44 protein-coding genes and 1 riboswitch (2 of these 45 cut by a window edge) are annotated in these 57,671 nt (G+C 66.0%); of the genes, 17 read left to right on the plus strand and 27 right to left on the minus strand.

Annotation, left to right across the window (positions count from 1 at the left end; all coding sequences use genetic code 11):
• A protein-coding gene (locus HHL15_RS15120; RefSeq protein ID WP_169146623.1) for an aromatic/alkene monooxygenase hydroxylase subunit beta crosses the window boundary here: on the minus strand, window positions 1-938 show its 5' portion. It extends 61 nt beyond the left edge of the window; 938 of the gene's 999 nt are visible here — the first part of the coding sequence; the start codon lies at window positions 936-938; its stop codon lies off the left edge, out of view.
• 46 nt (window positions 939-984) lie between these two features.
• Window positions 985-1,272, minus strand: coding sequence for a phenol hydroxylase subunit (locus HHL15_RS15125; RefSeq protein ID WP_235943415.1), 288 nt, complete (start codon window positions 1,270-1,272; stop codon window positions 985-987).
• A 259-nt stretch (window positions 1,273-1,531) separates the two neighbouring features.
• On the opposite strand from HHL15_RS15125, the gene HHL15_RS15130 reads away from it, so the two are divergent.
• Both HHL15_RS15130 and HHL15_RS15135 read left to right on the plus strand, forming a co-directional pair.
• Window positions 1,532-3,022, plus strand: a complete 1,491-nt coding sequence (locus tag HHL15_RS15130) for a DUF2868 domain-containing protein (protein ID WP_169146624.1) — start codon at window positions 1,532-1,534, stop codon at window positions 3,020-3,022.
• On the plus strand, window positions 3,019-4,476 hold the full coding sequence (locus HHL15_RS15135) for a GTPase domain-containing protein (protein WP_169146625.1): 1,458 nt from the start codon (window positions 3,019-3,021) through the stop codon (window positions 4,474-4,476). Before HHL15_RS15130 ends, HHL15_RS15135 begins: the two co-directional genes overlap by 4 nt.
• A gap of 66 nt (window positions 4,477-4,542) precedes the next feature.
• Here HHL15_RS15135 and HHL15_RS15140 read toward each other — a convergent pair whose 3' ends face one another.
• From HHL15_RS15140 to HHL15_RS15165, 6 genes are all read right to left on the minus strand, one after another.
• A complete protein-coding gene (locus HHL15_RS15140) occupies window positions 4,543-8,355 on the minus strand; it encodes a pilus assembly protein (RefSeq protein WP_169146626.1) in 3,813 nt (1,270 codons plus the stop codon).
• Between the two features lie 49 nt (window positions 8,356-8,404).
• Window positions 8,405-9,061, minus strand: coding sequence for a hypothetical protein (locus tag HHL15_RS15145; RefSeq protein ID WP_169146627.1), 657 nt, complete (start codon window positions 9,059-9,061; stop codon window positions 8,405-8,407).
• Window positions 9,062-9,070: 9 nt separating this feature from the next.
• Entirely contained in the window at window positions 9,071-10,285 is a 1,215-nt protein-coding gene (locus HHL15_RS15150; protein ID WP_169146628.1) for a PilW family protein, read from the minus strand.
• A 20-nt stretch (window positions 10,286-10,305) separates the two neighbouring features.
• Window positions 10,306-10,740 carry a type IV pilus modification PilV family protein gene (locus HHL15_RS15155; protein ID WP_169146629.1) on the minus strand — a complete coding sequence of 145 codons (435 nt, stop codon included), beginning with the start codon at window positions 10,738-10,740 and terminating at the stop codon, window positions 10,306-10,308.
• A 13-nt stretch (window positions 10,741-10,753) separates the two neighbouring features.
• Entirely contained in the window at window positions 10,754-11,398 is a 645-nt protein-coding gene (locus HHL15_RS15160; RefSeq protein WP_169146630.1) for a GspH/FimT family pseudopilin, read from the minus strand.
• 195 nt (window positions 11,399-11,593) lie between these two features.
• Window positions 11,594-12,223, minus strand: a complete 630-nt coding sequence (locus HHL15_RS15165; RefSeq protein WP_169146631.1) for a 2-hydroxychromene-2-carboxylate isomerase — start codon at window positions 12,221-12,223, stop codon at window positions 11,594-11,596.
• A 324-nt stretch (window positions 12,224-12,547) separates the two neighbouring features.
• Window positions 12,548-12,693, plus strand: a riboswitch (guanidine-I (ykkC/yxkD leader).
• 55 nt (window positions 12,694-12,748) lie between these two features.
• Here HHL15_RS15165 and HHL15_RS15170 point away from each other — a divergent pair.
• The 8 genes from HHL15_RS15170 to HHL15_RS15205 all read left to right on the plus strand — a co-directional run bounded on the left by HHL15_RS15170 (window position 12,749) and on the right by HHL15_RS15205 (window position 23,642).
• Window positions 12,749-13,807 (plus strand): ABC transporter substrate-binding protein, encoded by a 1,059-nt coding sequence (locus tag HHL15_RS15170; protein WP_206198785.1) that lies wholly within the window; start codon window positions 12,749-12,751, stop codon window positions 13,805-13,807.
• Window positions 13,808-13,814: 7 nt separating this feature from the next.
• Window positions 13,815-14,633 carry an ABC transporter permease gene (locus HHL15_RS15175; protein ID WP_169146632.1) on the plus strand — a complete coding sequence of 273 codons (819 nt, stop codon included), beginning with the start codon at window positions 13,815-13,817 and terminating at the stop codon, window positions 14,631-14,633.
• A complete protein-coding gene (locus tag HHL15_RS15180; RefSeq protein WP_169146633.1) occupies window positions 14,633-15,478 on the plus strand; it encodes an ABC transporter ATP-binding protein in 846 nt (281 codons plus the stop codon). The genes HHL15_RS15175 and HHL15_RS15180 overlap by 1 nt, the downstream gene beginning before the upstream one ends.
• 5 nt (window positions 15,479-15,483) lie before the next feature.
• A complete protein-coding gene (locus tag HHL15_RS15185; RefSeq protein ID WP_169146634.1) occupies window positions 15,484-16,272 on the plus strand; it encodes an urea amidolyase associated protein UAAP1 in 789 nt (262 codons plus the stop codon).
• Window positions 16,273-16,282: 10 nt separating this feature from the next.
• Entirely contained in the window at window positions 16,283-16,936 is a 654-nt protein-coding gene (locus HHL15_RS15190) for an urea amidolyase associated protein UAAP2 (protein WP_206198786.1), read from the plus strand.
• Between the two features lie 164 nt (window positions 16,937-17,100).
• A complete protein-coding gene (gene uca, locus HHL15_RS15195) occupies window positions 17,101-20,685 on the plus strand; it encodes an urea carboxylase (protein ID WP_169146635.1) in 3,585 nt (1,194 codons plus the stop codon).
• 14 nt (window positions 20,686-20,699) lie between these two features.
• Entirely contained in the window at window positions 20,700-22,496 is a 1,797-nt protein-coding gene (gene atzF / locus HHL15_RS15200; protein ID WP_169146636.1) for an allophanate hydrolase, read from the plus strand.
• 141 nt (window positions 22,497-22,637) lie between these two features.
• Entirely contained in the window at window positions 22,638-23,642 is a 1,005-nt protein-coding gene (locus HHL15_RS15205; protein WP_169146637.1) for a cytochrome-c peroxidase, read from the plus strand.
• Between the two features lie 167 nt (window positions 23,643-23,809).
• Here HHL15_RS15205 and HHL15_RS26555 read toward each other — a convergent pair whose 3' ends face one another.
• Window positions 23,810-24,169: a 2Fe-2S iron-sulfur cluster-binding protein gene (locus tag HHL15_RS26555; protein WP_169146638.1), complete on the minus strand. Its 360-nt coding sequence runs from the start codon at window positions 24,167-24,169 to the stop codon at window positions 23,810-23,812.
• Between the two features lie 267 nt (window positions 24,170-24,436).
• On the opposite strand from HHL15_RS26555, the gene HHL15_RS15215 reads away from it, so the two are divergent.
• On the plus strand, window positions 24,437-26,125 hold the full coding sequence (locus HHL15_RS15215; protein ID WP_169146639.1) for a sigma 54-interacting transcriptional regulator: 1,689 nt from the start codon (window positions 24,437-24,439) through the stop codon (window positions 26,123-26,125).
• On the opposite strand, the gene HHL15_RS15220 is transcribed toward HHL15_RS15215, so the two are convergent.
• Together HHL15_RS15220 and HHL15_RS26560 are read right to left on the minus strand one after the other, a co-directional pair.
• On the minus strand, window positions 26,100-27,569 hold the full coding sequence (locus HHL15_RS15220; protein ID WP_328825047.1) for a putative bifunctional diguanylate cyclase/phosphodiesterase: 1,470 nt from the start codon (window positions 27,567-27,569) through the stop codon (window positions 26,100-26,102). The genes HHL15_RS15215 and HHL15_RS15220 overlap by 26 nt on opposite strands.
• A complete protein-coding gene (locus HHL15_RS26560; protein ID WP_235943413.1) occupies window positions 27,470-28,516 on the minus strand; it encodes a PAS domain S-box protein in 1,047 nt (348 codons plus the stop codon). The genes HHL15_RS15220 and HHL15_RS26560 overlap by 100 nt, the downstream gene beginning before the upstream one ends.
• A gap of 245 nt (window positions 28,517-28,761) precedes the next feature.
• Here HHL15_RS26560 and HHL15_RS15225 point away from each other — a divergent pair, with 245 nt between their 5' ends.
• Both HHL15_RS15225 and HHL15_RS15230 read left to right on the plus strand, forming a co-directional pair.
• Window positions 28,762-30,765, plus strand: a complete 2,004-nt coding sequence (locus tag HHL15_RS15225) for an acyl CoA:acetate/3-ketoacid CoA transferase (protein WP_169146641.1) — start codon at window positions 28,762-28,764, stop codon at window positions 30,763-30,765.
• Between the two features lie 178 nt (window positions 30,766-30,943).
• A complete protein-coding gene (locus HHL15_RS15230) occupies window positions 30,944-31,447 on the plus strand; it encodes a phasin family protein (RefSeq protein ID WP_169146642.1) in 504 nt (167 codons plus the stop codon).
• A gap of 150 nt (window positions 31,448-31,597) precedes the next feature.
• Here HHL15_RS15230 and pstB read toward each other — a convergent pair whose 3' ends face one another.
• The 4 genes from pstB to HHL15_RS15250 form a co-directional block, all read right to left on the minus strand.
• Window positions 31,598-32,380 (minus strand): phosphate ABC transporter ATP-binding protein PstB, encoded by a 783-nt coding sequence (pstB, locus tag HHL15_RS15235; RefSeq protein ID WP_169146643.1) that lies wholly within the window; start codon window positions 32,378-32,380, stop codon window positions 31,598-31,600.
• A 51-nt stretch (window positions 32,381-32,431) separates the two neighbouring features.
• Entirely contained in the window at window positions 32,432-33,355 is a 924-nt protein-coding gene (gene pstA / locus HHL15_RS15240; RefSeq protein WP_169146644.1) for a phosphate ABC transporter permease PstA, read from the minus strand.
• 12 nt (window positions 33,356-33,367) lie between these two features.
• Entirely contained in the window at window positions 33,368-34,297 is a 930-nt protein-coding gene (gene pstC / locus HHL15_RS15245; protein ID WP_169146688.1) for a phosphate ABC transporter permease subunit PstC, read from the minus strand.
• Window positions 34,298-34,393: 96 nt separating this feature from the next.
• Window positions 34,394-35,380 carry a PstS family phosphate ABC transporter substrate-binding protein gene (locus tag HHL15_RS15250; RefSeq protein WP_169146645.1) on the minus strand — a complete coding sequence of 329 codons (987 nt, stop codon included), beginning with the start codon at window positions 35,378-35,380 and terminating at the stop codon, window positions 34,394-34,396.
• A 205-nt stretch (window positions 35,381-35,585) separates the two neighbouring features.
• On the opposite strand from HHL15_RS15250, the gene HHL15_RS15255 reads away from it, so the two are divergent.
• Window positions 35,586-37,763: a PhoX family protein gene (locus HHL15_RS15255; RefSeq protein WP_206198788.1), complete on the plus strand. Its 2,178-nt coding sequence runs from the start codon at window positions 35,586-35,588 to the stop codon at window positions 37,761-37,763.
• Window positions 37,764-38,086: 323 nt separating this feature from the next.
• On the opposite strand, the gene HHL15_RS15260 is transcribed toward HHL15_RS15255, so the two are convergent.
• Both HHL15_RS15260 and HHL15_RS15265 read right to left on the minus strand, forming a co-directional pair.
• Entirely contained in the window at window positions 38,087-39,250 is a 1,164-nt protein-coding gene (locus HHL15_RS15260) for a porin (protein WP_169146646.1), read from the minus strand.
• A gap of 226 nt (window positions 39,251-39,476) precedes the next feature.
• Complete coding sequence (locus HHL15_RS15265) at window positions 39,477-40,163, minus strand: DUF3334 family protein (protein WP_169146647.1); 687 nt, start codon at window positions 40,161-40,163, stop codon at window positions 39,477-39,479.
• A gap of 222 nt (window positions 40,164-40,385) precedes the next feature.
• On the opposite strand from HHL15_RS15265, the gene HHL15_RS15270 reads away from it, so the two are divergent.
• The 3 genes from HHL15_RS15270 to HHL15_RS15280 are packed head-to-tail and all read left to right on the plus strand — an operon-like array spanning window position 40,386 to window position 44,204.
• Complete coding sequence (locus HHL15_RS15270; protein WP_169146648.1) at window positions 40,386-41,285, plus strand: TRAP transporter TatT component family protein; 900 nt, start codon at window positions 40,386-40,388, stop codon at window positions 41,283-41,285.
• Window positions 41,286-41,332: 47 nt separating this feature from the next.
• On the plus strand, window positions 41,333-42,346 hold the full coding sequence (locus HHL15_RS15275; protein WP_169146649.1) for a TRAP transporter substrate-binding protein: 1,014 nt from the start codon (window positions 41,333-41,335) through the stop codon (window positions 42,344-42,346).
• Window positions 42,347-42,389: 43 nt separating this feature from the next.
• The gene (locus tag HHL15_RS15280) at window positions 42,390-44,204 is read left to right on the plus strand and encodes a TRAP transporter large permease subunit (protein ID WP_169146650.1); all 1,815 of its coding nucleotides are present in this window, start codon (window positions 42,390-42,392) and stop codon (window positions 44,202-44,204) included.
• 36 nt (window positions 44,205-44,240) lie between these two features.
• Here the strand turns inward: HHL15_RS15280 and moaE are convergent, their stop codons facing one another.
• The 10 genes from moaE to HHL15_RS15330 all read right to left on the minus strand — a co-directional run.
• The gene (moaE, locus tag HHL15_RS15285; protein WP_206198789.1) at window positions 44,241-44,705 is read right to left on the minus strand and encodes a molybdopterin synthase catalytic subunit MoaE; all 465 of its coding nucleotides are present in this window, start codon (window positions 44,703-44,705) and stop codon (window positions 44,241-44,243) included.
• Window positions 44,706-44,707: 2 nt separating this feature from the next.
• Complete coding sequence (gene moaD, locus HHL15_RS15290; protein WP_206198790.1) at window positions 44,708-44,962, minus strand: molybdopterin converting factor subunit 1; 255 nt, start codon at window positions 44,960-44,962, stop codon at window positions 44,708-44,710.
• Between the two features lie 248 nt (window positions 44,963-45,210).
• On the minus strand, window positions 45,211-46,434 hold the full coding sequence (locus HHL15_RS15295) for a molybdopterin molybdotransferase MoeA (RefSeq protein ID WP_169146652.1): 1,224 nt from the start codon (window positions 46,432-46,434) through the stop codon (window positions 45,211-45,213).
• Window positions 46,431-46,964, minus strand: coding sequence for a molybdopterin-guanine dinucleotide biosynthesis protein B (gene mobB, locus HHL15_RS15300; RefSeq protein ID WP_169146691.1), 534 nt, complete (start codon window positions 46,962-46,964; stop codon window positions 46,431-46,433). The genes HHL15_RS15295 and mobB overlap by 4 nt, the downstream gene beginning before the upstream one ends.
• Before the next feature lie 100 nt (window positions 46,965-47,064).
• A complete protein-coding gene (locus HHL15_RS15305; protein WP_169146653.1) occupies window positions 47,065-49,125 on the minus strand; it encodes a methyl-accepting chemotaxis protein in 2,061 nt (686 codons plus the stop codon).
• A 164-nt stretch (window positions 49,126-49,289) separates the two neighbouring features.
• Window positions 49,290-51,245: an ATP-dependent DNA helicase gene (locus HHL15_RS15310; RefSeq protein WP_169146654.1), complete on the minus strand. Its 1,956-nt coding sequence runs from the start codon at window positions 51,243-51,245 to the stop codon at window positions 49,290-49,292.
• A 95-nt stretch (window positions 51,246-51,340) separates the two neighbouring features.
• Window positions 51,341-52,453: a cell division protein ZapE gene (gene zapE / locus HHL15_RS15315; protein ID WP_169146655.1), complete on the minus strand. Its 1,113-nt coding sequence runs from the start codon at window positions 52,451-52,453 to the stop codon at window positions 51,341-51,343.
• 109 nt (window positions 52,454-52,562) lie between these two features.
• Window positions 52,563-53,984 (minus strand): dihydrolipoyl dehydrogenase, encoded by a 1,422-nt coding sequence (gene lpdA / locus HHL15_RS15320; protein ID WP_169146656.1) that lies wholly within the window; start codon window positions 53,982-53,984, stop codon window positions 52,563-52,565.
• A gap of 79 nt (window positions 53,985-54,063) precedes the next feature.
• The gene (odhB, locus tag HHL15_RS15325) at window positions 54,064-55,248 is read right to left on the minus strand and encodes a 2-oxoglutarate dehydrogenase complex dihydrolipoyllysine-residue succinyltransferase (RefSeq protein WP_169146657.1); all 1,185 of its coding nucleotides are present in this window, start codon (window positions 55,246-55,248) and stop codon (window positions 54,064-54,066) included.
• Between the two features lie 39 nt (window positions 55,249-55,287).
• Window positions 55,288-57,671, minus strand: partial view of a 2-oxoglutarate dehydrogenase E1 component gene (locus HHL15_RS15330; RefSeq protein ID WP_169146658.1) — the 3' portion only. Its footprint extends 442 nt past the window's final position; only the last 2,384 of its 2,826 coding nucleotides appear in the window; its start codon lies off the right edge, out of view — the gene reads right to left on this strand; the stop codon is at window positions 55,288-55,290.

Here is a 57,671-nt window from a genome sequence, read left to right on the forward strand (position 1 = left end):
AGGGCGTCGGCCTGGGCGCCGAGGGCGATCTGGGCGACGGGCATCAGGGCGGCGGCGGCGCGGTCGCGCCAGTGGGTGATCCACTTCTCCAACTGAGCCTTGTTCTCGGGGGATTCGGCCGCAGCGGTCTTGACCGTGGCATCCACCCACTTCCTGGTCTCGGCATACCAGTCGGTCATGAACTGGGTCAGCATGGCGATGGGGGTGCCACCCTGGGACGCGAGCACGTTGTCGATGATGGTTTCGTACACCAGCGGATAGAGCAGGCCGTCGAGCGCCACCATCTGGGCCACGTAGACTTCCAGCGGATCCTTCAGCACGAAGCAGTCTTCCACGTAGCGGCGCAGGCCCTGCCAGGCGCTGTCTTCCATCCAGTGCTTCTTGGCCTCGTCGAGCACCTCCACGTCGTCGCCGAGCAGCAGGCCGACGCGGGTGATGTACTGGGCGATGCCCAGCTGGTCCATCGAGTGGTACAAGCAGGGCTGGGTCAGCGCCGTGCCGTAGCCATAGGCGGTGATGAAGGCGCCGTTCATGTTGCCGCCCCAGGCCGCGTGGCGCAGGGGCAGCAGCAGCTTCAGCACGGTGTCCCTCAGCTCAGCCGGCAGGGTGTCGGCCAGGCCGCGGCCTTCAACGAAATCGAAGTTGGACTCGGCGGTCTCCTGCTGCTTGGCGCGGGCCAGGGTGTAGGCGCCGTAATAGAACTGGCGCGGATCCTTGAAGGCGTACCAGTCGGCCATCTTGATGGCGCTGCGGGAGGCATCAAAGATCTCGTGTTCCGGGGCCCAGGTGGGGCGGTAGTGGAAGTTGTGAGTGGCCTGGACATCCAGGGTGCCTTCCTGGTAGCGGGAGGCCGCCTTGTCCGGACCGATGCGTCGGGCAATGTGGTCAAAGGTTTGCCGCTGCGGCTTGATGGATACCGTGCGCAGATCGATGTGCATTGTGTCTCCTCCTTCTTATTGAAATGCCGGGCCTGGCCCGGGGTGCTTATCTGAAGCGTTGGTGGGTGGCCTCGTGGAGGCTCCAGTTGAAATCACCGTCTTCGGCCGACTCGGGACGGGAGCCTTCCAGCAGGATCACCCGGTTGGTCCGGCAGAACTCCTCGTAGGCCGCTTCCGGCAGCAGCATCTCGACGAAGAGGGCCGGGTCCGAAATGGAAAACTCGAACTCCACCAAGCCATCGGGTCGCCGCTCCACCAGCCGCACATACTTGCGGTTTACATCTACCGGCGGCGGACTTGTCGGATCGATCATCTTTTCCTCAATCGGGAACATCACGGAGAGACTCTCTTACAAGGCCTGTGCCCGAAAAAACAAACCCCTGATTCCTATAGGATATTTCCGCTCAATCTCGAGATTCAGGAAAACAGCGGAATTTATGAGTAGATCAATTGATCAAATGCTGCGGTGCATCTTGATGATCTGGTGAAACCCTCCTGCCGGCGCCCTCCCCGCCCCGCTTCCTGATCAGGCGCACCAAGCCGCCCGGCGCAGCGCGAGAGCCGCCAGACTGCCGCTCCGGTAGTACACTTGCATGTCCGCCGTCCATCCGCCGCCCATGAACGAAGCCTCCGCCCGCCAGGTTCTACTTGTCCGCAGCCTCGAAAGTGCCGATGGCGCATCCCCCCACTGGAATGCAGCCGACGCCGACTGGGCGAGCCGCGCCGCCACCGAGGTGGTCGGAGAGGATGCCTCCGCCGACCGCTTCCTGGCCCGCCGCGCCCAGCTTGCGCTGGAGCGCCTGGGCGACCGGGACCGCCAGTTCCACAAGCTGACCGGCACAGGACGCTGGCGCTCCTGGACGGGCGCCGTGCTGGTGGCCGCCGGCTTCGCCCTCGGCATCCTGATGGATGCGGCGGGACCGACCCGCTATGTGAATATCCTGGCTTTCCCGCTCCTCGGCCTGATCGCCTGGAACCTGCTCACCTACGCCCTGCTGCTGACTCATGCCCTGGCCGCGCCCTTCCGGAGCGCCCAGCGCCGACCCGGAGTCCTCGGCCGGGCGGTGGCGCGCCTCGGAGGCGCCCTCACCGAGTCACCGCTGGCTGACCAGGCCTCCGCGGCCCTGCGCTTCCGCGGCGAATGGGCCCGGGCATCCCTGCCCCTCACCGCCTGGCGGGTCGCGCGGGTCCTGCATCTGGCCGCCGCGGCCTTCGCCCTCGGCGCCATCGCCGCCCTCTACGTACGCGGTCTGGTGCTCCAGTTCCAGGCCGGCTGGGAGAGCACCTTCCTGTCCGCCGGGCAGGTACATCAAGCCCTGAGCCTGCTGCTCGGCCCGGCTTCGGCCCTGACCGGGATCGCTATCCCCGATGCCCTCCAGCTCGAAGGGCTGCGGCTACCCGAGCACAGCGGCGCAAGCGCCGCGCCCTGGATCCATCTCTACGCCGCCAGCCTCGTGATCCTTGTCGTGCTGCCCCGCCTGGTGCTCGCGCTGATCAGCAGCCTGGCGGCCCGACGCCTGGAAAACCACTTTCCCCTGCCCGTCGGCGACGCCTACTTCCAGCGTCTACAGCGGGCCTTCAGCGGCCAGGCGGCGAGGCTGCACGTGGTGCCCTACAGCTACACCCTGTCGCCGCAGGCCACCCTCCTGCTGCAGGACGCCCTCGGCCGTGCCTTCGGCCCCCGCGCCCAATTGAGCATTGCGCCGCAGGTGGGCTACGGCGGCGAGGATGCGCTTCCCTCCAGCATCCTTCCTGACGGGTCGCCGACCCTGGTCCTCGCCCTGTTCGCCCTCAGTGCGACCCCCGAGGATGAAAACCACGGACGCTTTGCCGAGGCCCTGGCCAAGGCCTTGCCGGCCGGCACGCCTGTCGCGGCCCTGGTGGACGAAGCGGCCTTCCAGTCCCGCTTCGGCAAGCAGCCGGAACGGCTGGACGAACGCCGCAGAGCCTGGAGCCGGCTGCTCGAAGGCCGTCGGATCGACGTGCTCTTTGCCGATATCGAGCATGGCGGCGCCCCATCCACTCTGGCCGAGGGCCTGAGCGCCCTGCTCGACCGGCACGCCCGCCACGGAGGTGGCCAGTGACGACCATCAATCTCAGCCTGGTGTCGCATACCAACACCGGCAAGACCACCCTCGCCCGCAGCCTGATCGGCCGCGATGTGGGGGAAATCCGCGACGAAGCCCATGTCACCGCCCTGGCCGAGCGCTACCGGATGATCGAAACTGCCGAGGGCGATGCCCTCGATCTGTGGGACACCCCCGGCTTTGGCGACAGCGCGCGGCTGGTCCAGCGCCTGCGCCAGCAAGGCAACCCCGTTGGCTGGTTCCTCACCGAGGTCTGGGACCGCTGGCGCGATCGTCCTTTCTGGTCCAGCCAGCAGGCTCTGCGCAATGTCCGAGAAGAGGCGGACGTGGTGCTGTACTTGGTCAATGCCAGCGAGCGTCCCGGCGACGCCGGCTATGTCGCACCCGAAATGGAGATCCTCGCCTGGCTGGGCAAGCCGGTGCTGGTGCTGCTCAATCAGCTGGGGGAACCACGGCCGGGCGAACAGGACAGGGCCGACGAGGACGCCTGGCGCCAGCACCTGGCAGGCCACCCCTTCGTGCAACGGGTGCTCCCGCTGGATGCCTTCGCCCGCTGCTGGGTACAGGAATTCACCTTGCTCGACGCGGTCGGCAGCGCCTTGCCTGACAGCAGGCGCGCCAGTTTCAACAGCCTTGAAGAAGCCTGGCGACAACGCCGCCTGCAGCAGTTCCGGGCCTCCATGGAGATCCTGGGCGAATTCCTCACCACCTGCAGTCGCGATCATGAACGCCTGTCCGACGAGGGGCTGGGCGGCTCACTGCGTCGCCTGGGCCAGATCGTCGGACTGGACGGCACTTCCGATGTTCGCGAGCAGGCCATGGCCCGCCTGGCCGAAAGACTGGAGCGGGAGGTAAGGCGGACCACCGATCAGCTCATCGAGCTCCACGGTCTGGCTGGCCGGGCTGCCGAGGAGGTCCTTGCCCGGGTCAGCAGCGACTTTGCCGCCAGGGAGAAGCTCGGCGAAGGTCGTGCCGCCGCGCTGGGCGGGATCTTGTCCGGCGCGCTGTCAGGCCTGGCAGCAGATCTTGCCGCGGGTGGCCTGACCCTAGGTGGCGGCGCCCTGGTGGGTGCCGTACTGGGGGCCATCGGCAGCGCGGGCGCCGCCAAGGCAGTCAACTTGGTGCGAGGCACAGACAGCAGCGAAGTGCGCTGGAGCTCAGACAGCCTGCAGCGCCTGAGCGTCACCGCCCTGCTCCGCTACCTGGCGGTGGCCCACTATGGCCGCGGCCGCGGAGAATGGCGCCAGGGTGAATACCCCGGCCACTGGAGACCGCTGATCGAAGAGGAGCTCCAGTTGCGACAGGAAGCACTCGGCGCGGCCTGGAGCCAGCGCGGTGCAAATGCAGACGAGAGTGGGGGACGAATCCCTGACGCCCTGGCGGAAATCCTGGCAGACACGACCCGTGCACTGCTGTCCCGCCTCTATCCCGGAATACGCCTTCCCATGTGATGCCTCCAAACCTGGTGACGGCGTGCCCGAAAGAAGCAGTCGGCAGGCTTGCGGCAGGCGCCCCGCTTATTCGTCGCGGATGATTCTCCAATTCACAACCCGTGGATTGCCGGCTTCCGCCACCGCACTACCATACATCCTCGAGACGCCCTTCACGTCGGTTCCAAGTATCCGGATCGAGGAACCAACCCGCACCAGCGTCGTATCCGCCAGGCCGGCATCCTTGACCTCGATCCATCTGCTTCTCGTTGCCAGTCCATCGACGAGCGTGCGCAGGACGCTCTGGCCGTTTCCATAATGGACGGCATAGACCCTCGCGGTGCCACTGGCATTGCAGGGGTCATCGTTGAGGATGGACCCGACCCAGTTCAGGACTCCATCATTGGCCTGGAGGCTGAGCACGACTCTCTCTGTGACCGGAGCCTTGCCATCGCCAGGGAGGTAGTTTCCGGTGAGGTCGGTATACCATCCCATCGGCTTGTCGCTTTGCAGCGTTGCGCCTCCGATCAGATCTGTCACCGGACTCATCACCGCACGCCTGACCGGGAAGGACACGCCATCAGGCAGCGGCAACTGATGGGACTCACCGCCATAGGCACGGCTCTTGGTTCCATCCCTCACGGCATAGAGCGTATGTTGCTGAGAATTGGCCAGGTCTTCGGGTGCCAGCAAGCGGCCGGTCCCGACAAACACGTAGCGCTTAAGATCTTCTGCCGAGTATTCGATCTTGGGCGCCACGGTCACGGGCTGCCGGGTGTCCCCGACAAGGAACTCGGCCAGCTTTACAACCGGGGGCGAATCCTGGTCACCGCTGGTGAAATCAAAGCGCCATAGATTCCCGTCGAGATCACCCCCATAGACGTAGTCGAGGGTGTAATCCTGGTAGCTCGGGGTGTAGCCCTCGACCTGCGCCAGCCCCGAGGGAGACGCGGCAGTTCCGCCAGACGTGTAAAGCGGACGCTCAGTGAGGAGCGCACCGGTACGGGCATTGAGCACGAACAAGGCCCCCCGGCCCGGGTGAGTTCCCCGGGTGTTGTTGTAACCCCCGGTGACGATCACCACCCATCCCCAGCGCCGCGTTTTGGCGATCAGGGGGCGTCCAAAGCTGAAGCCCATGTCCGGGTGGGTAAACTCCCACAGGACTCGCTTTGCGATGTCCGACTCAGTAGCCGACGAGGCAATGTCGGTCACATCCATCGCAACGAAGCTGCGCCCCCCCTTGCCCTGTCCGACCACCATGAGTGAACGCCAATCGGCAGACAGACCGGGTGAAAAGGAGTCGAGTTTGCCGCCTGTTCTGGCGAGATCGACGTCACGGACCTCGGGCGTCGCGTTCATATAATAACGGTGGGCGTAGGTCTTGCGGGCAAGGGCCTGAATACCACTGATATCGGGGCTGCCATCCGGCCCCTCAAACACCGAATAAGGGATCAGCGCGAAAAGCTCATTTCCTCCGCTGCCCCCATCGGTGGCATCGAACGCATGAAGCATGCCGTCGTTCGCACCCACCATCACCAGGGGAGTCCGCTTTGCATTGTCAGCCACAAAGCTCGAATAACCCGGGTTATAGGTATCCGAGTAAGTCGCAGACGGTTTGCCGAGATACACCGCCCGGGAATCAACAATATCCCCAAGGACACTCTTTCTCTGCCGATAGCGCTTCTGTACTGTTTCCGTAGTTTCGTTGCTCCTGTCGCCTCGGAGGTAATTCAGGACGGCCTCCCCATCTGCCGGATCTCCCGCCGGAGCTGCAACCCCCCGGCTGAGATTCAGTTGCTGGGCGGCGCCAAGGCTCGACCAGCGGAATGCGGCACCAACGAGGTCGCCGGGCAGGGGGTCGAGCTTTGCCTTGTCTCGCGGGGCAAGCGTGACAATCCGGCGGGAATCGCTGCCGACGGCACCAAGCCGCTCCGCCGCGCTCCACAAGGACGTAAGCACGGGCTGGTCGAGATCCACCTTGTCGACCCGGGACGCCACCACATCACCGGACCACATCGCAGCATCGTAGCTGCCCTGATAGGTGTTGGCCCCGCCGCTGGTGGCACTGACCTGCACGTTTGAGAGCGCAGCCCCTGCTCCCGCCCCGGCACCTGCCGCGATACTCTGGAATGCTCCGGCCAGCCCCTCCCGCATGGAGTCGGGATCACCCGCCGTGTAGTAGTTCATGGGCAGGTCATAGGAATTGCCCGGCCAGCGGTTGCCGTCCTTGCGGCCAACGGCCTTCCAGGCATCCTTGCCATCCTCGAAGAACTTGGCCTTGTCCGGCGCCTTGGTATAGCCGCCGTATTTGGCGGTAAGCCAGTACTGGTTCTTGTGGTTGTACCCCGACTCCATGACGTCCATCCAATAGGTACTAACGGTCTGGATACCCGGGATGTCCGGGCGGATATCCGATGAGTGGGCAAAATATGCGATGCCCGCCATCAGGTAACTGCCATTCGAAATGACCTGGGAGCTGAGAGAGCTAAAGCCTTCAAGGGCACCGACGGCATCCGTCCAGTCCTTGGCCGTCTTGCCCGCCATGTCGTAATCCACGTCTGACGGGGTCGCATGGTTGTGGGGATACGGACTGCCCCCGGCCCCCATGCCAGACAGCTCAAAATCGTAATTGGAGTTGGTGTCACCAATACCGATAACGTAGTTGCGCTTGCATGACAGCGCTCCCTTGCCGGGATATCTGGCGTCTACGGCGGGGTCATCCCAGCGGGAGAAAACCGGGAATCCATCATAAACCACCGGATCGGACGCGGCGGGAGGCAGGTAGGATGTCGTCGGAGCCTTGTGGCGCAGGTACTTGATCACCTCTGCATACAGCTCGCTTACCGGGTCATAGTGCTTGTATGCGCGTGACCGGGAACCGAACTTGTTCAGGTAGTTGATGGTGCCGCTGTCATCGATGGCCTTGCCTGCGTCCTTCAGTCCGTAGGGATCCAGCTTGAAAGCCCCGGTTTCCGATATCTCGCTGGCCACCGACTGAACCGGTGACCGCAACACCCCACCATCCTTGTATTCGTTGGCCGTGCCGCCCGGTCCATCCAGCACCCCCCCATAGCCCAATTGAAGGTAGCCGAAGGCACCAAAGTACATCTTGTCCTTGTAACGCTGAATGAGACCCACCGGCTTATATACGGTCAAGGTTCCCGTCGGGTCCTGGTAAGCCTGGCAGAAGGCCTCGAGCGGACGCCCCCGCGCATCATCGCGGCACACCTCGACACTCACGGTCATCACCGAACACGTACTGGCCGGTGTGCAGAAGCTCACCCCGAAGCCCATCCCCCCATTCCTGATGATGACGGATTGCCCGGTGTAGCCGCTGCCGAGACCTGTGTAGGACGAAAGGTGTTCGGCCGCCAGGTTCCGATCGGGAAAGTTAACGCTCAGATACGAGCCCTGTGCTGATGCATAGGCCCGTTGCAGGACGGTACGCCCCAGCGGGGAGGCCGACACCCCGGTAAAGGCGGCCGGCTCGTCGACAACTCGGTTCCCCCCGGTCAACACCCAGCGGAAGGTATCGACCCCCTGCATGGTCGCCCAGTTCATGAAGTTGCCACTCCATTCACCGGAGCAGCCATAGCCCTTGTCAGCGCTGGTCAGCCTTCCACTGGGCACGAAAACCGGGTCGCTGTAGGCATAGCATTTTCGAGGATCGAAATAGCCGAGGTATTCGGTGCGGCCCGAGGTATCAAACACGTCGCCCTGGTGAGCCCGTGTGATCGCTGTAGGGAACTCGACGGACAAGGCGAGCATGACATTGGGCGGCACGTCCGCCACGATCACCGGCTGATCGGCGAGAGGTGTCTGCACGCCCAGGGCGGACCCGCCCAGCCAGCCCTGCGCCAGCACCAGCGCGGCTATGTGAAGCGGCTTGAACATGCTCATGATCTTCACTTGTGATACCTCTTCTGATGGCCTTTCAAGACGACATGCATCACGGGAGGCGCGTGGTGACGGTAGCCTGGACATAGGTCTGGGTATTTCGGACCCCATCACTACGGATCGTGACCCGGTACAGCGGCAAGGAGATCGAGCCGGGCTTGTCCTGCCGATAGGACCCACCACGCTCGAACTTGTCGGACACCGAGCATTTCTTCTCATCGGAAGGGCCGAAGTCAGTGCACATGCGCTCAATCAGGAAGCGCACCTCGTTGCCTGCCGCGAGGGTGCCATCCACCCCGTTGGGCCGGATGGAGCTGAATTTCGCGTCAAAGGCGAACTTGTCCTTGAGGATCAGGGGGATACCATCACCATCGGTTTCGAGCAGGCGGGGCGAGAAGTTCATGGCCAGCCATTTCGCGGCCACTCCGCTGCAGGCCGCGTCACCCGGTACGCAATCCGCCACATCGAGATTGGTGAAATCGGCCATCTTCATTACGGCAAACGCGGCGTTCAAGCCGACGCTGGCACGGTTCACCGAGTCCCGTTTGAAGGCCAGGTTGCCGGACAGCAGGGCCGAGGTATCCACAGCCCTGAACATCGACACTCCCCCCAGCATCATGATGACAAGAACGATCAGGACCACGGCCAGCACGGTGCCACGGGAGCGGGTACGCCCTGTCAGGCAAGAGGGTTTGTGGGCTGCACGCATGAACGGCCCCTAGGACTTGGGAGTGGACTTCATATTGCGCAGGGGAATGACCCAGTCGAACACCTGGTAAGCGTAGCGCTGCTCGTCGACGGACAAGTCCCTCACCACCCTCCGCGTACCGGACAGGTCATCAAACAGTGTGATCCGAGTGAGCCGGGCCTCGCTACTGACGACCTGAGCGGAGCGCACCACCAGACCTACCCGGATCGCCTTGATCTGATCGATCTTCTGCTCGGTGGCCTCCTTGCCATTCATCAGCTCCGCCAGGGTCCACCCCGCCTCGCCAGGGGACACCCACTGATCGATGACATTGTCGTTGGCCGAGCCGCCAATGCCATTGTCGAGGCCATAGCGTGCCTTCACGAGCACGATGTTCTCGCCAAATGACTGCAGACTACGTCGTTGCAACAGGTCGTGCTCGACGAGCTCGGCGTAGGCGTTGACCGTAACCAGCGAGAAAACAGGGGCCGCCTCGCGGCCAAGGTGGAAAACGGACGAGACCCCACCCACGACGGCCAGGGCGCCATAGGAGGTGGACTCCATGTTGAGCGGAATTGCAGTGTAGGCAGCCGCGCTTGCAGACTGGGCTATCGAGGGCATGACCCGCAGGCCCAGCGTTGCATCCACCAGTGCAGCTCCTCCACCCGCCCCCGCAGCCGCCTGCACGACCTGGCAGTCGGCGGGATCCCCGGCCACGTCCTGGGGAACCGCCAGAAAGAGGTCATCAACCTTGTCGGACGGCTTGAGCAGGCCCACTCCGTTCGGGTTGCTGACAGTCAGGACCCGGCCATTCGAATCGAAGGGAATATCGCGGTTCCCTGATCCGGAATTGGCAGAGATGACAAGCAGGACATCGGCGCCATCACCACCGTCCAGGACCCCCACCGGCATGACCCGCAGCACGCCCGGGAAACGGGCGAATGGCTCGGGCAGGGTCGGTACAGGGAGAAGCGCAACACCATTGCGCGTGGCCATCACCCTGCATCCCCAGATGTGGCGCCCTTGGACAAGACCTGCGCCCGCATCCTCGATGAGCATGTTGAGCCGTGCCCCGACCAGGGCCGTAGTCTGAGTTGCGTCCGCCGAGCCATTCACATTGCGACGAAAATTCTCACTTGCGCTGAAGGAACGCATCACCACCAGTGAAGCGATGAGGCCGATGATCAGCCCGACCATGACCTCGACCAGACTGACGCCAGCCTGGTCGCACCGGGCGGTCTTCAAGCAAGATCCCGTACGCATGGCTAGAAAAGCAGCGCCCTGGTTTCGTAGACGCCGGTCGTCTCCACGGCCTGGGCAGCTCCCTTCGCTCCCGGCGCGGTCCACTCGATGCGCAGGCTGACCAGCAGGGTGGTCGGAGTGGCAGAGGGACTGAAGCTCGGAATGACCCTGGCGGCGGGCAGTCGACTGGCCCCCACCACCCGATCGTCGAGCCAGGCCAGGAATTTCGGCCCCTGGGGACCGAAATCCGACTGGACCCGGCTGACCTCGGAAGCACTCATCCTGGCCAGCAGTTCATCTGCCAGCATTGCCGCCTCGGTCCGGAAGCGGCTGTCTGCCATGATCTTGAAGGACGCCGCCTGAAAGCTGATCATCCCCAGCAGGCCGAGCGAGAAAATCAGCAAAGCCACCAGGGCTTCAAGAAGCACATAGCCTGAGTCTCTGACATCTTTCTTCATGATTCGGAGTCTTTCAGGGCTTGGGACACTGGCTGGACGACACCCGGGGAAGACAGGCGGAAGGATGGCCGACCGGCAACGATGGATCGCAGGACTTTACGGCGCCGCCTGGCGTGACAAATACACATACGGCCCTATCGGTCCCTGCCCGTGACACCCGGTAGAACTGACTGGAGGAAATCGCCGCACCATCGGCATCGCTGACCCGGCCCATTCCATTGAACAGCAGGTTGGCCGGGCCCTCGAGCGTGACATCCTCTGAGACTTCCTTCATGGCAAGGCTGGCCACATGGCTGACGGCCGTCTCGGCACTGGCACGGGTACGTGCGGCCCAGTTGGCGCCGTCTGCCGAAGGCCGGAGCGCAGCGACACCCGAGATCGTGGGGATGTCATTGGTCAGCAGGAACTCCACGCGCAAATTGCGACGGATCGCTTCGGTCGTGGCCTGCCGCAGGCCGTTCTGGAGGCTCTCGGCCACTGTGCTGACCGAGCTGCGGCGGATCCAGTCTGACATTTGCGGAATGCCGATTGCCATCAGGATGCCCAGAACAAGCAACGCAACCATGAGTTCCAGCAGGGTCGATCCCTGCTGGTTGATTACGTGAGCACACGGGGAATCTGCGGCAGACCGGTTCGACTGCGCCGAGAATTCGTTCATCAGTGAAGATTAATTCAGAACGACCAAAAAAATGCTTATGGCATTAATTTTAACAAATGGTCAGCACTCTCAGATGACGCATCCCAAGCCGTAAGCTCTACGCACCAGCAAGCTTCGAGGCGGGTCAGAGCCTCCCCGAAAAGGCGGGGCAGGCACCTCCCCTGGACCTCTTTTCTGCCTGTATCCCAGCACTCCTCACAGCCGGCTGATGCCGGGACGGACCTGGCGAGCAGCCTGCATGGCCGATGATTCCAGCGCGGGATCGCCAGCCAGCCAGGCCTCCAGCATGGGCAGGGAATCAACCCCCCAGAAAAGCCGATCACCGGCAAGCACCGTCGGTACGCCGAAGACCCCTGCCGCCACCGCTTCCTCGGTGTTGTGACGCAGCGCCAGCTTGACCGCCGCCGCCTCGATCCGGGCGTCGGGCTCGGCCACCCCAAGCGCCACCGTGAGCGCCCGCCAGATACGCGGATCATCCGGGTCGGCGCCCTCCCGGTAGAGACTGTCGAACACCGCCGAGGCCACCACCCGGGAACTGCCAAGCGCAATGATCAGGCGCAGGTAGCGGATCGGATTGAAGGGATGGACCGGCGGCATGCGGAACGGGATGTCATGACGCTGGGCCAGCCAGGTGCACAGTTCGTAGGTGTATTGGCGTTTGCGGGGGATCTCGGCCGGTCCCTTGTTGTCGTGAGCCTTGAGCAGGCCGGCAAAGAGCACGGGCTTCAGCGTGATCTCCAGCGGCAGGGATGCCCGGCGCAGCAGGACATCCATGATGTAGGCGTATGGCGAGACCACATCGAAATACAGGGTGGCGGGGGTCATGACACAGTCTCCTTGGGTGTCAGCCACGTGGTGGGCTGCTCTTCTATTTTTTGCGTCGCGGGGGAAAGATACCCGAAATGGGCACATCAGAACATCGATCCATGCTTCCCTGCACGCACAAGCCTGGTGCATGCAGGCTGCCCGATGCACCGGATTCACTCCCGGGGCATCCCGTCCGGCATCGGGCTCACGCACATACGCGGTCGCCTGGATCCTCCAAACCATTGAAATGAATAGTCTAAAAAGCCACTGAAGGCATCTGGCATGCCGCGTGCTAAATCGTCTGTCGAGAGGGGCGAAAAGCGTCACATCGCATTCGCTTCTTCGAAGGGTGGCTAGGGTTCCGATCCTGTCTAGGATGTGCATGCATGTCCGCAGGATGTCTGGTCCGAGAGCTGCCGGCCATGAAGCGCCGGGTTCAGGATTGCCGGCGTGACGTGGCTCCACGGAGGGATAAAAGCCCGGGAGGATCGCTTTGACGAAGCGCCCTCTCGCCCATTTATCCGATCCGACAGGGAGCCCGTCATGCACCACCTCGATCACCGCCTTGCCCGCCCGTCCCTCCTCCGCGGCACGCAGCCTCCGTCTTCCCCCCTCGCCTCCATGCTCCAGCGCCTGCGCACCGGTCTTGCCGTGCTGGGCCTCGGCACTGCCCTGCTCGCCACTTCAGCGCCGGCCCTGGCCGAAGTGAAGGTCGGCGTCTCCGACTGGCCGGGCTGGGTGGCCTGGTACGTGGCCGAGCAGAAGGGCTTCTTCAAGAAGCACAAGGCCGACGTGAAACTGGTGTGGTTCGCCAACTACACGGATTCGATCTCCGCCCTGTCCTCCGGCCAGCTCGACGCCAATTCCCAGACCTGGTCCGACACCATGGGCCCGCTGGCCAAGGGCCTGCCGCTCAAGGCGATCCTGGTGAACGACAACTCCGCCGGCAACGACGCGCTGATGGTCAGCGGCAAGATAAAGGGCTTTGCCGAGCTCAAGGGCAAGAGCATCGCCCTTGAGGAGTTCAGCATCTCCCACTTCGTGCTGGCCACCGCCCTGGCCAGGAACGGCATGAGTCAGAAGGACGTGAAGGTGGTGAACCTGTCCGCTGGCGACGCCGCCGCGGCCTTCCTGTCGGGCCGGGTGGATGCCGCTGTGGTGTGGAACCCCTGGGTGGCCCAGATCGAGAAGAGCGGCAAGGGCAAGGCCTTGTTCACCTCGAAGGACATGCCGGGCCTCATTCCCGACCTTCTGGTGGCCCAGGACAAGGCCATCAAGGCCAAGCGCAAGGATCTGGTCGGCATGATCCGGGCCTGGTTCGATACCGAGAAGTTCATCCGCGACAACCCGGACGAAGCGGCGAAGATCATGGCCAAGGTGGTGGGCATGAAGCCGGACGAGTACAAGGTCTTCCTGCCCGGCACCCGCTTCTTCGACGCCGCCGCCAACCAGGCCGCACTGACCCCGGCCGACCCGAAATCCCTGCAGGCGGTGGCTCCGACGATCTCCAGCTTCCTGCTCGACAAGAAGCTGATCGACGGCAAGCCTGACGCAGCCAAGGGCATCGACGCATCCCTGCTCGCCGAAGCCCTCGGCAAGTGAGGCCGTGATGAGTGCAAGCAAGCGCTCGGGCGGCGCGAGCCCCCTGTGGCAGATCCGCACGGCCATCGACCCTCGCCACTACTGGGTGCTGGCCCTGTGCGGGCTGGTCGCCCCGCTGCTCGGATGGAGTATCGCCAGCAGCCTGGACGGGGTGGACAAGGTCTTCCTGCCCGGCCCGGCCGACGTGCTGGCCCGCATGTGGACTTGGGCCAGCGAGGACGGCCTGCCTGCTGACGTGGCCATCAGCACCTGGCGGGTGGTGGCCGGCTGGGCGCTGTCGGCGGCGATCGCCCTGCCTCTCGGGCTGTTCATCGGCAGCTACCGCTCGGTGCAGGCCCTGCTGGAGCCGCTCACCGACTTCATCCGCTACATGCCGGCGGTGGCCTTCATTCCACTGGTGATGCTGTGGGTCGGCATCGAGGAAGGCTCCAAGATCGCCATCATCTTCATCGGCACCTTCTTCCAGATGGTCCTGATGGTGGCGGAGGACGTACGCCGGGTGCCCCTGGCCCAGATCGAGGCGGCCCAGACCATGGGTGCCTCCCGTGGCGAGATCCTCGAGAAGGTCATCGTGCCGTCCGCCAAGCCGGCCCTGCTCGACACCCTGCGGGTGACCATGGGCTGGGCCTGGACCTACCTGGTGGTGGCCGAGCTGGTGGCGGCCAACTCGGGGCTGGGCTACGCCGTGCTCAAGGCCCAGCGCTTCCTGCAGACCGACAAGATCTTCGCCGGCATCCTGCTGATCGGCCTGATCGGGCTGGTCATCGACCAGGGTTTCCGCCTCGCCCACCGCAAGGCCTTCCCCTACCTGGCCGGGAGACACTGATGACCGCCAGCATTGAAATCCGGGACGCCTTCAAGACCTTCGGCCACGGCCCGCGGGCCATCCAGGCCCTGGAGAAGGCCAGCCTGGACATCCGCCCCAATGAGTTCGTCACCTTCGTGGGTGCCTCGGGCTGCGGCAAGTCCACCCTGCTGCGCATGATCGGCGGGCTGGAGAGCCTCACCAGCGGCAGCATCACCGTGAATGGACAGCCCATCGCCGGCCCCGGGGTGGACCGGGCCATGGTGTTCCAGCACTACAGCCTCTACCCCTGGCTCACGGTGGCCGACAACATCCGCTTCTGCCGCCAGCTCAAGGCCCACACCCGCGACCGGACCTCCGCCGACGTGGAAAAGGCCTCCGGCCGGGCCGACGCGCTGATCCGCCTGATGGGCCTCAGCCACGTCGCCCACGCCTACCCGAACCAGCTGTCGGGCGGCATGCAGCAGCGGGTGGCGATCGCCCGGGCGCTGATGAGCCGGCCGCCGATCCTGCTGATGGACGAGCCCTTCGGGGCCCTCGACGCGCAGACCCGCGAGGTCATGCACGACCTGATCCGCCACGTGCATCGCATCGAGGGCAGCACCATCGTCTTCGTCACCCACGACGTGGAAGAGGCGATCTACCTGGGCCAGCGCATCGTGCTGATGGCCCCCCGCCCCGGCCGCATCGACACCCTCTACGACGTGCCCCTCCCCGCCGAACGGCACCAGGACATGAAGCTCGCCCCCGAGTTTCTCGGCCTCAAGCGCGAGATCCTGGACCGCATTCGCGAAACATCCGGCATGAAGACCGACCTGGAACAACTCGCGCGCTTGTCCGCCGAAGCTGCCGAACTGGAGGCCTGAACCCCATGAACACCCTGCTCACCCCCACCGACGCGGTGGATATCGACACCCGCTGGCAGCAACTCGCCCCCGACCTGCCCGCCGACAAGGTGCTGTTCTCCGACGTCATCCCCGGCGGCTGTCACTGGTCTTGGATGCTGCCCCGCGGCGTCACCCTGCGCCTGGTCGCCCAGGGCGCCGGCGCCAACCTGTCGCTGGTGCTCTACAACGCCCGTCAGAAGCTCGAGCGCTACAACATGCCCGACTCCCTCAAGGCCCAGCACACCGCCCACTACAGCCGCGGCCACGTGTTGATGAGCGACATGGGCTGCGCCATGGCCTCGATCACCGCAGACAGCCTGGGCTGGCACGACCCCCTCGGCATGCTGCTCGACACCCCCCGCCTGCACGACAAGTACGGCGAGCACAGCTACCAGCAGTACCGCAACGGCATGTACCGGGCCGGCCGCGACGGCCTGCTGATCGAGATCGGCAAGTACGGCCTGACCCGCCGCGACCTGGTCGCGCCGGTCAATTTCTTCAGCAAGGTCAGCGTGGACGAGGAAGGCCGCTTCCGCTTCCACGAAGGCCACGCCAGGGCTGGCGACCACCTCGACCTGCGCCTCGACATGGACGTGATCGTCGCCGTATCCACCGCCCCCCACCCCCTCGACCCGCGCCCCGACTACGCGCCGGCCGCGGTGGGCATCACCGCCTGGCGCTCAGGCCCGGCAGCGGAGGATGACTACTGCCGAGCCTTCCGCCCGGAGTGCGCCCGCGCCCTGCACAACACCGACATGCACTACCTGGCCTGAGGAGACGCCCATGACCGCCACCGCCATCCGCCTCCAGGAAAGCCCCCTCGACCCTGCCGACGCCGTGCACAGCGCCATCCTGCCCGCCGGTGAGCCCTGGCTGCACGAAGTGAGGCAGGGCCAGACCCTGCGCATCGTGGACCTGGAAGGCAACCAGGCCGCCGACATCATCTTCTATAACCGCCACGACACCGACGAGCATTACAGCGTCACCGACACCATCCTGCACCAGGGCGGCATCTACCTCACCACCGGCTCGGTGCTGATGAGCAGCGAAGGCCGGCCGATGCTCACCATCGTGGCCGACACCTGCGGCCGCCACGACACCCTCGGCGGGGCCTGCGCCGCCGAGAGCAATACGGTGCGCTACGCCCTGCACAAGAAGTTCATGCACAGCTGCCGGGACAACTACCTGCTCGCCATCCAGCACTCCGACTCGGGCCTGAGCAAGGCCGACCTGGTGCCCAACGTCAATTTCTTCATGAACGTGCCGGTCACCGCCGACGGCCAGCTCAAGTTCGACGACGGCGTCTCCGGCCCCGGCAAGTACGTCGAGCTGCGCGCCGAGATGGACCTGTGGGTGCTCGTCTCCAACTGCCCCCAGCTCAACAACCCCTGCAACGCCTACAACCCGACGCCGGTCCAGTTCCTCATCTGGAGCTGACGGCCCCCAAGGGGGCACAGGACAACCTGGGGCGGCCCGGCGTTTTCCTGCAGCTCACCAGCAGCACCAAAACCAACCGGCACGCGCCGGCCCCCCCGGGACGACCCGGGCGGACAGGAAAGATAAGGCGGGACGACCCGCTGCCCTTTTCGCGAGACATCACCATGTTCAGCAAAGTCCTCATCGCCAACCGGGGCGCCATCGCCTGCCGGGTGATCCGCACACTCAAGAAGCTCGGCATCGCCTCGGTGGCGGTCTATTCCGAGGCCGACGCCAACTCGCTGCATGTCAGCCTGGCCGATGAAGCCGTGTGCATCGGCCAGGCCCCCGCCGCCGAGAGCTACCTGAAGGCCGAGACCATCCTCGAGGCGGCCCGCGCCACCGGCGCCCAGGGCATCCACCCGGGCTACGGCTTCCTCTCCGAGAACCCGGACTTCTCCGCTGCCTGCGAGGCCGCCGGCATCGCCTTCATCGGCCCCACCCGGGCCCAGATGCTCGCCTTCGGCCTCAAGCACACCGCCCGCGAGCTGGCCGAGAAGGCCGGCGTGCCCCTGCTGCCCGGCAGCGGCCTGCTCGACGACGTGGCCCATGCCCGCCGCGAGGCCGCCCGCATCGGCTACCCAGTGATGCTCAAGAGCACCGCCGGCGGCGGCGGCATCGGCATGCGCCTGATCGCCTCCGACACCGAGCTGGACGAGGCCTACGCCTCGGTGGACCGCCTGGCCCGCGCCAACTTCAAGGAAGCCGGCATCTACCTGGAAAAGTACGTCACCGCCGCCCGCCACATCGAGGTGCAGGTCTTCGGCGACGGCCAGGGCAAGGTGCTGGCCCTGGGCGAACGGGATTGCTCGGTGCAGCGCCGCAACCAGAAGGTCATAGAGGAAACCCCTGCGCCGGGCCTGTCCGCCGAACAACGGACCAGCCTCGCCGCCACCGCCGTGCGCCTGATGGAATCCATCGCCTACCGCTCCGCCGGCACGGTGGAGTTCGTGATGGACGCCGACAGCGGCGCCTTCTACTTCCTGGAGGTGAACACCCGCCTGCAGGTGGAGCACGGCGTCACCGAAGAAGTCACCGGCGTGGACCTGGTGGAATGGATGGTGCTGCTCGCCTCCGGCGATCTGGTCCTGCCCGCCGCCGCCCCGGCGCCCCGCGGCGCCTCGATCCAGGTGCGCCTGTACGCCGAGGACCCGGCCCGCAACTTCCAGCCCTCCTCCGGCCTGCTCACCGAGGTCAGCTTTCCGCCCGGCGTGCGTGTCGAAACCGCCGTCACCACCGGCTCGGAAGTGCCGCCCTACTACGACCCGATGGTGGCCAAGCTGATCGTCCATGCGGACACCCGCGAAGCCGCCACCGACGCCCTGATCGCCGCCCTGGACGCCAGCCGGGTGTACGGCATCGAGACCAACCGGGCCTACCTGCGCCAGATCCTCGACGGCGAGGTGTTCCGCGGCGGACGCCAGACCACCCGCTACCTCAACAGCTTCAACTACCGCCCCAGCACCTTCGAGGTGCTGGAAGCCGGCGTGCAGACCTCGGTGCAGGACTGGCCCGGCCGAACCGGCTACTGGGACGTCGGCGTGCCGCCCTCCGGCCCGATGGACGACCTGTCCCTGCGGGCCGCCAACCGCCTGGTCGGCAACCCGGAAGGCGCCGCCGGCCTCGAATGCACCATGACCGGGCCGACCCTGCGTTTCAACTGCGATGCGGTGATCGCCCTCACCGGCGCCCCCACCGCTGCGACCCTGGACGGCGAGCCCCTGGCCTTCTGGCAGGCCCATGCCATCAAGGCCGGTGCGGTGCTGAAGATCGGCGCGGTGAAGGATGCCGGCTGCCGCAGCTACCTGGCGGTGGCCGGCGGCATCGACGTACCCGACTACCTGGGCAGCAAGTCCACCTTCACCCTCGGCCAGTTCGGCGGCCATGCCGGCCGCTGCCTGCGCCTGGGTGACGTGCTGGCGATCCATCCCGGCGCCACACTGCCACCGCCCCTCGCCCTGCAGCCGCCGGCCTACGCCCACCACTGGGAAGTGGCGGTGCTCTACGGCCCCCACGGCGCACCGGACTTCTTCACCGATCCGGACATCGCCAGCTTTTTCGCCACCGACTGGGAGATCCACTACAACTCCAGCCGCACCGGCGTGCGCCTGATCGGGCCCAAGCCCGAGTGGGCGCGGACTGACGGCGGCGAGGCTGGCCTGCACCCCTCCAACATCCACGACAACGCCTACGCCATCGGCGCCATCGACTTCACCGGCGACATGCCGGTCATCCTCGGCCCCGACGGCCCCAGCCTGGGCGGCTTCGTCTGCCCGGCGGTGGTCATCCAGGCCGACCTGTGGAAGCTCGGCCAGCTGCGCCCGGGCGACAGCCTGCGCTTCGTGCCGGTGAGCGCCGCCACTGCGGCCCGGCGCCTGGCCGAGACCGACCTCGCCCTGACCACCCCGGTCATCGCCGAGCCCGGCACCGTCACCACCCCGGTGCTGGCCGAGCTGCCCGCCGCCGGCGAGCGCCCCCGGGTGGTCTACCGCCAGGCCGGCGACGCTTACCTGCTGGTCGAGTACGGCCCCCTGGTCCTCGACCTGGAGCTGCGCTTCCGTGTGCATGCCCTGATGGACTGGCTCAAGGCCCACCCCCAGGCAGGCATCATCGACCTGACCCCGGGCATCCGCTCCCTGCAGCTGCACTTCGACGCCCGCCGCACCGACCGCGCCGCGCTGCTGGCCGTGCTGATCGCCGCCGAGGACGCCCTGCCCGCCATCGACGACATGGAGGTGCCGAGCCGCACCGTGTACCTGCCCCTCTCGTGGGACGACCCGGCGACAAAGCTGGCCATCGACAAGTACATGCAGTCGGTGCGCAAGGACGCCCCCTGGTGCCCCTCCAACATCGAGTTCATCCGCCGCATCAACGGCCTGGATTCCATCGACGAGGTCTATCGCACCGTCTTCGAGGCCAGCTACCTGGTCCTCGGCCTGGGTGACGTCTACCTCGGCGCTCCCGTCGCCACCCCCATGGACCCGCGCCACCGCCTGGTCACCACCAAGTACAACCCGGCCCGCACCTGGACGCCGGAGAACGCGGTGGGCATCGGCGGTGCCTACATGTGCGTGTACGGTATGGAAGGCCCCGGCGGCTACCAGTTCGTCGGCCGCACGGTACAGATGTGGAACCGCTGGAACCATGGCAGCCGCGGCACCGAGCAGTTCGACAAGCCCTGGCTGCTGCGCTTCTTCGACCAGGTGCGCTTTGTGCCGGTGAGCGAGGACGAGTTGCTGCAACTGCGCAAGGACTTCGCCGCCGGCCGCGCCCGCCTGCGCATCGAGGACGGCGTCTTCCGCCTCGCCGACTACCGCCGCTACCTGGCCGACAACGCCACGCCGATCGCCGCCTTCAAGGCCCGCCAGCAGACCGCCTTCGAAGCCGAGCGCGAGCGCTGGAAGGCCGCCGGCCAGGCCGAGTACATCAGCGAGGCCGACATCGCCGCGGCCGCCGCCGACACCGAGCTGGACCTGCCGGAAGGCGCCCGCCTGGTGGCCAGCCACATTCCCGGCAACATCTGGAAGGTGCTGGTCGAGCCCGGCCAGCCGGTGAAGGCCGGCGACCCGCTGGTGATCGTCGAATCCATGAAGATGGAATTCACCGTTACCGCCCCCGAAGACGGCGAGATCCTGCAACTCCTCTGCCGCGAAGCCACCCCCGTCGCCGCCGGCCAGGACCTGCTGATCCTGCACTGCGCCACCCACTGAACGGAGAGACGACCATGCTGCCCACCCGCCTAGACCTCGCCACCCTGGCCGCGGCCTACCGCCAGGGCCTCAAGCCCAGCACCCTGTTCGCCCATCTGCATGCCCTGGCCCGCGCGGATGAACACCTGGCCTGGATCAGCCTGCTGCCGGAGGGCGAGCTGCTGGCCCGTGCCCGCGCCCTGGACGAGCAGGATCCGGCCAGCCTGCCGCTCTACGGTGTGCCCTTCGCCATCAAGGACAACATCGACCTGGCCGGCCTGCCCACCACCGCCGGCTGCCCGGACTTCGCCTACGCGCCGGCAGCCGATGCCAAGGTGGTGGCCCGGCTGATCGCCGCTGGTGCCATTCCCCTCGGCAAGACCAACCTGGACCAGTTCGCCACCGGCCTCAACGGCACCCGCAGCCCCTACGGCGCCTGCCGCAATGCCATCAACCCGGCCTACATCTCCGGCGGCTCCAGCTCGGGCTCGGCCGTGGTGGTGGCCGCCGGGCAGGTGAGCTTCTCCCTTGGCACCGACACCGCCGGCTCGGGCCGTGTGCCGGCCGCCTTCAACAACCTGGTCGGCCTCAAGCCGACCTGCGGCCTGCTCTCCTCCAGCGGCCTGGTGCCTGCCTGCCGGAGCATCGACACTATCTCGATCTTCACCCTCAGCGCCGCCGATGCGGCCGCGGTGTTCGCCGTCGCCCGCGGCTTTGACGAGGCCGATGCCTACAGCCGCCCGGCGGAAACCCACGGCCGGCGCTTCCCAGCTGGCGAGCCCTTCCGCTTCGGCGTACCACGCCCGGAGCAGCTGGCCTTCTTCGGCGACCCGCACAACCCGGCGCTGTTCGAGGCCGCGGTGGCCCGCCTGGCCGCCCTCGGCGGCACCCCGGTGGTACTGGACTTCAGCCCCTTCCTGGACACCGCCCGCCTGCTCTACGGCGGCCCGTGGGTGGCCGAGCGCTATCACGCCATCAAGGACTTCATCGAGCGTCAGCCGGACTCCGTCTTCCCGGTCACCCGCGAGATCACCCTCGGCGGCGCCCGGGCCAGCGCCGTGGAGGCCTTTGATGCCCAGTACCGCCTCAAGGCCCTGAAGCGCCGCTGCGATGCCGTGTGGCAGGACGTGGATCTGATCCTCACCCCCACCGCCGGTCACCACCCCACCATTGCCGCGGTGGAGGCCGACCCGATCCGCATCAACACGGAGCTGGGCTACTACACCAACTTCATGAACCTGCTGGATTACTCGGCGGTGGCCGTACCGGCCGCCATCCGCGCGGACGGCCTGCCCTTCGGCATCACCCTGTTCGCCCCGGCCCACCAGGACATTCCGCTGCTCGAGCTGTCCGCCCGCTGGCAGGCCGACACCCGGCTCTCCCCGGGCGCCACCGGCCAGGTCCTGCCTGATGTTCCGTTCATTCCCGAGCCCGCCGCCAGCGGCATGGTCCGGGTGGCGGTGTGCGGCGCCCATCTGTCCGGTCTGCCCCTCAACTGGCAGCTCACCCAGCGGGGCGCCCGGCTGATCGGGGCCGTACGCTCGGCACCGGAATACCGCTTCTACGCCCTGGCCGGGGGCCCGCCCCTGCGGCCCGGCATGGTCCGCGTCGCGGAAGGCGGCGGCAGTGTGGACATGGAAGTCTGGGAATTGCCAGCCCGCCACTTCGGCAGCTTCGTGGCCGGCATTCCGGCGCCGCTGGGCATCGGCAAGGTCAAGCTGGAAGACGGCAGCCAGGTGTGTGGCTTCATCTGCGAGAGCGGCGGGCTGGCCGGTGCCGAGGACATCACCCCCCTGGGCAGTTGGCGTACCTGGCTGGCCAGACACGCCTGAAAAACCCTCGCTTGATTCAATTTAAATATCCTTTAAGCATTCCTTAAGCTTCAGGCGGGACGATCAGGGATCACCCGAACGTCCCGCCCCCGCCCCCGTCGGGTACGTGCCGGGTGCCCTTCCCCGTCATCAGGAGCACCCATGTCCTTCAAGCTCAAGACCGTCATTCTCATCACCGCCTGTGCCTTCACCCCGGTAGCTGCCACCCTGGCGGCAGGCAACGGCGAACCGATACAACCCATCCCCGCCGTCCGGGTCAGCAACCCCGCAGCAGTGGAACTGGGCAAGATGCTGTTCTTCGATCCCCGCCTGTCGAAGTCCGGCTTCATCTCCTGCAATTCCTGCCACAACCTGTCGATGGGCGGCAGCGACAACCTGAAGTCATCCATCGGCCACGGCTGGCAGAAGGGCCCGATCAACGCCCCCACCGTGCTCAATGCGCGCTTCAACCTGGCCCAGTTCTGGGACGGCCGCGCCGCCGACCTCAAAGCCCAGGCCGGTGGCCCCATCGCCAACCCGGGCGAGATGGCCTACAGCCATGAACTGGCGGTCAATACCGTGAAGACCATCCCGGGTTACCGCAGCGCCTTCCGCAAGGCCTTCGGCAGCGACGAGGTGAACATCGACCGCCTGACCCAGGCCATCGCCAGCTTCGAGGAAACCCTGGTAACGCCCGACTCCCGTTTCGACCGCTGGCTGAAGGGTGACAAGAAGGCCCTGAGCAGCGAGGAGCTGGCCGGCTACATGCTGTTCAAGGACAGCGGCTGCGTGGCCTGCCACAACGGTCCGGCGGTGGGCGGCAACTCCTACCAGAGGATGGGCGTGGTGGAGGCCTACAAGGCCAGCAGCCCCGCCGAAGGCCGCGTCGCCGTCACCGGCAAGGACGCGGACCGCTTCAACTTCAAGGTGCCCACCCTGCGCAACGTGGAGCTGACCTACCCCTACTTCCACGACGGCGCCGCCAACACCCTGACGGAGGCCGTGGACACCATGGGCCGGGTGCAGCTTGGCCGCAAGTTCAGCGCCGACGAGAACGCCCGCATCGTGGCCTTCCTGAAGACCCTCACCGGCAAGCAACCCAGCTTCGCGATGCCCACCCTGCCGCCCTCGGCAGACGCCACGCCGCGTCCGCAGCCTTTCAACTGAGCGTCCTTACCGACAAAAAAATACGGCCGTCACGCATGTGACGGCCGTTAAAAAACCGGAGCAACCCCGCCGGGAGAGGGAGGAAACGGGGGGGTTGGAAGCTCCAGGTTGCGGACGGATATTCGGTTGATCGGCCCCACTCCACGCGGGGTCGGCGGGCCAGACGATCAGGCTGGTCTGGCTTCGGTTATGTCGGTGGTGGCCGGCCGGGGCGGGCAGTTTCGCTCTATGGCCTTGCACATCTTGCCCACCACGGTGAGGCTCATCTCGCCACGGGGATAGACCCGGCAGGCCAGGACCACACCCTGGGCTTCCTCCTCGGCGCTGATGCAGGCGCGGCTCATCTTGCGGGCCTCGAAGGGGCCTGCATCGATATGTACCTTGCACACTCCGCAACCGCCACCGCGGCAGCCCACCGGAATGCCCTTGCGGCCAAGCTGCTCCATGCCGTGGAGCAGGCTCAGGTCCGACGCGCAGGAATAGTCTTCCCCGCTGTTCTCGATATGGATCCGGTACTTCTCGCCCACGCTCTCTCCTCCTTGGTCGCTGTTCCGGACCGCGGTCGCTGCATGGCGATTTCCTGTCGGTCCGACTCGTCTGTTTTCTCGAGATTTTGTATTATTATCGCTAATGGCAGCATTATGCAAGCTTATGGGAAAACTTCAAGCGAGCATGCCGCCGATCAGCCCCCCTGACAGCCCTGCATGGTATAAGGCGATGCCCCACTCCGCCGCGGCCCTCCGGGCCGTTCAGACCATCTACTATCGAGCGACCGGGGCAACGGAGGAGAAGACGTGAACGACATCCGCTACCCGCAGAACAATGATCTGCGCAGCCTCGTGCATTTCTGTGCGGAGAAGGGCCTGATCTGGCTCGACGAGAACCGCATGATCCTGATGCACGTCGCCGCCCTGGCCGAACTGCGCAAGGAGTTGATCAACTCGGTCGGGATCGACCAGGCCCGCCGCATCCTGACACGCATGGGCTACGCCTCCGGCGTGCGTGATGCCGAGCTGGCCAAGAAGATCCGCAGCGGCATGAGCCTGAAGGACGCCTTCGTGGTCGGGCCCCAGCTGCACATGCTCGAGGGCATGGTCCACGTCACCCCCATCGAGCTGGACTGCGATCTCGAAAGCGGCCGTTTCTACGGCAATTTCCTGTGGGAGAACTCCTGTGAGGCCGACGTGCATGTGCGCGAATTCGGCCACGCGGAGCATCCCGTGTGCTGGATGGAGATCGGCTATGCGTCGGGCTACACCTCGGCCTTCATGCGCCGCTTCATCCTGTTCAAGGAAGTTGAATGCACCGCCACCGGCAATAACCACTGCCGGATTGTCGGCAAGCCGGTGGAAGAATGGCCCGACGCCGCCGAACACACGCCCTACTACGAGGCCGACTCCATCGTCGGCCGCATGCTCGAGCTGCGCAGCCAGGTGGACGCCCTGCGCGCCTCCCTCGAACGCAACCTGCCCCGCCCCAACCTGATCGGCGCCTCCTCCGGCTTCCGCCATGCCTACACCCTGATCGACAAGGCTGCCGCCACCCAGGTCACGGTACTGCTGCTCGGCGAGACCGGGGTCGGCAAGGAGCGCTTTGCGCGGGCCCTGCACGAGATGAGCGGCCGGGCCGCCGGCCCCTTCGTGGCCATCAACTGTGCGGCCCTGCCCCACGACCTGATCGAGTCCGAACTGTTCGGCGTGGAGAAAGGCGCCTTCACCGGCGCCCAGGTCTCGCGCATGGGCAAGTTCGAGCGGGCCGACGGCGGCACCCTCTTCCTCGACGAGATCGGCGAGCTGCCCCTGGCCGCCCAGGCCAAGCTGTTGCGAGTCCTCCAGGAGGGCGAGATCGAGCGCCTCGGCGACGAGCGTACCCGCAAGATCAATGTCCGCCTGGTGGCCGCCACCAACGTGGACCTGCAGGCGGCGGTCAAGGCCGGGCGCTTCCGCAGCGACCTGTATTACCGTCTCAATGTCTACCCGGTGGTGATCCCGCCCCTGCGCGAACGCCTGTCGGACATCCCGCTGCTGATCGAGTCCATGCTGCAGCGCTTCGGCGCGCTCCACGGCAAGCGCGTGGCCGGCATCACCGACAAGGCCCTGCGGGCCCTCAAGGGCTACGCGTGGCCGGGCAACATCCGCGAACTGGAAAACATGATCGAGCGCGGGATGATCCTCGCCCCCCAGAACGAGTGGATCGAGATCGAGCACCTGTTCGCCGGCCCCCAGGATTTCGAAGCGGTGCGCCACGGCATCGACGCCACCGGCAACCTGGCCTCGGAAGCGCCGGGCGGCAGCGAAGGCGGCATCGAGGCCCTGTGCAACCAGGTGATCAACACCGGCATCGGCCTGGACGACCTGGAGCAGGTCCTGATCCAGCACGCGGTGAAGCAGTCCGGCGGCAATCTGTCGGGCGCGGCCCGCCTGCTCGGCATCACCCGGCCCCAGCTCAACTACCGGCTCAAGAAACGGGAATCTCCGGTTTAGTCGCACCGGTGGGCAGCGCAGCCGCCCACCGCGCCTCGACCCTTTCGGCAGGCTCGGGACGACCGAACAGGTAGCCCTGCAGGAATTCGCAACCGGCCTCCCGCAGCAGTCCGGCCTGGACCTCGGTTTCCACCCCTTCCGCGACGACCCTCAGGTCGAGGGTGCGGGCCAGCACCAGCACCGTACGGATGATCGCCATGCCATGCTCGTCCAGCTCGGCCTCCTGCACGAAGCTGCGATCGATCTTCAACACATCGATGGGCAAGCGGCGCAGATAGGCCAGGCTGGAATAGCCCGTCCCGAAGTCGTCGATGGCCACCGTCACGCCCAGCGCCTTGACCGCCTGCAAGGCCCGCGCGGCCTCGTCCGGCTGGTTCATCAGGACGCTCTCGGTAAGTTCGATCTCGATCAGCTCCGGCGGAATGCCGGCCTCCACGCAGGCCTGCCGGATCTCCCCGGCCAGGTCGCCCTCGACCAGCTGACGCGCCGACACGTTCACCGCCACACGTTGCCAGCCGTAGCCCGCCACCTGCCAGGCCGCGATCTGGCGGGCCGCCTCGGCGAGGCTCCAGCGCCCGAGCTGGCCGATCAGGCCGCTCTCTTCCGCCACCGGGATGAAGCTGGCCGGCGAAACATGCCCGCGCTGCGGGTTGAACCAGCGCATCAACGCCTCGTAACCCACCACCTCACCGGACAGGGCCGCCGTCTTGGGCTGGTAGTGGAGGCTCAGCTCGCCCTGGCGCAGTGCCTGGCGCAGGGCGGTTTCCAGCTCCAGGCGGATCACCGCCGACTGAGACATTCCGGCTTCGAAGAAGCGGTACATCCCCCGCCCGCCGGCCTTGGCCGCATACATGGCAAGGTCGGCATTGCGCATCAGGGTAGCCGGATCCTGGCCGTCGCGGGGATAGATGGCCACCCCCAGCGAGGTCCCCACGTTGAGCCGATGGGACAGCACCGTCACCGGCTGGCTGATGCTCTCGATCAGCTTGCCCATCAGCGCCTCGTAATGCCCTTGGTCACGCAGGCCGCGGACCAGCACCACGAATTCGTCGCCACCGAGCCGGGCCACCGTGTCGCACTGGCGCAGCTGGCCCTTGATGCGCGCGGCAACCTCCTTGAGCAGCAGATCACCCACGTCATGGCCAAGACCATCGTTGATGGCCTTGAACTGGTCCAGATCGAGAAACATCAGGCCGAGCTGCTGGCGCTCCCGCCGGGCCGTTTCGATCCCGTGGCGCAGGCGATCTTCCAGCAGGAAGCGGTTGGGCAGGCCGGTGAGCGCGTCGTGGAAGGCCAGGAAGCGGATCCGCTCGTCCTTCTCGTGGGACTCGGTGATGTCGTTGATCACGAACACATAGTGGCTGACCCGGCCGTCCGCTCCGGGCACCGCGTCGATCGAGCGGCGCTCCAGGAAGAGGCCGCCATCGGCCCGGCGGCTCCACACCTCCCCGTCCCATCGCCCGGCATCCCGCGCAGAGGCCCACATGAGTTGATAGAACTCCGGCTCGTGCCGGTCGGACTCGAGCTGGCTGGCTGGCCCAGCATCTGCTCCGCCGCGTATCCGGTGATCTCGCTGAAGGCCGGATTGACCTCCACTACCCGCCCCTCCGCATCCGTCACCATCAAGCCTGCTGCGATATGCTCGATCGCCACGGAGGCGAGGCGGATGCGCTCGGTGCGCTCCGCCACCAGCCGCTCTAGGCCGAGGTTCTGGGCCCGCATCGCGTCCCGGGTGGCGACCAGGTCCCGGTTCAGGTCCTCCACCAGCTTCTGCTGCTGGCGGGCCTCGTCGAGCAGGCTCAGGTTGTCGAACAGGCGGGTCTGGGCGGTCACCAGGCTGTCCCTGGCGCGGGAATGGGAGAACAGCATGATGGCCAAGTAGGCCAGGCCCAGCAGGCTGAGCATGAGCCCGTGCGAATGCGATCCAAACAGCAGGATGACACTCGACAGCAACTGGCAGGCAATGTAGAAACGGGCCGGCCACTTGAACGCCGCAAGCATCGACGCCGCCCCGCTCGCCAGCCCCGCCTGCACCATCAGCAGTACCAGCATCTCGTCGGCGTCCGCGGTCGGCAGCAACTGCCAGGGCAGCATGAACCACAGGACCGCCATGAGCATCATCGGCAGGCTGTACAGCCGCTCGGCGAACACCACCGAACGCCCTTCCCGCAGGCGCGGTGCATTCCAGATGGTCCACATCCGGAACACGGTGATCGTCAACATGGCCGCCAGCCAGCGTGGATCGATATGGCTGCCAGCGACAATGCTGTGAAACCAGGTCACCCCCAGCACACCGACCGCATTCAGCAGGACACCCCCGCGCCCCTGGTCAAAGGCGTGGTCAATGAGCGCGCGGCGCAAGGCCAGGTCGCGGGTGGAAGAACTCTCCATGGGGTGAAAACCGGTGAGCGGAATCGGTGATGCGTGGGGGGGAGGCTCGGAAAAGCGCTTGCCGCCTTGCGCTTCGCCACAAGCGGTGAATTTTCATTACTGCTTGGATCATAATTGGGAGCCGCAGGCCAGGCAATCGCGGCCATCGGGCTGCGCGGGAGTGCATATGCGTTCCTTTGCTCCAGGGCAGAGACGCTTTCAGTATCGTTGGGCATCATTCAGGAAACCGGACAGGAGAACGATCGATGAGCCAGAACCGCCAGCAACTCGTCCGCCCCCAGGGCCGCAATACAGGCAAGGTCGTCAGTGCCGCAGACGCCGTGAAACTGATCCGCTCGGGAGACACGGTGGCCACCACCGGCTTCGTTGGCATCGGCTTCCCCGAGAACATCGCCATCGCTCTCGAACAGCGTTTCCTGGAAACCCGCGAGCAGGACCCGGAAGGCCGCGGCAAGCCCGAAGGCCTGACCCTCGTCTATGGCGCCGGCCAGGGCGACGGCAAGGACCGGGGGCTCAATCACCTGGGCCACGAGGGCCTGGTCAGACGGGTCATCGGCGGCCACTGGGGCCTGGTGCCGCGCCTGCAGGAGCTGGCCGTGTCCAACCGCATCGAGGGCTACAACCTACCCCAGGGCGTGATCACCCACCTGTACCGGGACATCGCCGCCGGCAAGCCGGGCACCCTGACCCGGGTCGGCCTCGGCACCTTCGTTGACCCCCGCCACGGCGGCGGCAAGGTCAACAGCCGCACCACCGCCGACCTGGTCCGGGTGATGGAGATCGACGGTGAGGAATACCTGTTCTACAAGGCCTTCCCGATCAGTGTCGGAATCATCCGCGGCACCACCGCCGACCAGGACGGCAACATCACGATGGAGAAGGAAGCCCTGACCCTGGAAGCCCAGGCCATCGCCATGGCGGCCCGCAACAGTGGCGGCATCGTCATCGCCCAGGTCGAGCGCATCGCCGAATCCGGCTCCCTGAACCCCCGGCAGGTCAAGATCCCCGGCATTCTGGTGGACTGCGTCGTGGTGGCCGAGCGGCCCGAATGGCACATGCAGACCTTCCTGGAGCAGTACAACCCGGCCTTCTCCGGTGAGATCCGGGTGCCGGTCACCTCCATCGAACCGATGGAGATGAGCGAGCGCAAGATCATCGCCCGCCGCGCAGCCATGGAGCTGACGCCCAACGCCGTGGTCAACCTCGGTATCGGGATGCCCGAGGGCGTGGCCGCCGTCGCTGCCGAGGAGCGGGTCATCGATCTCCTGACCCTGACCGCCGAGCCCGGCGTGATCGGCGGCATCCCGCAAGGCGGGCTGAATTTCGGCGCAGCCATCAACACCGCGGCCATCGTGGACCAGCCCAGTCAGTTCGACTTCTACGACGGAGGCGGGCTCGACATCGCCTTCCTGGGCCTGGCCCAGGCCGACGAACAGGGCAACCTCAACGTTTCCAAGTTCGGGCCCAAGCTCACCGGCGCCGGCGGCTTCATCAACATCAGCCAGAACGCCAAGAAGGTCGTCTTCGTGGGCACCTTCACCGCTGGCGGGCTGGAGATCGGCCTGGAAGACGGCCACTTGAAGATCCTGGTGGAAGGCAAGGCCGTCAAGTTCGTCAAGGAAGTGGAGCACCGCACCTTCAGCGGCCAGGAGGCCTTGCGCCGCCGCCAGCCGGTGCTCTATGTCACCGAACGCTGCGTCTTCGAGCTGACCCCCGGCGGGGTCGAGCTGATTGAGGTGGCGCCTGGCATCGACATCGAGCAAGACATCCTGGCCCACATGGAATTCAGACCGCTGATCCGTGCCACGCCGCGCCTGATGGACCCGCGCATCTTCGGCGGCGAGCCGATGGGACTGCGCAACAGCATTGTCGCCACACCGCTCGAATCCCGATTCCATTTCGATATGGAACAGAACATTTTCTTCATCGACTTCGAGAACATGCGGCTGCGCAGCATGGAGGACATCGAGCGCATCCGCAGCCTCATCGAACAACTGCTGGCCCCCCTTGGACGCAAGGTGCCGGCAGTGGTCAACTACCACGGCTTCGACATCCAGGACGATCTGATCGACCCTTACGCGAACATGATCAAGGGTCTGATGGAGCAGTACTACAGCCACGTCACCCGCTATGCCACCAACACCTTCCTGCGTGCCCGGCTCGGCGAGGCCCTGGTCGCCCGGCACCTCTCACCGAGCCTTTTCGACTCGGCAGAGGAGGCGCGTGCCGGCCTGGGAAAGGCCCAGTAAGAGGTCTGCGTACAACACCTGTTGCTGCAGTGCAACATAAATTCTTCGAAGTCTCGTTTTTTTGATCCACGCCCCTTGTCGGTGCATGGGCCTGTGATATTGTCGTTGGCAGGAGGCGACCAGAAGACATCGATCTGGGTCTCTGACTGTTCAACAAACATATACGTGGAGAAAAATTATGGCGACCAAGCAAGAACAGCAATTCAACGAGATCCAGAAGAAAAACCTCGAAGCCGCCATGCGTCTGGCCCAGCTTTCCATCGAAAACTCCCAGCGCATCATGGAGCTGCAGGTTGGCACCGCCAAGTCCCTGTTCGAAGAAGGCGTGGCCAATGCCAAGGCCCTGTCTTCCGTCAAGGACCCCGGTGAAGCCCTGAACCTGCGCACCTCCTACGCCCAGAGCACCACCGAGAAGATGCTGGCCTGTGCCCGCGAAATCGCCGAGATCACCTCCAAGACCCAGGCCGAAGTCGGCAAGATGGTCAGCGAGCAGCTGACCGGCGGCGGCCAGGACATGTTCGAGTCCCTGCAGAAGATGTTCAAGGGCATGCCGATCGGCGACAACAACGCCCTGGGTTCGATCCAGAGCGCCATGGACACCGCCCGTGCCGCCTACGAGCAGATGACCAAGGCCTCCACCGAAGCCTTCCAGGCCTTCACCAAGATGACCCCGAAGAAGTAATCCGGCGCATCCTGCAGCACACCAACGGCACCTTCGGGTGCCGTTTGTTTTTACAGCGTCCCCTGCCTGCCAAAAAAAACCCTCCGGCTCGACGCTCGGAGGGTTCGCAACGCAACGCAATGCTTGCCGGGGCCTTCCCCGGCGGACACATCAACCGAAACGGCCGGTGATGTAGTCCTCGGTTTCCTTCTTCTTGGGACGCAGGAAGACTTCATCGGTGATGCCGTACTCCACCACTTCGCCCAAGTACATGTAGGCGGTGTAATGGGACACGCGGGCTGCCTGCTGCATGTTGTGAGTCACGATCAGGATCGTCACGCGGTCGCGCAGCTGGGTCACCAGCTCCTCGATGTTGGCGGTGGCGATCGGGTCGAGGGCCGAGGTCGGCTCGTCGAACAGCAGCAGCTCGGGGTCGGTGGCCAGGCAGCGGGCAATGCACAGCCGCTGCTGCTGACCGCCGGAGAGCGCGGTGGCCGGCTGGTTCAGGCGGTCCTTCACCTCGTTCCACAGGGAGGCGCCACGCAGCGCGTCCTCGATCTTGTCGTCCAGCATGGAGCGGCTCTTCTCGCCGCGCACGCGCAGGCCGTAGGCCACGTTCTCGTAGATCGACTTGGGGAAAGGGTTGGGCTTCTGGAAGACCATGCCGACCCGCATGCGCACCTCGATCGGATCGACACGGGTGTCGAGGATGTTGGTGTTGTCCGGGTTGAGGACGATCTCGCCCTGGTAACGGTTGCCCGGGTAGAGATCGTGCATGCGGTTGAAGCTGCGCAGCAGGGTGGACTTGCCACAGCCGGACGGGCCGATCAGCGCAGTGACATGCTTTTCGATAACCGGAAGATTGATCGACTTAAGGGCATGGAAGCTGCCGTAGTAGAAATTGAAATCCCGGGTGAAAGCCTTGACGGGGAGATTCTGCTCGGTTGTGCTCATGGGTACTCTCGATAGCCTCAATGGAAGATATGGCGTAGCGTCAGGGCCGGCTTACCAGGAAATGCTCTTGCGCAGGCGGTAGCGGAGCCAGATGGCGATGGCGTTCATCATGAGGGTCATCAGGACCAGGATCAGGCCGGCTGCCGCGGCATTCTGCTGGAAGGCCTCCTCGGGACGGGAAGTCCAGTTGAACATCTGGATCGGCATCACGGTGAAGCCCGAGAACAGCCACTCGAAGTTGAGGAAGGGCGCCGTGTCGGTGATCGGCGACGGCGGCAGGAAGGCGATGAAGGTCAGTGCGCCGATGGTGATGATGGGCGCGGTCTCGCCGATGGCGCGGGACATGCCGATGATCACGCCGGTCATGATGCCCGGGGTGGCGTAAGGCACCAGGTGATCGCTGACGACCTGCCACTGGGTGGCACCGACACCGTAGGCACCCTCACGGATGTGGATGGGGATGGCGCGCAGGGCCTCCCGGGTGGATACGATCACCACCGGCAGGATCAGCAGGCCGAGGGTCAGGCCGGCGGTGAGGATGCTCTGACCGAAGCCGAAGGTATATACGAACACCCCCAGGGCCAGCAGGCCATACACGATGGACGGCACACCGGCCAGGTTGGTGACGTTGATCTCGATGAGATCGGTCATCCAGTTCTTGGGGGCGTACTCCTCAAGGTAGACACCGGCGGCGATGCCCAGCGGAATCGCCGACAGGGCGGTGACCAGCATCACCAGCAGGGAGCCCACCCAGGCGGACAGGATGCCCGCGTTGGCGGCGCGGCGCGACGGGAAGTTGCTGAAGAAGTCCGGATTGATGCGCTCCCAGCCATTGGCGAGCATCTCGCCGAACAGGGTGACGAAAGCCATCACGCCGACCATCAGGGCCAGGAAGCCGGCCAGGGCGAAGATCAGGTCGGCCCGCTTGTTGGTCTTGATGACGCTGCGGATCTGATCGAGTTCGTTTGCCTTCATGGATAACTCCGATTAGTAGGCTTCGCGGTAACGGCGACGGATGACATGACCCAGGATATTGAACAGCAGGGTCATCAGCATGAGGCTCAGGCCGGCGGCGAAGATCGACTGGTAGCCGATGGAACCGTGGGGCAGATCGCCCAGGGCCACCTGCACGATGTAGGCGGAGATGGTCTGTGCCGGCTCGGTCGGGTCCATCGTGAAGTTGGGCTGCATGCCCGCCGCCACGGCCACGATCATGGTCTCGCCCACTGCCCGGGAGATGCCCAGGATGTAAGCCGACAGCACGCCCGACAAGGCCGCCGGGATCACCACCCGGATGGCTGTCTGAAAGCGGGTGCTGCCCATGCCATAGGCGCCCTCGCGCAGGCTCATCGGCACGGCGCGCATGGCATCCTCGGTCAGGGAACTGATATAGGGAACGATCGCGATGCCCATCACCAGGCCGGCGGAGAGCATCGAGAAGCCCGGCAGATCCGGGTAGATGGCCTGCAGCACCGGGGTCACCACGGTCAGCGCGAAGTAGCCATAGACGATGGTCGGAATGCCGCCGAGCAGTTCGAGAAAGGGCTTGACGATCTCGCGCACACGGGCCGACGCGAACTCCGAGAGATACGCGGCGATGACGGTGCCCAGGGGAATCGCCACCACCAGGGCCACCAGCGAGGTGGTGATGGTCCCCATCAGCAGCGGCAGGATGCCGTAGCGGGGCTCGGAGAACAGCGGCGTCCACATCGTGTCGGTGAGGAAGTCGCTGAAGGGAACGTGTTCAAAGAAGTTCAGGGACTCGGAGACGAGCACCCACACGATGCCCAGCGTGGTCAGTACCGACACCAGGGCAGCGCCAAAAAGAATGGATTCGATCGCGCGCTCCCGGATGTTCCGCTGGACATTGCGGGCCAGCCGGTCACTCACGACGGTTGTTGCTGGAATACTGTTCATTGCGGGCGACAGTGCATGGGTCGAATTCACGAGCCTACTCCAAAGTAGAACCCCCCGCTGGCAAGCGCCACCGGGGGTCGATGGCCGGAGCCCCGATTACATCTTGGCTTCGCGGGACATCAGCTCTTCGATGGTCACGCCGACCTCAGCATCGCCACCGAACACAGTGCCGAGCTTCTTCTTGGCCAGGTGCTCCAGGTTGCCCTGGTAAGCCTTGGCGGGCAGCGGCACATACTTCACTTCGGAGGCCAGCTTGGGGCCGTTCTTCATGTAGAACTCTACGAACTGACGGACTTCCGGGCGCTCCAGGGACTTCTCATTCACATAGATGAAGATCGGGCGGGCCATCGGGTTGTAGGAACCGTCGATCACGGTCTGCTCGGAGGGCAGCACGGCCTTGCCCTTGGAGTTGACGATCGCCACGGCCTTCAGCTTGGCCTTGTTCTCGTAGTAGTAGGCATAACCGAAGTAGCCCAGCGCATTGACGTCGCGGGACACGCCCTGCACCAGCACGTTGTCGTCCTCGGAGGCAGTGTAGTCACCGCGGGAAGACTTGGCCTTGCCGGTCACGGCCTCGGTGAAGTAGTCGAAGGTACCGGAGTCGGAGCCGGCGCCGAAGAGCTTGAGGGGGGCATCCGGGAAGGAGGCATCGACCTGGTTCCAGTTGCTCACCTTGCCCTGGGCGGCCGGCTCCCACATCTTCTTCAGCTGCTCGACGGTCAGCTGGTTGATCTTGCTCTTCGGGTTGACCACCACGGTCAGCGCGTCAAAGGCCACCGGCAGCTCGTAGTACTTGATGCCGAGCTTGGCGCACTCTTCCATTTCCTTCTTCAGGATCGGGCGGGACGCGTTGGAGATGTCGGTCTCACCGCGACAGAACTTCTTGAAGCCGCCGCCGGTGCCGGAGATGCCGACCGTCACCTTCACCGCACCCTTCTGGGCCTTCTGGAAGTCTTCGGCCACCGCCTCGGTCACCGGGTAGACCGTGCTGGAGCCATCCACCTTGACCAGAACGTTGGCGTGGGCCGCCGACATCACGGCAAAACCGGCAACAGCGACGAGCGTCTTATTAACTACGGACATGAGCATCTCCATGGGGAATGGTTGGCGAATCATTGGTGATCTGCCGCACCGCAACAGAATCGGACAAACCGGAAGTTACACACACCAAGTTTCAGTTTCGTTACAAGTCATCAAAACTTCGCCGACGGCAGCCCTTCATCAAACCTTCATCTCCGCGAGTCACGATGCCGGGGCTAATTTGTCCCCCTTTTGGAGAACCGCAAGAATGTCCCAGCTGCCCGGCACCACCCCCGAAACCTCCCTGATGAACGACGGTGAAGTCGCCAATCCGTCCGCCAACACCCACATCCAGGACATCATCGACGTTCGCCTGAGCCGTCGTGGCGTTCTCAAGGGCGGCATCGCGGCCACCACCACGGCCCTCTTCGGCAGCCTCGGCATGGCCGCCTGCGGCGGCAGCGGCAGCTCGCGCCACGGCGTACCGGCCCTCGGCTTCGAGGCCGTCGCCAAGAACCTCAACGACAAGGTCACCGTGCCGGCCGGCTACGAAGTCAGCATCCTGCACGCCCTCGGCGACCCGCTGAGCAGCACCGACGCCGCCTGGGCCGACAACGGCAGCGAGAGCGCCGAGTCCTACAACCGCCGCGTCGGCGACGGCCACGACGGCATGCACTACTTCGGCCTGTCCGACAGCGGCGCCTTCGACGCCAAGCGCTCCGACAAGGGCCTGCTGTGCGTCAACCACGAATACGTGGTCGGCCCCAACGCCCTGCACCCCAACGGCCGCACCGCCGGCAGCGCCCGCGTGGCCTCCGAGGTGGAGAAGGAAATCTACGCCCACGGCGTCAGCATCAGCGAGATCCGCCGCGGCAGCACCGGCACCGCCCTCAGCGTCACCAAGGGCTCCAGCTTCAACCGCCGCATCACCTCCGCCACCCCGATGGCCTTCAGCGGCCCGGCCAAGGGCAACGCCATCCTGCGCACCAAGTTCTCGCCGGACGGCACCACCACCCGCGGCACCAACAACAACTGCGGCAACGGCTACACCCCCTGGGGCACCTACCTCACCTGTGAAGAAAACTTCACCAACGTGATCAGCCGCGCCGCCGGCGACAACGACCTGCGCAGCGCCAAGGAAATCGTCGCCCTCAACCGCTACGGCATGACCCAGGGCCGCAAGAGCCCCTACCTGTGGGACACCGCCGGCAGCGACGACCTGTTCGTGCGCTGGAGCGCCTCCGTCACCGGCGCCAGCGCCGCCGAAGACTACCGCAACGTCTTCAACACCTTCGGCTGGATCGTCGAGATCGATCCCTTCGCCCCCACCTCCACCCCGCTCAAGCACACCGCCCTCGGCCGCTTCGCCCACGAAGGCTGCTGGCCCTGCACCGCCGTGGCGGGCAAGCCGGTGGTCTTCTACATGGGTGACGACAACCGCAACGACTACATCTACAAGTTCGTCTCCAAGGCCCTGTGGGACGCCGCCGACGTGGGCAAGGGCCACACCGCCGGCATCAAGTACATGAGCGAGGGCACCCTCTACGTCGCCAAGTTCAACGCCGACGGCAGCGGCACCTGGGTCGAGCTGACCCACGGCAAGAACGGCCTCACCGCCGGCAACGCCACCTACGCCTTCGCCGATCAGGCCGACGTGGTCACCCACGCCCGTCTGGCCGGTGACGTGGTGGGCGCCACCAAGATGGACCGCCCGGAATGGGGCGCCGTCAACCCGATCAACGGCGAGGTCTACATGACCCTCACCAACAACAGCAACCGGGTCTCCCCCAGCGCCACCCCCACCGGCAGCCAGCTCAAGCCGGACACCGCCAACCCGCGCTACTACGAAGACATCAAGGGCACCAGCACTTCCCAGAAGGGCAACCCCAACGGCCACATCATCCGCTGGCGCGAAGCCGGCAATGAGCCCGCCGCCACCACCTTCACCTGGGACATCTACCTGTTCGGCGCCGAAGCCGGCGCTGCTGCGAACGTCAATCTGTCCGGCCTGACCGCGGTGAACGACTTCTCCAGCCCGGACGGCCTGTGGTTCGACCAGAACGGCATGCTGTGGATCCAGACCGACGACGGCGCCTACACCGACGTCACCAACTGCATGATGCTGGCCGCCATCCCCGGCAAGGTCGGCGACGGCTCGGCCGTCACCGCCGCCGGCGGCACCCCCACCATCAAGGGCGCCAACGCCACCGACGCCACCGTGCGCCGCTTCCTGGTCGGCCCGAAGGAGTGCGAGATCACCGGTGTGGCCATGACCCCGGACCGCAAGACCCTGTTCATCAACGTCCAGCACCCGGGCGAAGATGGCAGCATCGCCTCCCCCAAGAGCGCCTGGCCCGCCAGCCAGACCGACGCCAGCTCCACCAAGCGTCCGCGCTCCGCCACCGTGGTGATCACCCGCAGCAACGGCGGCGAGATCGCGGTGTAACACCCGCCTCAACCAGCCCTCAGATCTGTCAGTCCCTTTTCGGCCTCCCCTCGGGGAGGCCGTCTTTTTTGCACCGAGCCAACCGAGGGCCATCCCGAGGCATCGTCGCACGCTCCCGTGGCATCGGCGGGTTCTCCCGCGGCATCGGCCTGCTCGTTTGCGCCTTTATTGGGCGGTTTTCCGTTGTTTTGGGCTGAATTGGCCGGGATTTCGCCCCGGCCAATTCAAGGTGGAAGAGCGGAAAGCCGACCAGCAAAGGCAACCCCAATGAAAAGGGCGGCCCGCAGGCCGCCCCCTCATGCTGCAATCTTCCGATCAGTGGATCAGAAGGTGTGGCGCAGGCCCAGGGAGATACCCTGAACGGTGGCGCCCACGGTGCTGGCACCGCCCGGCAGGCTGCCGGTGTTCACGCCGGCGGCATTCACGCCGAAGTCGTAGGAGGCCGCCTTGTCGTTGTTGATCATGGCGTAGGTGGCCTTCAGGCTGGTGCGCTTGGACAGGCTGTGCAGCACGCCCACCTCGAACAGCTTGGCGCCGGAGTCATCCTGGCTGGTGCCATTGCGCTTCACGTCGCGGGCCACGTAAACCTGGCCGAGCAGCTTGGTGGCCGGGGTCACGTCGAAGGTGGCACCAAAGCCATACACGGCCTGGGTGAACTTGGCACCGCCAAAGTCGTCGGCGCGGGCCAGATCGAAGATCGCGCGGACAGTCGCCGGGCCGAAGTTGTAGCTACCGCCCACGCGCAGGTCGGCCACCTTGGTGTCGGCCGCATTGCCCAGGGACACGGCGTTGTAGGTCACCGCCGCCATCACCGGGCCGCCGGAGTACTTCACACCCACGTCGTAGCCGGTGGTGTTGGCGGAGCTCAGGCCGTGCAGGGACTTGTTCTCATTGGCCACATAGGCCAGCGTGGCATTGACACCGGCGAAGGTCGGGGACACATAGGCCACGGCGTTCTTCCAGCGGTTGTCGAAGATCGACTGGCAGCTGCTGGAACGGGCGCAGGTGGAGCCGCCGGCGTAGTCGCCGGTGGCGCTGGTGGAACCCAGCAGGCGGTTGCCCAGCTTGCCGAGGATGCCGGCGTTGGCGCCGATGCCGGTGGCACCCGGGTTCACGTCCAGGGCGGTGCCCAGGGCGCGGGTCGGGCCGGTCAGGGTGCCCAGCACGACGGTACCGAAACCACCGCTGAGGCCGACGAAGCTGTCGCGGTTGGTGCTCAGGGTGCCGGCGCTGTCGAAGCTCACGCCGCTTTCAAACTGGAACAGGGCGGTCAGGCCGTTGCCCAGGTTCTCGCTGCCCTTGAAACCCAGGTAGGAGGAGTTGGTGGACACGCGGTTGGTGTTGCCAAGTTCATTCTTGGCATCGCCACCGATCTTCACCATGTCGAAGGACGCATCTGCAACACCATAGACGGTCACGTTGGACTGGGCGAAAACGCCGGTGGATGCGAGGCCGGCAACTGCCAGGGCGATCAGTTTCTTTTGCATCAGGTTCTCCATTTGATTGAGGTCAGGCGCGTGCCGCAGCGTCACGGTCAGCCTGTTCTGCCTGCCGGACCGCCGCAATGGCAAGGACATTGCAGCGCAGCAAAGAGCAGACCGCGGCGGAGCATATCGCCCGGATATTTCAGCCTTGTTGCGTTGTGCCCAAGACTGTCCGCCGCACATCAAATAAGAGAAGACGAGGCGCCGGGGCCCTGCCCCGGGCCACGGATCACATCCCGAGGGAGTCGAGAAAGGCGTCGGTCTCCGAGCGGGTGTCCCCGGCCGGCGCCGCCTCAGGCTGCTGGCCGGCCTGGTCGAACAGATCCTCCGGGTTGACACTGTCCTGGGTATCAAAGTCGAAGAGCTTGATGAACTCGGTGCGGTCCACCGCCAGCTCGAGGTAGAAGACGTTGCCGGCGCCGGTGTAGAAGGTCACCCGGCGAGCCTCCGGCTGGTCCATGTGGGTGTCCACGCTGAGCATGACCTGCTTGTTCAGCGCCAGCATCTTGGGCTGGTTCTGCGTGATGTGGGTCTGGAACTCCTGGCGTACCTGGCCGGTGAAGTCGCCGACGATCTGGTTCATCAGCTCGCCCATCACGTTGGAGACCTCGTCGGAAGTGTGGGAGCGGGCCAGCTCATCGCGCGCCATGCCCATGCTCAGCATGTAGCTGGCGTACAGCTCCATCGCCGCCTGCGACGAGAAGTTGATGATGACCAAGCCGGAGAAACCTCCGTCGAACAGCACAAAACAGCCGATGTCGGGCTTGAGGCAAGTCTTGGTGATGCGCTGGACCATCGCGGAGTACTGGATCTTGCTGGCGGTGGCTGCGGTCAGCACCTTGCTGACCGAATTGCACAGGCTGACCAGCAGATCCTCGGTACCGCAGACGACGGTGTTCTTGTCTTGGAAGCTCATGATTGAAGACTCGCTCGGCAATGTACGGATAAGGGACAAAAAGCGGGGAGAACCCACCGGTGGTTTGACGGCCCGGAAGGCGCCGGCTTGAGGGCCGGATCAAAATCCTTCGTCATCCGGCCCGGCCGTGCCAGGGGCACCCGACTTAACTGGGGCGCAACATTCGCCCCCTATGCTGCTGCACCATTCCGTCTCCCCGCCTGCATGGGCACCCCTGCTGCCATGGCGCTCCGCTCAGCGACCTCCCCGCTCCGCCCCCTCCTCCTCGCCCCCCTGCTTGCGCTCTGCCTGGCGGCCTGCTCCCCGCAGCAGCTGGTGCTGCGCAATCTGGCCGACCAGCTGGCCACCCAGGGCGGCGCCAGCGAGGACGACCCGGAGCTGGCCCGCGACGCCGCGGCCTTCTACCTGAAACTGTCCGAGGCGGTGCTGCGCGACCTGCCCGATCATGCCGGGCTGGCCGCCGCCACCGCCGGCGGCTTCACCCAGTATGCCTACGCCTTCGTCGCCTTCGAGGCCGACCGCCTGGACAGCCGCGACGCGCGCGCCGCCCAGCGCCTGCGCGAACGCGCGGCACGCCTCTACCGGCGCGGCCGCGACCACGCCCTGGCTGCCCTCGATGCCCGCCACCCCGGCTTTGCCCGCGCCCTGCGCCAGGGCCCGCAACCGCGCCTGGCCGCCGACGAGCTGCCCCTCGCCTACTGGGGCGCAGCAGCGTGGGGCGCCGCGATCTCCCTGTCGAAGGACGACCCCGACGCGGTGGCCGACCTGCCGCTGGCCCGGCGCCTCGCCGAGCTGGCCTGGCAGACCGACCCGGCCTTTGGCGGCGGTGATCTGGCCGGCCTGATGGGCAGCTTCGAGGCGGCCCGCCCCGGCGGCAGCCCGACCCGCGCCCTGGCATATTTCGACGAGGCCATCCGCCTGTCCGGCGGACGCAGCGCCGGCGCCCTGGTCGCCAAGGCCGAGGGCATCGCCCAGCCGGCCGGCGACAAGGAAGCCTTCCTGGCCCTGCTGCGCCAGGCCGAAAGCATCAAGGATGCCCCCGGCAGCCCGCGCGCCCTCGCAAACGAGGTGATGCGCCGCCGCGCCCGCTGGCTGATCGACAACGCCGACGACCTGTTCTGAGCCCGCCCCATCCTCTTGTTGTCTCCTCCCGCCTCCAGAAAGACGCCATGATCTCCATCGGCCGTATCACCGCCCTCGCCACCCTCACCCTCGCCCTGCTCGCCAGCGCCCCGGCCTTTGCCGCCGGCCAGCTGCGCATCGGCACCCTGGCGCCCAAGAACTCCCTCTACCACCGCCAGCTGATGGAGGTTGGCGAGGCCTGGCGCAGCGCCGAGGGTGAAGGCGCCAAATACCTCATCTACCCGGATGGCAGCCAGGGCGGCGAGACCGACATGGCCCGCCGCATGCGCATCGGCCAGCTGCAGGGCGCCCTGCTGTCGGTGGTCGGCCTGCGCGAGATCGAGCCCTCCATTGCCGCCCTGCAGAACATGCCCCTGCTCTTCCGCAGCTGGGAGGAGGTGGATTACGTGCGCGAGAAGATGCGCCCGGTGATGGAAAAGAAGTTCCTCGACAAGGGCTTCGTGGTGCTCGCCTGGGGCGACGCCGGCTGGGTGCGCTTCTTCTCGAAGGAGGCCGCCCAGCGCCCCGACGACTACCGCCGGATGAAGTTCTTCGCCTGGGCCGGCGAATCCGAGCAGCAGGAGATCATGAAGAGCCTGGGCTACACCCCGGTGCCCCTGGAGACCAGCGACATCCTGCCCTCAATCCAGACCGGCATGATCAACGCCGTGCCGGCCACGCCTTACTTCGCCCTGGCCAGCCAGGTCTATGACACCGCCCCACACATGCTCGACATCAACTGGGCCCCCATCGTCGGCGCCCTCGTCGTCACCAAGAAGAGCTGGGACGCGATGAGCCCGGCCGCCCGCGAAGCCTTGCGGGTGGCCGGCGAGAAGGCCGGCCTGCAGATGCGCACCAAGGCCCGCCAGGAAGTGGATGAAGCTGTCGAGGCCATGAAGAAACGCGGCCTGCAGGTGCACCGCCCGACCCCCGATCAGATGAAGGAATGGAACGACCTGGCCGACAAGCTCTACCCGCGCATCCGCGGCCGCATGGTGCCCGCCGAGACCTTCGACGAAGTCTTCGCCCTGCTCAAGGCCTACCGCGCCGGCAAGCGCTGAGCCGCCCCGCCCTCCACCCGCCGTGCTCCCCGCCCGAGACCCCATGCGCCGCCTGACCGCCTTTGACGAAGCCATCGCCTCCACCGCGCTGGCCCTGATGACCCTGATCCCGCTGGTGGAGATCGCTCTGCGCCCACTGCACGGCAAGGGCATCGACAACGCCCCCCTGCTGGTCCAGCACCTGGGCCTGGTGCTGGCGATGTTCGGCGCGGTGCTGGCGGAAAGAGGCGGTCACCTGACGACCCTCGGCAGCGGCCTGGCGAACGCCAGGCAGCCGGCCCTGCGCCATGCCGCGCACTACCTGGCCAAGGGCGGCTCCGCGCTGCTGGCCGGCATGCTGGCCGCCGCCAGCTGGGCCTTCGTGGCCAGCGAGCTGGGCGCCGGGCGGGAGCTGGCCTACGGGCTGCCGGTGTGGACGGTGCAGGCGCTGATGCCGGCCGGCTTCCTGATCCTGGGTGTCAAGCTGGGCAGCCGCTGCACACCCCGCCCCATGCTGCGGCACCTGCTCGGCGCGGCCCTCGCCGGGGCCGGCTTCCTGTTCGCCCATCACTTCGACGGCGCCAGCCTGCCGCTGGCACCGCTGGCGCTCTTCCTGCTGGCGGTGCTGCTGGCCGGCGCGCCGATCTTCGCGGTGCTGGGCGGCCTGGCCCTGGCGCTGTTCTGGTCGGAGGGCCAGCCGATTGCGTCGGTCCCGCTGTCGCACTACCAGATCACGGTGAATCCCTCGCTGCCTGCGCTGCCCCTGTTCACCCTGGCCGGCCTGGTCTTTGCCCGCAGCGGCGCGGCCGGGCGGCTGGGGCGGCTGTTCACCGCCTGCTTCGGCGGCGGGCCTTTCGGCACGGTGGTGGCGGCGGCCCTGCTGTGCTCCTGCTTCACCGCCTTCACCGGCGGCAGCGGCGTCACCATCCTGGCCCTGGGCGGCCTGCTGCTGCCCCTGCTGACCCAGGCCGGCGTGCCGGAACGCAAGGGCATCAGCCTGGTGACCAGCGCCAGCGCCCTGGGCGTGCTGCTGGCCCCCTCGGTGCCGCTGATCATGTACGCGATCATCGCCCGGGTGCCGATCAACACCATGTTCCTGGCCGGCGTGGTGCCGGCCCTGGTGATGGTGGCATCGCTGCTGGCTGTGGGCGGCTACCTCGGCCGCAAATCGGTGCCGCAGCCGGGCACCGCCAGCATCCCCCGCGCCAGCCTGGCGGCCACTCTGGCGGCGGCCTGGGCTGCGCGCTGGGAGATCCTGGCGCCGCTGGTCGCCATCGGCTCGCTGGTCAGCGGCCTGGCGACCCCCACCGAGAGCGCCGCGCTGACCGCCGCCTATGCCATCCTCACCCAGGCCCTGGCGCACCGGGAGCTGGACTGGGCAACCCTGCGCCGCTGCCTGGCGGATTGCGCCCAGGTGATCGGCGGGGTGATGCTGATCCTCGGCATGGCGCTGGGGCTGACCAACTACCTGGTGGATGCGGGCATCCCGGATGCGGCGGTGGAATGGGTGCAGGCCGCCCTGCCCAACAAGTTCGCCTTCCTGGTGGCGCTGAACGTCTTCCTGTTCCTGGCCGGCGCGCTGATGGAGATCTATGCGGCCATCGTGGTGCTGGTGCCCCTGCTGCTGCCGGTGGCGATCAGCTACGGGATCGACCCGGTGCATTTCGGGGTGATCTTCCTGGCGGTGATGGAGATGGGTTTCCTGTGCCCGCCGGCGGGCATGAACATCTTCTTTGCCTCGGCGATGTTCGCGCGGCCAATCCGGGAGATCGCGGTGTCGGTGCTGCCGGCGCTGCTGGCGATCTTCCTGGGCGCGCTGGTGATCTCGTGGGTGCCACAGCTGGCCACCGCCCTGCCGGCGTGGGCAGGGCTGCACTGAACGGGGCTGCCCAGGTCGGCCCGGCCGGCCTGGTGCTCAGGCCTCCCAGCGCGACGCCGCCGAGTCGTCGGACTCGCGGGCATCGACCCAGCGCCCGCCTTCCGGCGTGTCTTCCTTCTTCCAGAAGGGGGCGCGGGTCTTGAGGTAGTCCATGATGAACTCGCAGGCGGCGAAGGCATCGCCCCGGTGGGCACTGGCGACACCGACGAAGACGATGCGCTCACCCGGCAGCAGGCGCCCGTAGCGGTGGATCACGCGCACGCCGAGCAGGCTCCAGCGCGACTCCGCCTCGACGATGATGGCCTCCAGGGATTTCTCGGTCATGCCCGGGTAGTGCTCCAGGGTCATGGCGGTGACCTCGCTGCCCTCCCCGCTCAGCTTGTCGGCCCGCACCAGGCCGAGGAAGGTGGCCACCGCGCCGACATCGCCGCGGCCGGCGGACAGGGCCGCGGTCTCGGCGGCCATGTCGAAGTCGGCTTCCTGGACGCTCACCTGGCTCATCGTCAACCTCCGGTCACGGGGGGAAAGAAGGCGATCTCGTCGCGGTCGCGCACGACCGATTCGGGGCCGACCATTTCCTGGTTGATCGCCGCGCGCACGTTGCGCCCTTCCTGCAGCGCCTCCCAGGCACCGCCCCGCTTGGCCAGGTGGCCACGCAGCGCGCCAACGGTGTCGATGGTGTCCGGCAGGGTCAGGGTCTCATGGGAATAACCAAGGGTTTCGCGCAGGCTGGCGAAGTAAAGGACTTTGATGCTCATCGGTATATCTCCGCCCTTACGGGCTGCGATGCGAGCACCTTCGGGCGGCCGTGCGGTGCTCATAGGTATATCTCCGCCCTTACGGGCTGCGATGCGAGCACCTTCGGGCGGCCGTGCGGTGCTCATAGGTATATCTCCGCCCTCACGGGCTGCGATGCGAGCGCCTTCGGGCGGCCGCTCAGCGCTTGTAATCTTATCTCCGCCCTAGCGGGCTGCGATGCGAGCGCCTTCGGGCGGCCGCTCAGCGCTCATTGCAACAGTTCGGAATAAGGGATGAAGGACACCCGGTCACCCGCGCGGATGGCGTGTTCCGGGGGGTTGTCCACCAGGCCGTCGGCCCACACGGTGGAGGTCAGCACGCCGGGCCCCTGGTTGGCGTAGAGCAGCACCCGGCCATCGGGCCCGAGGCGGGCCCGCAGGAACTCGCGGCGCTTGTCGGGACGCGGCCAGTCGAAGCCGGCTTCCAACGGCAGCGCACGGGGCAGGCATTCGGCCACGCCCTGGGCCCGCAGCACGAAGGGCCGGACCAGCATGATGAAGGTCACGAAGCTGGACACCGGGTTGCCGGGCAGGCCGATGAAGGCCGCACCCGGGCCGCCCGCCGGGTCGTTGATACGCCCGAAGGCAACCGGCTTGCCGGGCTTCATGGCGATCAGCCAGGAGTCGAGGCGCCCTTCGGCGGTGACGGCCGGCTTGATGTGATCCTCCTCGCCCATCGACACACCGCCGCTGGTGACGATCAGGTCGTTGCTGGCTGCGGCCGTGCGCAGGGCCTGGCGGGTGGCCTCGAGGCTGTCGGGCACGATGCCGAGATCGTTGACCTGGCAGCCGAGCGCCTCCAGCAGGCCGCGCAGCACGTAGCGGTTGGAGTTGTAGATGGCCCCCGGCGGCAGCGGCTCGCCGGGCATCACCAGCTCGTCGCCGGTGGAGAACAGGGCCACCCGCAGACGCCGGTAAACCGGCAGCGTGGCGCAGCCCACCGAGGCGGCGAGGCCGAGCATCTGCGGGTTGAGGCGCAGCCCGGCGGCGAGCACCGTGGCGCCCCGGGCGATGTCCTCGCCCGCCTGGCGGATCCACTCGCCGGGCTTGGGCAGGTGATTGACGATGACGAAGTCGCCGTCGGGGCTGCACAGCTCCTGCATGACCACCGCGTCGGCGCCATGGGGGATCGGTGCCCCGGTGAAGATGCGTGCCGCAGTGCCCGCCTCCAGGGTGTGCCCGACGCTGCCCGCGGGGATGCGCTGGGCCACCCGCAGGCGGGTGCCAGGGGCCGGCAGGTCGGCCGTGCGGACGGCGTAGCCATCCATGTGGGAATTGTCGAGGGGCGGCACGTCCAGCCCGGACACCTGGTCCGCAGCCAGCACCCGCCCGAGGGCCTCGGCCGTGGGCACGGCCTCGATCGCGGCAAGCGGCTCGGCCGCGGCGAGCAGCGCGGCACGGACCTCTTCGAAGGGACGCAGGGTTTGCTTCATGAGAGCCCTTGATGTTGAAGGATGAATTCGGCCACAGCAGCCGGCTCATTGAGATTGAGACAGGTCAAGGGAAGGGATAGATCCCCATCGGTGGCGACGGCCACGATGGCCGGATTGTCGGCATACATCAGCGGCCGCCCGTGATCCGGGCGATGCACTTCGATCTTCGGCAGGCGGACCGACTTGAAGCCCTCGACCAGCACCAGGTCGCAGGGCGACAGCAGGCCGAGCTGGGCCTCGAGGGAGGGCTCGGCCTCGCCGCGCATCTCGTGCATGAGCACCCAGCGCTCATCGGAGATGAGCAGCACCTCCCCCGCCCCGGCCTCGCGGTGGCGCCACGAGTCCTTGCCCGGCTTGTCCACGTCGAAGCCGTGGTGGGCATGCTTGATCACCGAGACCCGCAGGCCCCGGCGGGTGATCTCGGGGATCACCTTCTCGATCAGCGTCGTCTTGCCCGAACCGGACCAGCCGGCGAAACCAAAAACCTTCTTCACGGCTGCAGACCTGCAGGCGAGGTGGGCGGGGAGCATCGACGAGGCATGGAGATTCACCAATCCGGCGGCGGTAACTGACAGGCCGCGGATTGTAGCAAGCCCCGGGGACGAAAGGCCCCCGGAGCGTAGCCCTGGGCTAGACCTTGACCATCGACAGCTGGCGCCGCAGCACATCGGCCACCGCGGCCAGCTGCCGGGACGAGTCGGCAATGGTGTTGACCGCCGCCGCGCTCTCCTCGGACATCTGGGCGATCTGCTCGACGTTGCGCGAGATGGACTCCGCCGCCGAGGACTGCTCCCGTGTCGCCAGCTCGATCTCACCGACGAGGTCGAGGCTGTGGCGGGTTGAGCCGAGGATGGATATGAGCGCCTGCTGCGCGGAGCGGGCCAGATCCACACCGTTGCGGACCTGGACGTCGCCGGTCTGCACCGCACTGACGGCATGGCGGGTCTCCTCCTTCAGCGCCATGATGATGCCGCTGATCTGTCCGGTGGCGCCGGTGGTGCGCTCGGCCAGCTTGCGTACTTCATCGGCAACCACCGCGAAGCCGCGTCCCTGCTCGCCGGCCCGGGCCGCCTCGATGGCGGCGTTGAGCGCCAGCAGATTGGTCTGGTCGGCGATCTCCTTGATCACCACGGCGATGCTGCCGATCTCCTCGGAGGAGTGCACCAGCTTGCCCATGGTCTGGATCGTCGCGCTGACCGTCTCGGCAAGCTTGGCAACCTCGTCGGCCGCCTGCCCGGCGGTCTTGCGGCCACGCTCGGCCTCCTCGCTGCCCTGGCGAGCCACCTGCGCCGCCGTTCCCACATTTTCAGCCACCTCGTTGATGGCCACGGTGACCTGCTCCACCGCCGCGGCGGTCGAAGAAGCGGCCTCGCTGGAGCGGGCCGCGCCATCCGCCACCTGCTGGCTCGACCCGGCAAGCTGGCCGGACTGTTCGAGCACCTGGCGCGACGCGGCCTGCACGCCCAGCATGATCGCCTGGATGTTCGCCATCATCGCGTTGTAGGCCGACGCAATACGGCCGATCTCGTCCCCCCGCGAGACCGAAGAGATACGCCGCAGGTCACCGTCCTGCTCGGTGGCCGTCATGGTCCGGCACAGGGAGTCGAGATCACGCCCCAGCCGCTGCAGGGCCATGAAGATCAACGTCAGTGCCACCATCACCAGCAGGACCAGGGCGCCCGCAGTCCACAGATTGCGGTGCTGCAAGCCTTCGTTGTCGGCTATCACCTGTGAGCCGACCTGCTGCTGGATCCCGATCAACTGGCCTAGCAGCGGCTCGATGGGCGCATAGTCCTTGCCCAGTGCCGACGCTTCAGCCTGGATCGCCGGCACGTTGCCGGCCTGGATCTGGGCGCCGACACGCTCGAGCCGATTGTCGAACTGCTCGAGCAGGGGAGTGAGCTCGCGGATGAGCTTCGATTCATCCGCCACCAGGGTGGTTGCGATGTACGCCTGCCAGTTGTCCTTCAACTGCTTGCGATCCTTCTCGAAGCGGGCCTGCCCCGCCTGCCCCCCGGCCGCCATCAGCTGCAGGTCGAGCATGGCGCTCCTCACCTGCGCCAATTGGTGCGTGGGGATCAGGCGATCGGCGTAGAGACCTTTCAGGGAGGACGTGGCGGTATCGGAGTCGAGCAGCAGCTTGCCGATCAACACAGCCTGCAACAGCACGAGGGCCAGCAGGACCAGACGGGCTCGGGCGGCAAAAGACAAACGCGCAAGCGCCCCGGCCCAGCCCTTGCGGAGCACCCGGCCGTCCGCCACGGTCAGGCTGCCCTTACCGGCGGCATTCCGGATCCTGGCGTAGTCGCCCTCCAGCTTGCGCGTGACCTTGGGGTCGGGGCAGCGACGTACGGACTGATAACCGACCACCTTGCCGTCCTCGCGCACCGGGGAGACGAAGGCATGAACCCAGTAATAACCGCCGTCCTTGCGCCGGTTCTTGACGAAACCGTTCCAGGTACGATTGTCCTTTAGCGCGACCCACAGGTCGCCGAATGCCTCTGCGGGCATGTCCGGATGGCGGACCAGGTTGTGGGGCTGGCCGATCAGCTCATCGCGGGAGAAGCCCGAGATGGCGGCGAAGTCGTCGTTGACCTCAACGATCCGCCCTTTCAGATCGGTGCGGCTATACAGAAAGCTCCCTTCGGGAACCCGTGTCTCGATACCTGTCGTCGGCTGATTGATACGCATCTGTGCATCCCCCTTTGAACCGTGATGAAACAGGGCGCTGAGGCCCCGTCATGGCCTTCGCGCATGGGTCTTCGCCCGGTAAGGGGATATCGGATGAATTGCGGAAAGCTCCAGAGGACTTGAGACGGTTCGTATGGGTGTTTCTGCTCAAGGGGGGCGTGCGATCAACCTGCGGTCTTGGGGGCGGGCAGGCGCTCGAGAAACTCGACCACCTCGGCCTCGGCCTTGCTCCGCCGCATCGGCGGCAGGCTCTGCCAGACCCGCTTGCCATAGGGCTTGCTGAGCATGCGCGGATCGCAGATGGCGAGCACGCCGCGATCACGCTCGGTGCGGATCAGGCGCCCTGCCCCCTGCTTGACGTTGATGACCGCCCGCGGAAGCTGGTACTCCATGAAGGGGCTGCGACCGGACTTCTGCATGTACTCGATGCGAGCGGCCAGCACCGGGTCGTCGGGTGGCGCGAAAGGCAGCTTGTCGATGACCACCACCGACAGCGCATCGCCCGGCACGTCGACCCCTTCCCAGAAGCTCTGGCTGGCCACCAGGATGGCGTTGCCGAGACGACGGAAACGGTCGAGGAGCTCGGTGCGCGAGCCCTCCCCCTGGATCAGCAGGGGCAGCTTGAGCTTCTCGCGCTCCAGCTTCTCGCCGATCAGTTCATGGATGCGCCGCATCGCCTTGAGGGAGGTGCACAGCACGAAGGTGCGCCCCTGGGCGGCGCGGATCAGCGGAAAGGCCACGTCGGCCACCGCGTCCGGGTACTCCGGGCTGTTGGGTTCGGGCATGCCCTGGGGCGCATACAGGATGGCCTGCTGGGGGTAGTCGAAGGGGCTGCCCCACACCGCGGTGTCGATCGGCGGCTCGACCCAGTGCAGACCGAGCTCCCGGCAGTAATGGCCGAAATCCCGCCCCACGGCGAGGGTCGCCGAGGTGAAGATCCAGGCCCGCGGATGGCCGTCCATCTGGCGCTTGAAGATGGCGGCGATGGACAAGGGCGTGGCATGCAGGGCCAGCGACTGGCTGAAGACCTCCACCCAGCGCACCCAGTCGGCGCCCTCCGGGTTCTGCCAGCGGGCCAGGATCTGCTGCAGCTCCTGGGTGCGGCGCAGGCAGTTGGCCAGGCCTTCGGAGCGCTCCGCCTGGGTCTCGAGCAGGGCGCAGAAGGCCGCAAGTTCGGCATCGAGCGCTTCGACGCCTTCGTGGAAGGGTTTGTTGTCTTCCATCTGGGCGAAGCCGAAGCGGGCGTTCTCGGCGTTCACCGACAGGCGCAGGTCGCGCGCAGCCTTCTCAAGCTTGCGGGTAAGCTCGATCAGGTCCAGGCAGTCACGCGCGCCAGCCACCGTCTCGGAGCGGGTGTCGCGGGCCAGCTCCAGCAGCTGGGAGGTGGACACGCTCTCGCCGAAGAACAGGCTGGCGGTTTCCGGCAACTGGTGGGCTTCGTCGAAGATGACGGCATTGCAGGAAGGCAGCAACTCGCCCATGCCCTCGTCGCGCAACATCACGTCGGCGAAGAAGAGGTGGTGATTGACCACCACCACGTCGGCATCCATGGCGGTACGGCGGGCGGCGGCGACGAAGCACTCCTTGATGTTCGGGCATTCCTGCCCCAGGCAGTTGTCCCGGGACGAAGTGGCAAACTGCCAGGCCGCGGCGTCTTCCGGCACTTCGGGGCACTCCGCCTTGTCGCCGCTCTGGGTGATCTCCATGAAGCGCCCGATGGCCCGCAGGTGGGCGGCATCTTCCGGCGTGGTGAAGCGGCCATCCACCAGGTTGCGGGCCAGGTGGTAATGGCAGACATAGTTGGAACGCCCCTTCAGCAACGCCACCGCCACCGGCACCTTGAGCGCGCCACGGATGGTGGGCAGGTCGCGGTTGTACAACTGATCCTGCAGGGTCTTGGTACCGGTGGAGATGATCACCTTGCCGCCGCCCAGCAAGGCAGGCACCAGGTAGGCGTAGGTCTTGCCGGTGCCGGTACCCGCCTCGGCCACCAGCACCCCGTTTTCCTTTAGGGTATGGGCGATGTGCTCCGCCATCTCGACCTGCTGCACGCGGGGCGAGAAACCGGGAATGGCGGCGGCCAGGGGGCCGTCCGGGGCGAAGGCTTTTTCGACGTTCATGACAAATGGAATGATAGCGCCAGAGTGCTCAGGCGATGGAAACGGCCTGCAGCAGGCCCCCGCGCATGCCGGCTCGCCACGCCGGCACGGACGTGTCAGGCCACCCGGTGGGCTTCGGCCAGGTAGTCGCGAGAGCGCATCTCGATCAGGCGGCTGACGGTACGGTGAAATTCACTCGCCTGGCGGCCTTCAAGATAGAGGTCATAGGCCTGGCATTCGGCGCTGACCAGCAGTTTGACCCGGTGGTCGTAAAGCACGTCGATGAGCCAGGTGAAGCGCCGCGCCTCGGAGGCCATGGCCGCACTCATCTTGGGCACCCGGGAGAGGATCAGGGTGTGGTGCTCGCGGGCGATCTCGAGGTAGTCGTTCTGGGAGCGGTTGCCGCCGCACAGGGTGTCGAAATCGAACCAGATCACCCCGGCGGCCCGGCGCACCACCTTGAGCTTGCGTTCCAGCACTTCGATCTCGCCGAGCTCGCCCTTGGTACCGGCGATCTTCTCGAAATCGCTGGCCAGGTGCTTGTCGGCGGCATCGTCCCCCGGGACCAGGAAGGCATCCATCTGCTCCAGGGTGCGCAGGCGGTAGTCGGTGCCGTGATCGACCTCCACCACATCGAAACGACGCTTGATCATGTCGATGGTGGGCAGGAAGTTGATGCGCTGCAGGCCGTTGGGATAGAGGCCATCCGGCGGATAGTTGGAGGTCATCACGAAGATCGTGCCGCGGGCGAACAGGGCATCCAGCAGCCGGCCCAGGATCATCGCGTCGGCGATGTCGGACACATGGAACTCGTCGAAGCACAGCAGGCGGGTCTGGCGGGCGATCCGGTCGGCCACCTTCTGCAGGGGATCGGGTTCGTTGTTCAGGTTCTTGAGGTCGTTCTGGACTTCCTGCATGAAGGCATGGAAGTGCACCCGGCGCTTGCGCTGGTAGGGCACCGAATCGTAGAAACAGTCCATCAGGAAGCTCTTGCCACGCCCTACCCCGCCCCAGAAATAGACGCTGCGGGGTTGCTTGGGACGGGACAGCAGCTTGCGGATGGTGCCGCGACGGGCCGCCTTGAAGGCCACCAGATCGGAGTAGAGGCCTTGCAGACGCTGGGCTGCGGCGCGCTGGGCAGGGTCAGACTTGAAGCCACGCGCCTTGAGGGTCGCTTCGTAGGCGTCGAGCATGCCGTGCTCGGCAACCTTGAGGATTCGGTGGGGCATCTTCGTGAAATGTTCTTATGGGTGCTGAGGATGGAAACGGGGGTGGTGAGGCATTTTACGCCTGACCACCCCCGGCTGACGCAGAGGCCGGAGAACCGGCCCCTGACGATCAGAAGTGCAGCGGACGCTTGTCCACCGCCAGCGCAGCTTCGTGCACCACTTCCGACAGGGTCGGGTGGGCATGGCAGATGCGGGCGAGGTCTTCCGACGCGCCGGCGAACTCCATGGTCACCACCGCCTCGCCGATCAGCTCGGAAGCGTTCGAACCAATGATGTGCACGCCGAGGATACGGTCGGTGTTGGCATCGGCGATCATCTTGACGAAGCCTGCCGGGGTACCGGCGCCCAGGGCACGGCCGTTGGCCATGAAGGGGATCTTGCCAACCTTGTAGGCGGCGCCTTCGGCCTTGAGCTGCTGCTCGGTCTTGCCCACCCAGGCGATTTCCGGGGAGGTGTAGATGACCCAGGGGATGGTGTCGAAGTTGGTGTGGCCCTTCTGGCCCGCCAGGGTCTCGGCCACCGCAACGCCTTCTTCCATGGCCTTGTGGGCCAGCATGGGGCCGCGCACCACGTCGCCCACCGCCCAGACGCCGGGCAGGTTGGTCTGGTTGTGGCCGTCCACGTCGATGAAGCCGCGCTCGTCAATCTTGAGACCGACCGCTTCGGCGTTCAGGCCGGCGGTGTTGGGTACGCGGCCGACGGAGACGATCAGGCGGTCGAATTCGACCTTCTGGGCGCCATCCTTGGTTTCGTACTCGACGGTGACGGACTTCTTGCCGACGGTGACCTTGCCGACCTTGACGGACAGCTTGATGTCCAGGCCTTGCTTGGTGAACAGCTTGAGGGCTTCCTTGGCCAGATCCTGGTCGGCAGCGCCGAGGAAGCTGTCCATGGCTTCGAGAATGGTGACTTCGGCGCCCAGGCGCTTCCACACGGAGCCCATTTCCAGGCCGATCACGCCGGAGCCGATCAGGCCGAGGCGCTTGGGCACGGAGTCGATGTCCAGCGCGCCGATGTTGTCGCACACCAGCTTGTTGTCCACGGGGATGCCGGGCAGGTGGCGGGCGGTGGAGCCGGTGGCCACGATCACGTTCTTGGCCTCGACGACCTCTTCACCGACCTTGACCTGCCAGCCGCCATCAGTCTTGCCGACGAAGGAACCATGGCCGGCCAGGAAGGTGACCTTGTTCTTCTTGAACAGACCCTTGATGCCGCTGGTGAGCTGCTCGACGATCTTGGACTTGCGGCCGATCATCTTGGCCACGTCGATCTTCGGGGTGCCGACGGAGATGCCCTGCTCTTCGAAGGCGTGACCGGCTTCCTCGAACAGGTGGGAGGTGTGCAGCAGGGCCTTGGACGGGATGCAGCCCACGTTCAGGCAGGTGCCGCCCAGGCGGGGCTCGCCCTTCGGGTCGGCGTAGGGGTTGGATTCGGCGCAGGCCGTGTTGAAACCGAGTTGCGCGGCGCGGATCGCGGCCACGTAGCCACCGGGACCACCGCCGATGACCAGCACGTCAAATTGCTTCGCCATTTATCGTTTCCTTGTGCGGATGTAAACGAGGCACTGCAGCAACCCTTGCGGGCTGCGGCAGTGCCTTCGACAGGTGGGATCAGACGTCCAGAATCAGACGGGCCGGATCTTCCAGGGCTTCCTTCATGGTCACCAGACCGAGGACGGCTTCGCGGCCGTCGATGATGCGGTGATCGTAGGACATGGCCAGATAGTTGATCGGGCGCACCACGACCTGACCATTCTCGACCACGGCGCGGTCCTTGGTGGCATGGATGCCGAGGATCGCGGACTGGGGCGGGTTGATGATCGGGGTGGACATCATGGAACCGAACACGCCGCCGTTGGAGATGGAGAAGGTGCCGCCGGTGAGCTCTTCGATGGAGAGCTTGCCGTCCTTGGCCTTCTGGCCGAACTCGGCAATCTTCTTCTCGATGTCGGCGATGGACATGTTGTCCACGTCGCGCAGGATGGGCACCACCAGGCCACGGGGGGAGCCGACAGCGATGCCGATGTCGATGTAGCCGTGGTAGACGATGTCATTGCCATCGACCGAGGCGTTGAGGATCGGGTACTTCTTGAGGGCAGCCACGGCAGCCTTCACGAAGAAGCCCATGAAGCCCAGGCGCACGCCGTGAGCCTTCTCGAACTTGTCGCCGTACTGCTTGCGCAGGGCCATCACCGGCGCCATGTTCACTTCGTTGAACGTGGTCAGGATGGCGTTTTCGTTCTTGGACTGGATCAGGCGCTCGGCGATGCGGGCACGCAGACGGGTCATCGGAACGCGCTGCTCGGTACGGTCACCGGCGGCGATCGCCACGGCCGGTGCGGCAGCAGCAGCGGCAGCCTTGGGCTGGGCAGCGACGGCATCTTCCTTGGTGACACGGCCACCACGGCCGGAACCGGCCACGTCGCCGGCAGCAATGCCCTTCTCGTCCAGGATCTTGCGGGCGGACGGGCTGGCGCCACTGACGGCAGCAGCCGGCGCAGCAGCAGCGGGCGCGGCGGCCGGAGCGGCAGCAGCCGGGGCTCCTGCGGCGGCCTTGGCTTCGGTGTCGATGGTGGCGATGACTTCGCCGGAGGTCACGGAATCGCCGCCGTTCTTGACGAGCTTGACCAGCACACCGTCGGCCGGGGCCGGGGTCTCGAGCACGACCTTGTCGGTCTCGATGTCGATCAGGTTTTCGTCACGGGACACGGAGTCGCCTTCCTTCTTGTGCCAACTCACCAGGGTGGCTTCGGAAACGGACTCGGACAGTTGCGGCACTTTGACTTCGATCAGCATGTTTTCTCCCTCTTTTTCAGTTCGGCATGGACATGGGCATCAGGCTTTGATTTCGCCGAACGCATTTTCGATAACAGCCTTCTGTTGCGCGTTGTGCTTGGCGTAGTAGCCGACAGCCGGGGACGCGGCAGCGGGACGGGCCACGAGCAGGAACTTGTGCGTGTCGCCCAGCGCGCTGTCGAGGTGATGGCGGGAGGCGAGCCAGTACCAGACACCCTGGTTGCGCGGCTCTTCCTGGCACCACACGACTTCCTTGGCGTTCGGGTACTTGTTGACCTCGGCGGCAAAGGCCTCGGCCGGGAACGGATAGAGCTGCTCCAGGCGGACGATGGCGATGTCGTCGATGTTGTTGGCACGACGGTGGGCCAGCAGCTCGTAATAGATCTTGCCGGAGCAGATCACGACGCGCTTGACCTTCTTGGCGTCCAGTTCGTCCACTTCGCCGATGACGGTCTGGAAGGTGCCCTTGGACAGGTCGTCCAGGGACGAGATCGCATCCTTGTGGCGCAGCAGGGACTTCGGCGTGATGATCACCAGCGGCTTGCGAATCTTGCGCAGGGCCTGGCGACGCAGCAGGTGGAAGATCTGCGACGGGCCGGAGGGAATGCACACTTCCATGTTCATCTCGGCGCACAGCTGCATGTAACGCTCGATGCGGGCGGAAGAGTGCTCGGGGCCCTGACCTTCGTAGCCGTGCGGCAGCATCATCACGAGACCGCACTGACGGCCCCACTTGGCCTCACCGGAGCTGATGAACTGGTCCATCACCACCTGGGCGCCGTTGGCGAAGTCGCCGAACTGGGCTTCCCAGATCACGAGCTGGTTCGGCTCGGCGGTGGCGTAGCCGTATTCGAAGGCCAGCACGGCTTCTTCGGACAGCACGGAGTCGTAGCAGTAGAACGGGCCCTGACCCTCACGGATATTCTGCAGCGGGTAGAAGGTGCCGTCGTGCCACTGGTCACGGTTCTGGTCGTGCAGCGCAGCGTGGCGGTGGAAGAAGGTGCCACGGCCCACGTCCTCACCGGAGATGCGCACGCCATAGCCCTGCACCAGCAGGCTGGCGTAGGCCAGGTTCTCGGCCATGCCCCAGTCGAAGGGCAGCTTGCCGTCGCCCATCGCCTTGCGGTCGTCGATGATCTTCTGCACGCGGGGGTGCAGGGTGAAGCCATCCGGCGTGGTGGTCAGCGACTTGGCCAGGCGCTTGAGTTCGGCCATCGGCACCTTGGTGTCGCACTTGTCGGTGTACTTCTTGCCGACGTACGGACCCCAGTCCTGGGCGAACTGGCGCTTGAAGTCGGACAGCACGGGGTTGGACAGCAGCTCGCCCTTGTCCAGCGCGGCACGGTAGTCCTTGATGAACTGCTCGGGCTCGTCGGCCTTGACCACGCCCAGCTGGGACAGCTTGTCCGCGTACAGCTTGCGGGTGCCCGGGTGCTTGGCGATCTTCTTGTACATCAGCGGCTGGGTCACCATCGGCTCGTCGGCCTCGTTGTGGCCGAGCTTGCGGTAGCAGACGATGTCGACAACCACGTCCTTCTTGAACTCCTGGCGATACTCCACGGCCAGGCCCATGACGAAGGCCACGGCCTCCGGATCATCGCCATTCACGTGGAAGATCGGTGCCTCACCCATCTTGAAGATGTCGGTGCAGTACAGGGAGGAACGGTAGTCGCGGGGATCGGAGGTGGTGAAGCCGATCTGGTTGTTCACCACGATGTGGATCGTGCCGCCCGTGCCGTAGCCGCGGGTCTGCGCGAAATTGAGCATTTCCTGGTTCACGCCCTGGCCGGCAACCGCCGCATCACCGTGGATGATCACGGGGATGATCTCGGCCTTGCCGTTCGCACCGCGACGGGTCTGGCGGGCATACACGGAGCCCTCGACCACGGGGTTGACGATTTCCAGATGGGACGGGTTGAAGGCCAGGGTCAGGTGCACCGGGCCGCCAGCGGTCATGACGTCGCTGGAGAAGCCCATGTGGTATTTCACGTCGCCTGCCGACAGGTCGGACGCCGCCTTGCCTTCGAATTCGGAGAACAGCATGCTCGGCGACTTGCCGAGGGTATTGACCAGCACGTTCAGGCGGCCACGGTGGGCCATGCCGATGACGATCTCCTGGACGCCCTTGCTGCCGGCCACGCGGATCAGCTCGTCCATCGCCACGATGGTGCTTTCGCCACCTTCGAGGGAGAAGCGCTTCTGGCCGACATACTTGGTATGCAGGTAGCGCTCCATGGTCTCGGCAGCCGTCAGGCGCTCGAGGATGCGACGCTGGTGATCGGGCTGGAACACCGGGCGGCCCTTGGTGGGCTCGAGGCGCGCCTGAATCCAGCGCTTCTCGCCGATGTCGGTCATGTACATGTACTCGGCGCCGATGGAGCCGCAGTAAGTCTGACGCACCGCATCGAGGATCTCGCGCAGGG

Source organism: Zoogloea dura (assembly GCF_012927165.1).
Classification (GTDB): domain Bacteria; phylum Pseudomonadota; class Gammaproteobacteria; order Burkholderiales; family Rhodocyclaceae; genus Zoogloea; species Zoogloea dura.

Coding starts and splice junctions, on each gene's coding strand:
- HHL15_RS15125 (WP_235943415.1), bottom strand. CDS start 1,272: ATGTTCCCGATTGAGGAAAAGATGATCGATCCGACAAGTCCGCCGCCG.
- HHL15_RS15130 (WP_169146624.1), top strand. CDS start 1,532: ATGTCCGCCGTCCATCCGCCGCCCATGAACGAAGCCTCCGCCCGCCAG.
- HHL15_RS15140 (WP_169146626.1), bottom strand. CDS start 8,355: ATGAGCATGTTCAAGCCGCTTCACATAGCCGCGCTGGTGCTGGCGCAG.
- HHL15_RS15145 (WP_169146627.1), bottom strand. CDS start 9,061: ATGCGTGCAGCCCACAAACCCTCTTGCCTGACAGGGCGTACCCGCTCC.
- HHL15_RS15155 (WP_169146629.1), bottom strand. CDS start 10,740: ATGAAGAAAGATGTCAGAGACTCAGGCTATGTGCTTCTTGAAGCCCTG.
- HHL15_RS15160 (WP_169146630.1), bottom strand. CDS start 11,398: ATGAACGAATTCTCGGCGCAGTCGAACCGGTCTGCCGCAGATTCCCCG.
- HHL15_RS15165 (WP_169146631.1), bottom strand. CDS start 12,223: ATGACCCCCGCCACCCTGTATTTCGATGTGGTCTCGCCATACGCCTAC.
- HHL15_RS15170 (WP_206198785.1), top strand. CDS start 12,749: ATGCACCACCTCGATCACCGCCTTGCCCGCCCGTCCCTCCTCCGCGGC.
- HHL15_RS15175 (WP_169146632.1), top strand. CDS start 13,815: ATGAGTGCAAGCAAGCGCTCGGGCGGCGCGAGCCCCCTGTGGCAGATC.
- HHL15_RS15180 (WP_169146633.1), top strand. CDS start 14,633: ATGACCGCCAGCATTGAAATCCGGGACGCCTTCAAGACCTTCGGCCAC.
- HHL15_RS15185 (WP_169146634.1), top strand. CDS start 15,484: ATGAACACCCTGCTCACCCCCACCGACGCGGTGGATATCGACACCCGC.
- HHL15_RS15190 (WP_206198786.1), top strand. CDS start 16,283: ATGACCGCCACCGCCATCCGCCTCCAGGAAAGCCCCCTCGACCCTGCC.
- uca (WP_169146635.1), top strand. CDS start 17,101: ATGTTCAGCAAAGTCCTCATCGCCAACCGGGGCGCCATCGCCTGCCGG.
- atzF (WP_169146636.1), top strand. CDS start 20,700: ATGCTGCCCACCCGCCTAGACCTCGCCACCCTGGCCGCGGCCTACCGC.
- HHL15_RS15205 (WP_169146637.1), top strand. CDS start 22,638: ATGTCCTTCAAGCTCAAGACCGTCATTCTCATCACCGCCTGTGCCTTC.
- HHL15_RS26560 (WP_235943413.1), bottom strand. CDS start 28,516: ATGGAGAGTTCTTCCACCCGCGACCTGGCCTTGCGCCGCGCGCTCATT.
- HHL15_RS15225 (WP_169146641.1), top strand. CDS start 28,762: ATGAGCCAGAACCGCCAGCAACTCGTCCGCCCCCAGGGCCGCAATACA.
- HHL15_RS15230 (WP_169146642.1), top strand. CDS start 30,944: ATGGCGACCAAGCAAGAACAGCAATTCAACGAGATCCAGAAGAAAAAC.
- pstB (WP_169146643.1), bottom strand. CDS start 32,380: ATGAGCACAACCGAGCAGAATCTCCCCGTCAAGGCTTTCACCCGGGAT.
- pstA (WP_169146644.1), bottom strand. CDS start 33,355: ATGAAGGCAAACGAACTCGATCAGATCCGCAGCGTCATCAAGACCAAC.
- pstC (WP_169146688.1), bottom strand. CDS start 34,297: ATGAACAGTATTCCAGCAACAACCGTCGTGAGTGACCGGCTGGCCCGC.
- HHL15_RS15250 (WP_169146645.1), bottom strand. CDS start 35,380: ATGTCCGTAGTTAATAAGACGCTCGTCGCTGTTGCCGGTTTTGCCGTG.
- HHL15_RS15255 (WP_206198788.1), top strand. CDS start 35,586: ATGTCCCAGCTGCCCGGCACCACCCCCGAAACCTCCCTGATGAACGAC.
- HHL15_RS15260 (WP_169146646.1), bottom strand. CDS start 39,250: ATGCAAAAGAAACTGATCGCCCTGGCAGTTGCCGGCCTCGCATCCACC.
- HHL15_RS15265 (WP_169146647.1), bottom strand. CDS start 40,163: ATGAGCTTCCAAGACAAGAACACCGTCGTCTGCGGTACCGAGGATCTG.
- HHL15_RS15270 (WP_169146648.1), top strand. CDS start 40,386: ATGGCGCTCCGCTCAGCGACCTCCCCGCTCCGCCCCCTCCTCCTCGCC.
- HHL15_RS15275 (WP_169146649.1), top strand. CDS start 41,333: ATGATCTCCATCGGCCGTATCACCGCCCTCGCCACCCTCACCCTCGCC.
- HHL15_RS15280 (WP_169146650.1), top strand. CDS start 42,390: ATGCGCCGCCTGACCGCCTTTGACGAAGCCATCGCCTCCACCGCGCTG.
- moaE (WP_206198789.1), bottom strand. CDS start 44,705: ATGAGCCAGGTGAGCGTCCAGGAAGCCGACTTCGACATGGCCGCCGAG.
- moaD (WP_206198790.1), bottom strand. CDS start 44,962: ATGAGCATCAAAGTCCTTTACTTCGCCAGCCTGCGCGAAACCCTTGGT.
- HHL15_RS15295 (WP_169146652.1), bottom strand. CDS start 46,434: ATGAAGCAAACCCTGCGTCCCTTCGAAGAGGTCCGTGCCGCGCTGCTC.
- mobB (WP_169146691.1), bottom strand. CDS start 46,964: ATGCTCCCCGCCCACCTCGCCTGCAGGTCTGCAGCCGTGAAGAAGGTT.
- HHL15_RS15305 (WP_169146653.1), bottom strand. CDS start 49,125: ATGCGTATCAATCAGCCGACGACAGGTATCGAGACACGGGTTCCCGAA.
- HHL15_RS15310 (WP_169146654.1), bottom strand. CDS start 51,245: ATGAACGTCGAAAAAGCCTTCGCCCCGGACGGCCCCCTGGCCGCCGCC.
- zapE (WP_169146655.1), bottom strand. CDS start 52,453: ATGCCCCACCGAATCCTCAAGGTTGCCGAGCACGGCATGCTCGACGCC.
- lpdA (WP_169146656.1), bottom strand. CDS start 53,984: ATGGCGAAGCAATTTGACGTGCTGGTCATCGGCGGTGGTCCCGGTGGC.
- odhB (WP_169146657.1), bottom strand. CDS start 55,248: ATGCTGATCGAAGTCAAAGTGCCGCAACTGTCCGAGTCCGTTTCCGAA.